This window comes from Clostridium sp. UBA5712 (assembly GCF_002419845.1).
Classification (GTDB): domain Bacteria; phylum Bacillota; class Clostridia; order Clostridiales; family Clostridiaceae; genus Clostridium_J; species Clostridium_J sulfidigenes.
Map to the genome: position 1 here is coordinate 186,541 of NZ_DIGW01000007.1, position 57,671 is coordinate 244,211.

The 57,671-nt window shown below is 30.9% G+C and carries 60 protein-coding genes and 1 tRNA gene (1 of these 61 running past the window's edge); 60 read left to right on the forward strand and 1 reads right to left on the reverse strand.

Features of this window, described 5'->3' with window-relative positions; translation table 11 throughout:
* Window positions 1–98 precede the first annotated feature (98 nt).
* The 52 genes from B3B03_RS03290 to B3B03_RS03545 all read left to right on the forward strand — a co-directional run bounded on the left by B3B03_RS03290 (window position 99) and on the right by B3B03_RS03545 (window position 47,907).
* Window positions 99–230 (forward strand): hypothetical protein, encoded by a 132-nt coding sequence (locus B3B03_RS03290; RefSeq protein WP_346848367.1) that lies wholly within the window; start codon window positions 99–101, stop codon window positions 228–230.
* Window positions 231–501: 271 nt separating this feature from the next.
* The gene (gene rimP, locus B3B03_RS03295) at window positions 502–963 is read left to right on the forward strand and encodes a ribosome maturation factor RimP (RefSeq protein WP_150843841.1); all 462 of its coding nucleotides are present in this window, start codon (window positions 502–504) and stop codon (window positions 961–963) included.
* A 16-nt stretch (window positions 964–979) separates the two neighbouring features.
* A complete protein-coding gene (gene nusA / locus B3B03_RS03300) occupies window positions 980–2,065 on the forward strand; it encodes a transcription termination factor NusA (protein WP_035132801.1) in 1,086 nt (361 codons plus the stop codon).
* A 16-nt stretch (window positions 2,066–2,081) separates the two neighbouring features.
* Complete coding sequence (rnpM, locus tag B3B03_RS03305) at window positions 2,082–2,351, forward strand: RNase P modulator RnpM (RefSeq protein ID WP_035132803.1); 270 nt, start codon at window positions 2,082–2,084, stop codon at window positions 2,349–2,351.
* Window positions 2,341–2,655, forward strand: coding sequence for a ribosomal L7Ae/L30e/S12e/Gadd45 family protein (locus tag B3B03_RS03310; protein ID WP_346848368.1), 315 nt, complete (start codon window positions 2,341–2,343; stop codon window positions 2,653–2,655). The genes rnpM and B3B03_RS03310 overlap by 11 nt, the downstream gene beginning before the upstream one ends.
* A 17-nt stretch (window positions 2,656–2,672) precedes the next feature.
* The gene (gene infB, locus B3B03_RS03315) at window positions 2,673–4,757 is read left to right on the forward strand and encodes a translation initiation factor IF-2 (protein ID WP_346876469.1); all 2,085 of its coding nucleotides are present in this window, start codon (window positions 2,673–2,675) and stop codon (window positions 4,755–4,757) included.
* A gap of 18 nt (window positions 4,758–4,775) precedes the next feature.
* The gene (rbfA, locus tag B3B03_RS03320; RefSeq protein WP_035132809.1) at window positions 4,776–5,138 is read left to right on the forward strand and encodes a 30S ribosome-binding factor RbfA; all 363 of its coding nucleotides are present in this window, start codon (window positions 4,776–4,778) and stop codon (window positions 5,136–5,138) included.
* Window positions 5,128–6,102, forward strand: coding sequence for a bifunctional oligoribonuclease/PAP phosphatase NrnA (locus tag B3B03_RS03325; RefSeq protein ID WP_346876470.1), 975 nt, complete (start codon window positions 5,128–5,130; stop codon window positions 6,100–6,102). The genes rbfA and B3B03_RS03325 overlap by 11 nt, the downstream gene beginning before the upstream one ends.
* The gene (gene truB, locus B3B03_RS03330) at window positions 6,089–6,976 is read left to right on the forward strand and encodes a tRNA pseudouridine(55) synthase TruB (RefSeq protein ID WP_035132813.1); all 888 of its coding nucleotides are present in this window, start codon (window positions 6,089–6,091) and stop codon (window positions 6,974–6,976) included. The genes B3B03_RS03325 and truB overlap by 14 nt, the downstream gene beginning before the upstream one ends.
* An 11-nt stretch (window positions 6,977–6,987) precedes the next feature.
* The gene (locus tag B3B03_RS03335) at window positions 6,988–7,953 is read left to right on the forward strand and encodes a bifunctional riboflavin kinase/FAD synthetase (RefSeq protein ID WP_346876471.1); all 966 of its coding nucleotides are present in this window, start codon (window positions 6,988–6,990) and stop codon (window positions 7,951–7,953) included.
* 146 nt (window positions 7,954–8,099) lie between these two features.
* Window positions 8,100–8,363 carry a 30S ribosomal protein S15 gene (gene rpsO / locus B3B03_RS03340; protein WP_035132815.1) on the forward strand — a complete coding sequence of 88 codons (264 nt, stop codon included), beginning with the start codon at window positions 8,100–8,102 and terminating at the stop codon, window positions 8,361–8,363.
* Between the two features lie 109 nt (window positions 8,364–8,472).
* Window positions 8,473–10,581 carry a polyribonucleotide nucleotidyltransferase gene (locus B3B03_RS03345; RefSeq protein ID WP_346876472.1) on the forward strand — a complete coding sequence of 703 codons (2,109 nt, stop codon included), beginning with the start codon at window positions 8,473–8,475 and terminating at the stop codon, window positions 10,579–10,581.
* 188 nt (window positions 10,582–10,769) lie between these two features.
* Window positions 10,770–11,045, forward strand: coding sequence for a YlmC/YmxH family sporulation protein (locus tag B3B03_RS03350; RefSeq protein ID WP_035132817.1), 276 nt, complete (start codon window positions 10,770–10,772; stop codon window positions 11,043–11,045).
* A gap of 13 nt (window positions 11,046–11,058) precedes the next feature.
* A complete protein-coding gene (gene dapG, locus B3B03_RS03355; protein WP_346876473.1) occupies window positions 11,059–12,246 on the forward strand; it encodes an aspartate kinase in 1,188 nt (395 codons plus the stop codon).
* Window positions 12,247–12,299: 53 nt separating this feature from the next.
* Window positions 12,300–13,142 (forward strand): ClpP family protease, encoded by an 843-nt coding sequence (locus B3B03_RS03360; protein ID WP_346876474.1) that lies wholly within the window; start codon window positions 12,300–12,302, stop codon window positions 13,140–13,142.
* Window positions 13,143–13,295: 153 nt separating this feature from the next.
* Window positions 13,296–15,605 carry an FtsK/SpoIIIE family DNA translocase gene (locus B3B03_RS03365; protein ID WP_346876475.1) on the forward strand — a complete coding sequence of 770 codons (2,310 nt, stop codon included), beginning with the start codon at window positions 13,296–13,298 and terminating at the stop codon, window positions 15,603–15,605.
* 75 nt (window positions 15,606–15,680) lie between these two features.
* On the forward strand, window positions 15,681–17,000 hold the full coding sequence (gene rimO / locus B3B03_RS03370) for a 30S ribosomal protein S12 methylthiotransferase RimO (protein WP_346876476.1): 1,320 nt from the start codon (window positions 15,681–15,683) through the stop codon (window positions 16,998–17,000).
* A gap of 238 nt (window positions 17,001–17,238) precedes the next feature.
* Window positions 17,239–17,781 (forward strand): CDP-diacylglycerol--glycerol-3-phosphate 3-phosphatidyltransferase, encoded by a 543-nt coding sequence (pgsA, locus tag B3B03_RS03375; protein WP_346848509.1) that lies wholly within the window; start codon window positions 17,239–17,241, stop codon window positions 17,779–17,781.
* A gap of 164 nt (window positions 17,782–17,945) precedes the next feature.
* On the forward strand, window positions 17,946–18,980 hold the full coding sequence (gene recA, locus B3B03_RS03380; RefSeq protein ID WP_035128736.1) for a recombinase RecA: 1,035 nt from the start codon (window positions 17,946–17,948) through the stop codon (window positions 18,978–18,980).
* 389 nt (window positions 18,981–19,369) lie between these two features.
* Entirely contained in the window at window positions 19,370–20,923 is a 1,554-nt protein-coding gene (gene rny / locus B3B03_RS03385) for a ribonuclease Y (RefSeq protein WP_051823775.1), read from the forward strand.
* 198 nt (window positions 20,924–21,121) lie between these two features.
* Window positions 21,122–21,391, forward strand: a complete 270-nt coding sequence (locus B3B03_RS03390) for a stage V sporulation protein S (RefSeq protein WP_035128739.1) — start codon at window positions 21,122–21,124, stop codon at window positions 21,389–21,391.
* 375 nt (window positions 21,392–21,766) lie between these two features.
* Window positions 21,767–22,960 (forward strand): pyridoxal phosphate-dependent aminotransferase, encoded by a 1,194-nt coding sequence (locus tag B3B03_RS03395; protein ID WP_346848378.1) that lies wholly within the window; start codon window positions 21,767–21,769, stop codon window positions 22,958–22,960.
* 23 nt (window positions 22,961–22,983) lie between these two features.
* Entirely contained in the window at window positions 22,984–23,238 is a 255-nt protein-coding gene (locus B3B03_RS03400; RefSeq protein WP_035128745.1) for an HPr family phosphocarrier protein, read from the forward strand.
* A 68-nt stretch (window positions 23,239–23,306) separates the two neighbouring features.
* Window positions 23,307–24,281, forward strand: a complete 975-nt coding sequence (locus tag B3B03_RS03405; protein WP_346848379.1) for a tyrosine-type recombinase/integrase — start codon at window positions 23,307–23,309, stop codon at window positions 24,279–24,281.
* 69 nt (window positions 24,282–24,350) lie between these two features.
* Window positions 24,351–24,839, forward strand: a complete 489-nt coding sequence (locus tag B3B03_RS03410; protein WP_346876477.1) for a hypothetical protein — start codon at window positions 24,351–24,353, stop codon at window positions 24,837–24,839.
* Window positions 24,840–25,002: 163 nt separating this feature from the next.
* Window positions 25,003–25,767: an SPOR domain-containing protein gene (locus tag B3B03_RS03415; protein ID WP_346876478.1), complete on the forward strand. Its 765-nt coding sequence runs from the start codon at window positions 25,003–25,005 to the stop codon at window positions 25,765–25,767.
* 207 nt (window positions 25,768–25,974) lie between these two features.
* Window positions 25,975–26,235 carry a DUF4321 domain-containing protein gene (locus B3B03_RS03420; RefSeq protein ID WP_035128757.1) on the forward strand — a complete coding sequence of 87 codons (261 nt, stop codon included), beginning with the start codon at window positions 25,975–25,977 and terminating at the stop codon, window positions 26,233–26,235.
* Between the two features lie 9 nt (window positions 26,236–26,244).
* Window positions 26,245–26,820, forward strand: coding sequence for a Maf-like protein (locus tag B3B03_RS03425; RefSeq protein WP_346876479.1), 576 nt, complete (start codon window positions 26,245–26,247; stop codon window positions 26,818–26,820).
* Window positions 26,821–26,832: 12 nt separating this feature from the next.
* Window positions 26,833–27,519, forward strand: a complete 687-nt coding sequence (gene radC, locus B3B03_RS03430) for a RadC family protein (RefSeq protein WP_035128763.1) — start codon at window positions 26,833–26,835, stop codon at window positions 27,517–27,519.
* 18 nt (window positions 27,520–27,537) lie between these two features.
* The gene (locus B3B03_RS03435) at window positions 27,538–28,545 is read left to right on the forward strand and encodes a rod shape-determining protein (RefSeq protein WP_346848383.1); all 1,008 of its coding nucleotides are present in this window, start codon (window positions 27,538–27,540) and stop codon (window positions 28,543–28,545) included.
* Window positions 28,546–28,548: 3 nt separating this feature from the next.
* Window positions 28,549–29,394, forward strand: coding sequence for a rod shape-determining protein MreC (gene mreC, locus B3B03_RS03440; RefSeq protein ID WP_346848384.1), 846 nt, complete (start codon window positions 28,549–28,551; stop codon window positions 29,392–29,394).
* Complete coding sequence (mreD, locus tag B3B03_RS03445) at window positions 29,381–29,896, forward strand: rod shape-determining protein MreD (protein ID WP_346848385.1); 516 nt, start codon at window positions 29,381–29,383, stop codon at window positions 29,894–29,896. Before mreC ends, mreD begins: the two co-directional genes overlap by 14 nt.
* A gap of 7 nt (window positions 29,897–29,903) precedes the next feature.
* On the forward strand, window positions 29,904–32,738 hold the full coding sequence (locus tag B3B03_RS03450; RefSeq protein WP_346876480.1) for a penicillin-binding transpeptidase domain-containing protein: 2,835 nt from the start codon (window positions 29,904–29,906) through the stop codon (window positions 32,736–32,738).
* A 158-nt stretch (window positions 32,739–32,896) separates the two neighbouring features.
* On the forward strand, window positions 32,897–33,529 hold the full coding sequence (gene minC / locus B3B03_RS03455) for a septum site-determining protein MinC (protein WP_346848387.1): 633 nt from the start codon (window positions 32,897–32,899) through the stop codon (window positions 33,527–33,529).
* A gap of 16 nt (window positions 33,530–33,545) precedes the next feature.
* Window positions 33,546–34,355, forward strand: coding sequence for a septum site-determining protein MinD (gene minD / locus B3B03_RS03460; protein WP_346848388.1), 810 nt, complete (start codon window positions 33,546–33,548; stop codon window positions 34,353–34,355).
* 2 nt (window positions 34,356–34,357) lie between these two features.
* Window positions 34,358–34,627, forward strand: a complete 270-nt coding sequence (minE, locus tag B3B03_RS03465) for a cell division topological specificity factor MinE (protein ID WP_150843815.1) — start codon at window positions 34,358–34,360, stop codon at window positions 34,625–34,627.
* Window positions 34,628–34,701: 74 nt separating this feature from the next.
* Entirely contained in the window at window positions 34,702–35,808 is a 1,107-nt protein-coding gene (gene rodA, locus B3B03_RS03470) for a rod shape-determining protein RodA (protein WP_346848389.1), read from the forward strand.
* Between the two features lie 11 nt (window positions 35,809–35,819).
* A complete protein-coding gene (gene mgsA, locus B3B03_RS03475; protein ID WP_035128787.1) occupies window positions 35,820–36,188 on the forward strand; it encodes a methylglyoxal synthase in 369 nt (122 codons plus the stop codon).
* A gap of 237 nt (window positions 36,189–36,425) precedes the next feature.
* Window positions 36,426–37,241: a M23 family metallopeptidase gene (locus B3B03_RS03480; protein ID WP_346876481.1), complete on the forward strand. Its 816-nt coding sequence runs from the start codon at window positions 36,426–36,428 to the stop codon at window positions 37,239–37,241.
* A gap of 22 nt (window positions 37,242–37,263) precedes the next feature.
* Entirely contained in the window at window positions 37,264–38,112 is an 849-nt protein-coding gene (locus tag B3B03_RS03485; RefSeq protein WP_346848391.1) for a site-2 protease family protein, read from the forward strand.
* 104 nt (window positions 38,113–38,216) lie between these two features.
* On the forward strand, window positions 38,217–40,076 hold the full coding sequence (locus tag B3B03_RS03490) for a TIGR03960 family B12-binding radical SAM protein (protein ID WP_346876482.1): 1,860 nt from the start codon (window positions 38,217–38,219) through the stop codon (window positions 40,074–40,076).
* Window positions 40,048–40,752 carry a TIGR03936 family radical SAM-associated protein gene (locus B3B03_RS03495; RefSeq protein ID WP_346876483.1) on the forward strand — a complete coding sequence of 235 codons (705 nt, stop codon included), beginning with the start codon at window positions 40,048–40,050 and terminating at the stop codon, window positions 40,750–40,752. The genes B3B03_RS03490 and B3B03_RS03495 overlap by 29 nt, the downstream gene beginning before the upstream one ends.
* An 11-nt stretch (window positions 40,753–40,763) precedes the next feature.
* Window positions 40,764–42,221, forward strand: a complete 1,458-nt coding sequence (locus B3B03_RS03500) for an Rne/Rng family ribonuclease (protein WP_346876484.1) — start codon at window positions 40,764–40,766, stop codon at window positions 42,219–42,221.
* A 202-nt stretch (window positions 42,222–42,423) separates the two neighbouring features.
* Window positions 42,424–42,735 carry a 50S ribosomal protein L21 gene (rplU, locus tag B3B03_RS03505; RefSeq protein ID WP_035128800.1) on the forward strand — a complete coding sequence of 104 codons (312 nt, stop codon included), beginning with the start codon at window positions 42,424–42,426 and terminating at the stop codon, window positions 42,733–42,735.
* Between the two features lie 2 nt (window positions 42,736–42,737).
* Entirely contained in the window at window positions 42,738–43,085 is a 348-nt protein-coding gene (locus B3B03_RS03510) for a ribosomal-processing cysteine protease Prp (protein WP_346876485.1), read from the forward strand.
* 1 nt (window position 43,086) lies between these two features.
* A complete protein-coding gene (gene rpmA, locus B3B03_RS03515; RefSeq protein WP_346848395.1) occupies window positions 43,087–43,389 on the forward strand; it encodes a 50S ribosomal protein L27 in 303 nt (100 codons plus the stop codon).
* Window positions 43,390–43,607: 218 nt separating this feature from the next.
* Window positions 43,608–44,885 carry a GTPase ObgE gene (gene obgE, locus B3B03_RS03520; protein ID WP_346848396.1) on the forward strand — a complete coding sequence of 426 codons (1,278 nt, stop codon included), beginning with the start codon at window positions 43,608–43,610 and terminating at the stop codon, window positions 44,883–44,885.
* A gap of 21 nt (window positions 44,886–44,906) precedes the next feature.
* Entirely contained in the window at window positions 44,907–45,200 is a 294-nt protein-coding gene (gene yhbY / locus B3B03_RS03525; protein ID WP_035128811.1) for a ribosome assembly RNA-binding protein YhbY, read from the forward strand.
* A gap of 116 nt (window positions 45,201–45,316) precedes the next feature.
* The gene (gene nadD / locus B3B03_RS03530; protein ID WP_346848397.1) at window positions 45,317–45,925 is read left to right on the forward strand and encodes a nicotinate-nucleotide adenylyltransferase; all 609 of its coding nucleotides are present in this window, start codon (window positions 45,317–45,319) and stop codon (window positions 45,923–45,925) included.
* A 3-nt stretch (window positions 45,926–45,928) separates the two neighbouring features.
* The gene (gene yqeK / locus B3B03_RS03535; RefSeq protein WP_346876486.1) at window positions 45,929–46,501 is read left to right on the forward strand and encodes a bis(5'-nucleosyl)-tetraphosphatase (symmetrical) YqeK; all 573 of its coding nucleotides are present in this window, start codon (window positions 45,929–45,931) and stop codon (window positions 46,499–46,501) included.
* 59 nt (window positions 46,502–46,560) lie between these two features.
* The gene (locus B3B03_RS03540) at window positions 46,561–46,941 is read left to right on the forward strand and encodes a RidA family protein (RefSeq protein ID WP_035128819.1); all 381 of its coding nucleotides are present in this window, start codon (window positions 46,561–46,563) and stop codon (window positions 46,939–46,941) included.
* Window positions 46,942–47,007: 66 nt separating this feature from the next.
* Entirely contained in the window at window positions 47,008–47,907 is a 900-nt protein-coding gene (locus B3B03_RS03545; protein ID WP_346876487.1) for an RluA family pseudouridine synthase, read from the forward strand.
* A gap of 135 nt (window positions 47,908–48,042) precedes the next feature.
* Here B3B03_RS03545 and B3B03_RS03550 read toward each other — a convergent pair whose 3' ends face one another.
* A complete protein-coding gene (locus B3B03_RS03550) occupies window positions 48,043–49,338 on the reverse strand; it encodes a D-alanyl-D-alanine carboxypeptidase family protein (RefSeq protein WP_346876488.1) in 1,296 nt (431 codons plus the stop codon).
* A gap of 143 nt (window positions 49,339–49,481) precedes the next feature.
* Here B3B03_RS03550 and B3B03_RS03555 point away from each other — a divergent pair, with 143 nt between their 5' ends.
* The 8 genes from B3B03_RS03555 to B3B03_RS03590 form a co-directional block, all read left to right on the forward strand.
* Entirely contained in the window at window positions 49,482–50,180 is a 699-nt protein-coding gene (locus tag B3B03_RS03555; RefSeq protein WP_346876489.1) for a helix-hairpin-helix domain-containing protein, read from the forward strand.
* 108 nt (window positions 50,181–50,288) lie between these two features.
* Complete coding sequence (gene selD, locus B3B03_RS03560; RefSeq protein WP_346876490.1) at window positions 50,289–51,317, forward strand: selenide, water dikinase SelD; 1,029 nt, start codon at window positions 50,289–50,291, stop codon at window positions 51,315–51,317.
* 48 nt (window positions 51,318–51,365) lie between these two features.
* Window positions 51,366–52,748, forward strand: coding sequence for an L-seryl-tRNA(Sec) selenium transferase (selA, locus tag B3B03_RS03565; RefSeq protein WP_346876491.1), 1,383 nt, complete (start codon window positions 51,366–51,368; stop codon window positions 52,746–52,748).
* 76 nt (window positions 52,749–52,824) lie between these two features.
* Complete coding sequence (gene selB / locus B3B03_RS03570) at window positions 52,825–54,732, forward strand: selenocysteine-specific translation elongation factor (RefSeq protein WP_346876492.1); 1,908 nt, start codon at window positions 52,825–52,827, stop codon at window positions 54,730–54,732.
* Between the two features lie 85 nt (window positions 54,733–54,817).
* Window positions 54,818–54,914 (forward strand) — tRNA-Sec (locus B3B03_RS03575).
* Window positions 54,915–55,369: 455 nt separating this feature from the next.
* Entirely contained in the window at window positions 55,370–55,591 is a 222-nt protein-coding gene (locus B3B03_RS03580) for a Cys-every-fifth RiPP peptide CefA (protein WP_346848404.1), read from the forward strand.
* 195 nt (window positions 55,592–55,786) lie between these two features.
* Entirely contained in the window at window positions 55,787–57,103 is a 1,317-nt protein-coding gene (locus tag B3B03_RS03585; RefSeq protein WP_346848405.1) for a Cys-every-fifth radical SAM/SPASM peptide maturase CefB, read from the forward strand.
* Window positions 57,104–57,111: 8 nt separating this feature from the next.
* Window positions 57,112–57,671: the 5' end (the start) of an ABC transporter ATP-binding protein gene (locus B3B03_RS03590; RefSeq protein ID WP_346876493.1), read on the forward strand. Its footprint extends 1,063 nt past the window's final position; only the first 560 of its 1,623 coding nucleotides appear in the window; it begins with the start codon at window positions 57,112–57,114; its stop codon lies beyond the right edge, outside the window.

Sequence of the window (57,671 nt, forward strand, 5' to 3'; positions counted from 1 at the left end):
AGTTAGGTGCCATTTCATTAACAGAGTTCTTAGCTTCTTTGAAGCTTAGAAAGCGTTATCCAGGGACGTAGCAGCTCTTTACTCCAATTTCAAATAAAATGGGAGTATTAGAGATGGTAGTCATCGGCATAAATACCTCAAAGGAGCTAAAATCATTGCATATTGAAAATAGCTATGATATAATTGTACTTAATGAGCTAGTTATTATGATAATCTTTGAGGGAGAGTAGGATTTATGCCTACTCTCTATTTATTAAAACGCAACCCCAAGTTGCGTTTTAATTATAAAGTGAACCTTAGTTTGAACTAAGGTTTTACATCTCACTAAAGCTAGTTGAACTCATACCTTAAAGGGTACTGTGGTAATGTAAATATTATCCCATGACTATTTGACCAAATACTTTCAACTTCATAAAAAGATGGAAGTTGTGTAGCAATAAAAAATATTAAGTTTATTACTAAAGATTTAAAGTAAATATAATAAAAAGGAGGAAATGTATTATGAACAGTAGCGGTGTTGTGGAAAAACTCCATAGTAAAATTACTAATATAGTAGAAAAACTCGGATTTGAACTTTATCACTTAGAATATGTACGTGAAGGCGGACAAAATATTTTAAGAGTTTTTATAGATAATGAAAAAGGCGTTGCTTTGGATAACTGTGTAGAAGTAAGTAAGGCTGTTGGAGAAATGCTAGATAAAGAAGATCCTATAACAGAAGAATATAATTTAGAAGTATCATCTCCAGGTATATTTAGAACCTTATATACAAAAGAACATTTTAATAAGTATATAAATCATGATGTAGCTGTAAAACTTTCAGCATTATTTGAAGGAAAGAAAAAATATGAAGGGATATTGAAGGGGTTTGATAGCGAAAATTTAATGTTAGAAATCAATGACAATGAAGTTGCAATACCAATGTCAAAGGTTTCTTTAGTTACGTTAAACCCAACTTTATAAGGAGGATATAAATATAATGAGCACCGGATTTAAGGAAGAATTTATAGATGCTGTAAAACAACTAGTTGTTGAAAAAGGAATTAGTGAGGAAATGCTTTTTACTACTATAGAGGATGCTTTAGTAGCAGCATATAAGAAAAATTTTGCAAAGTCTCATGCCAAGGAGCAAAATGTAAGAGTATGGGTTAATAGAGATACAGGAGAAACTCATGTATACTCATTAAAAGAAGTTGTAGAAGAAGTATATGATGATGTAATAGAAATATCCTTAGAGGATGCTAGAGAAATCAGTGCCAAATATAACTTAGAAGATATTGCGGAAATTGAGGTTACTCCAAGAGATTTTGGAAGAGTTGCGGCTCAAGCTGCGAAGCAAGTTGTTATTCAAAGAATTAAGGAAGCTGAAAGAACTCTTATATATAATGAATTTATAACTAAGGAATTTGACATAATAACAGGTATAGTTCTAAGAAAAGATAGAGGAAATGTATTTATAGATCTAGGTAAACTAGAAGCTGTATTAGGCCCAAATGAGCAAATGCCAGGAGAATCTTATATATTTAATGAGAAATTAAAGCTATATATAGTAGAAGTAAAGAAAAGTTCTAAGGGACCACAAATTGTAGTTTCAAGAACACACCCAGGCCTTGTAAAAAGATTATTTGAGTTAGAAGTTCCGGAAATATACAGTGGAATTGTAGAAATAAAAAGTATAGCGAGAGAAGCAGGCTCAAGAACTAAAATAGCTGTATGGTCTAATGATGAAGAGGTAGATCCTATGGGAGCTTGTGTTGGACCTAAAGGAATTAGAGTTCAAAACATAGTAAATGAACTTAGAAATGAAAAGATTGATATAATAAAGTGGAGTAAGTTACCAGAAGAGTATATTGCTCATGCGCTAAGTCCAGCTAAAGTTCTATCAGTTGATGTAGATGAGGATGGAAAGAGTGCTAAGGTTGTAGTAGATGATAATCAATTATCATTAGCCATAGGTAAGGAAGGTCAAAATGTTAGATTAGCAGCAAGACTTACTGGATGGAAAATAGATATTAAGAGTAAGAGTCAAGCTGAAAGCTTACAAAACGAAGAAAGTAACCTTTAAAGGTAGGTGATATTTTATGAAGGTAAAAAAGATACCTCAAAGAATGTGCACAGGATGCATGGAAATGAAACCTAAGAAGGAACTTATAAGAGTTGTTAAAAATAAGGAAAATGAGATATCTATAGATTTACATGGTAAAAAACCTGGTCGTGGAGCCTATATCTGCAGAAATATTCAATGTTTAGAAAAAGCCGTAAAGACTAAAAGACTAGAAAGAAATCTAGAAACTAAGATAAATGATGAAATATATGATAAACTAAAGGAAGAGATAGTTAATGCAGAATAAATTTTTAAGTTTTCTAGGGATTGCAAAAAAATCTAGAAACTTAGTAGAAGGATATAATGGATGTGAAGAAGAGATAAAAAGAAATAAAATCCATCTATGTATTTTATCCTTAGAGTGTTCAGAAAACACTAAGAAAAAATTTGAAAAATACTGTGATGACAGAAGAGTGCCTGTAATAGGAAATATACCTAAAAATGAATTGGGTATGGCCATAGGTAGAGAAGAAATCAATGTATTAGCAGTAAGAGATAAAAAAATTTGTGAAAATTTAATAAAGTTATGGAAAGAGAATTACGGAATGTAAATTCGGGGGTGAAAGTTTTGTCGAAAATAAGAATATATGAGTTAGCTAAAGAATTAGAAGTTACAAACAAGGAACTTATAAGTGTATTAATGGAAGAGTTCGGTGTGGAAGCTAAGAATCACATGAGTGTCATCGATGAAGAGGATGCTGATCTTATAAAAGAGCTATATGAAGAACAAAAAAAAGAAGCAGCTGAAAAGAAAGAAATCATTGAGGAATATGAATCAAAAATCAATGAAGATATAAGTAAGCAGCAAAGAAAAAATAGCAAAATGAGAAAAGGCGGAAATAAGAGAAACGAAGAAAAGGTTGATGAAACTCCAGATGAAGTAATCGAAATGGAAGAAACTATCGTTGTAAAAGACTTAGCTGATAAGCTAAAAAAACCAGTGGTAGAAGTTATAAGAGCTTTAATATTCCAAGGAGTTATGGCAAGTGTAAACCAAGAGATTGACTTTAACACAGCTGAAAAGCTTGTAGATAGCTTTGGATCTATTGCAGTATTAAAAGAGCAAAATGTTGGTGACATTGCTAAAGAACAAGAGGATGAGATTGATGAGATAGAAGACGAATCATCAGAAGCAAAAGAAACTAAAAGACCACCAATAGTTACAGTAATGGGTCACGTTGACCACGGTAAGACATCATTACTAGATGCAATAAAGAAATCTAAAGTTACAGCAACAGAAGCTGGTGGAATTACTCAACACATAGGTGCTTATACTGTAGATGTAAATGGTGAGAGAATTACCTTCCTTGATACTCCAGGTCACGAAGCTTTCACTTCTATGAGAGCTAGAGGAGCACAAGTTACAGATATAGTTATATTAGTAGTAGCAGCAGATGATGGAATTATGCCACAAACTGTTGAAGCTATAAATCACTGTAAAGCTGCAGAAGTACCTATGATTATAGCTATAAATAAAATGGATAAAGAAAGTGCAAATCCAGATAGGGTTAAGCAAGAGTTAACAGAATATGGATTAGTATCTGAAGATTGGGGTGGAGATACTATATGTGTACCAGTATCTGCTCACACTAAGGAAGGCTTAGATAATCTTCTTGAAATGATTACAATAAATGCTGAAATGTTAGAATTAAAAGCTGATGCTAACAGAAGAGCTAAAGGAACAGTTATAGAAGCTAAATTAGATAAAGGTAGAGGACCTGTAGCTAGTATACTAGTTCAAAATGGAACTTTAAAATCAGGAGATTCTATAATAGTTGGAACTACTTATGGTAGAATCAGAGCAATGATTGATGATAAAGGTAAAACTACAAAAGCAGCTGGCCCTTCTATGCCAGTAGAAATATTAGGACTTTCAGAAGTTCCAGCAGCAGGAGATAGATTTACTGTTGTTAGAGATGAAAAGACAGCTAGAATAATGGCAGAGTCAAGAAAAGAAAAGATTAGACAAGATCATTTCCAAACCTCTAATAGAGTGTCTATGGAAAATCTATATAACCAAATCCAAGAAGGTAAGGTTAAAGAATTAAGCGTAATAGTTAAGGCTGATGTTCAAGGTTCAGCAGAAGCGGTTAAACAATCCATAGAAAAGCTTTCTACAGATAACGTAAAAGTTAGAGTTATCCACGGAGCAGTTGGAGCTATAACTGAAACAGACGTATCTCTAGCTTATGCTTCTAATGCTATTATTATTGGTTTCAACGTAAGACCAGACAATAATGCTATTACAATTGCAGAAAGAGATAATGTAGAAATTAAAACTTATAGAATTATCTATGATGCTTTGGATGATATTAAATCAGCAATGATTGGTATGCTTGAACCTGAATACAAAGAAGTTATTACTGGACGTTGTGAAGCAAGACAGGTATATAAAATTTCTAACGTTGGGACTATAGCAGGATGTTATGTTCTTAATGGAAAGATAACAAGAAACTGTAAAGTTAGAGTACTAAGAGATGGTATAGTAATTACAGAATCTACTCTTGCATCTTTAAAGAGATTTAAAGATGACGTTAAAGAGGCAGCAGCTGGATACGAATGTGGACTTAGCATTGAGAAATTCAATGATATAAAAGAAGGAGACATTATAGAAGGCTATATCATGGAAGAAATTAAACCAAAACAATTGTAATAGGAAGGAGTGATCTCCATGGCTAACTATAGAGGCGGCAGAATCAATGAAGAGATAAAAAAAGATGTTAGCAACACTATTCAAAACAAAATAAAGGATCCTAGACTTACAGCAATGGTAAGTGTAACAGATGTAGAAGTAACAAGAGACTTAAGCTATGCTAAAGTATTTGTTAGTATATTTGGTACAGAGGATCAAAAGACAGATGCTCTTAAAATTCTTAAAAGCTCAACAGGTTTTATAAGAAAAGAGATAGGAAAAAATGTTAAGTTAAGACATGTTCCAGAAGTTATCATAGAGTTAGATACAACTTTAGATAAAGCTAATCATTTAGAGTCTTTATTTAGAAAGATAAAGGAGAATGATTCTAATGATAACTAGCAATATAGTAGATATCATAGAGAAAAGTAATTCCATAGGAATTACTTTTCATCAATCACCAGATGGTGATTCTCTAGGAAGTGCCACAGCCCTACTTCAAGGGCTAAGGGCACTTAATAAAGAAGCATATATACTTTCAAAGGAGAAAATTCCAGATACTTTTGAGTATTTGCCTTGTAGTGAGGAAATCACAGGATTACTTCAACAGGTAAAGGATGGTACAGATTTAATAATTGTATTAGATTGTGGAGATTTCAAGAGAATAAATGCTAATTTAGATGCGGAGAATAGGCAATATAAGCTTGTAAATATAGATCACCATCTAAGTAATGAAAAGTATGGTGATTTTAATTATGTGGATATAAATTCTTCAGCAGTTGGAGAAATAATTTATGACCTATTAAATCAGTTAAAAGTAGATATTACAAAGAATATAGGTAAATCAATTTATACTTCTATTTTAACAGATACAAGTTCCTTTAAGCATTCTAATACTACAAGCAGAACTCATGAGATAGCTGGGGAAATTATTAAAACTGGAGTTAACTTTAATAAAATTCAAAGACAAGTCTTTGAAAATAAAGAATTTAATAAAGTTAAGTTCTTTGGGAAAGTCATCGATACTTTGACATTACACCTTAATAATAAAGTTGTATTTATGGAGATTAATGATGCTATGCTTAATGAAGTAGGCTTAGAATCCATGGATTCTTCCGAGGTTATTCACTTTGGAACTATGATAAGTGGAGTAGAAGTAGTAGCTTTATTTAAAGAAAGTAAGGGTGGAATAAAAGTAAGCTTAAGGTCTAAAGAAATAGTTGACGTTAGTAAAATAGCAGAAAATTTTAATGGTGGAGGCCATAAAAGAGCTTCTGGTCTTTTTTGTGAGGGTTCCATCATTGAAGTAAAGGATAAAATATACAAAATATTAGAAGAAGAGTTGATATATTATGATAGAAAATAATAAACCCTTTGGAGTTTTAAATATAAATAAACCTCTTGGCATTAGTTCCTTTGACGTAGTGAGAAAAATAAAAAAGCTAGCTAAAGAGAAAAAGGTCGGACATGGGGGTACCTTAGATCCCGAAGCTTGTGGTGTGCTTCCGGTATGTATAGGAAGAGCAACAAAGGCCATAGACTTTATCATGGAAGGCGAGAAAGAATATATAGCAAAGGTTAAGTTAGGAGTTGTAACAGATACTTACGATAGAGAAGGAAAAGTACTTCGTGAGAGTAAGGTAGATTCTACAGAAGAAGAAATTACTAAGGTTATAAATAAATTTGTAGGAACTATTGCTCAAGTTCCACCTATGTATTCTGCTCTTAAACAAAATGGGAAAAAACTTTATGAGTTAGCTAGAGAAGGAAAAGAAGTCTATAGAGAGCCAAGGACAGTTACTATCCATAGTATTGATATATTATCCATAGATAGCCCTATAATCCACATAAAAGTTAGATGTTCTAAAGGAACTTACATAAGAAGTTTATGCTATGATATAGGAGAAGAACTTGGTTGTGGAGCTATGATGTGGGAGCTAGAGAGAACAGCTACTGGTCCTTTTACTATAGATAGGAGTGTGGAACTAAAAGATTTAACAGAGGATAATATAAATAATTATATTATTTCCTTAGATGAAGTATTTAGTAAGTTTCCTAAACTTGTAGTTAATGAAAAGTTTGAAAGGTTAATATTAAATGGTGTAACCATAAATGATAGAACTCTTTTAAATAGAATTGAAAAGTTTTGCAAATATGCAGTATACAACAATTCAAATAAGCTTATAGGAATTGGAGCAGAAAGCGATTCAGGATTTAAATTAATAAAACTTTTTCTTTAGGGGATATATTTATGAAAATTATACAAGATAATTTTAATGAAGTCATTGAAACTCCTAGTATAATTGTTCTGGGAAGTTTTGATGGTATACATAGTGGTCATAGAGAATTAATTAATAGTGCTAAGGAATTAGCAGAGAAGATTAAATTAACTAAAAATATAGAAGATGTAGAGGTCATGGTATGTACCTTTAAAAATCATCCTTTGTCTGTTGTTAATAAAGAGATTTGTCCAAAACTAATAATGAGCAATGAAGAGAAAGCTATTTTATTTGAAAAACTTCAAGTGAATATATTGAATTTTATGGAATTTAATAAGGAATTCATGTCAATTTCACCAGAACAATTTATTAATAGTTTAAAGAAGCATTATAATGCTAAAGGTATAGTAGTTGGCTTTAATTATCGTTTTGGATATAAAAATTTAGGTGATGTAGGGATTCTTAAAAAATATAGTGAAATATTAGACTATGAACTTTTTGTAGTAGAGCCCATAACTTCAGATGGAGAAGTGGTAAGTAGCTCTGCCATTAGACATAATCTTCAAGAAGGAAATATAGAAAGAGCCAATAAGTTTCTTGGTAGACCATTTATGTTAAGTGGAAATATAATTAAGGGTAAGCAGATAGGTAGAACCATGGGATTCCCTACTGTAAACTTAAATTATGATAAAAAATTCGTAGTACCTAAGGGTGGAGTTTATGGAACTATTGTAGAGTATAAAAATTGCTTTTATAAAGCCATAACTAATATTGGATACAATCCTACCCTAGAAGGTAGTAAATTAAGTATTGAAACTAATATTTTAAATTTTGGTAAAAATATATATGGAGAAGAAATTAAACTATATTTTATAGAGAAAATAAGAGAAGAAAAAAGATTCGGATCCATTGATGAACTGAAGAATCAACTATCAAAGGATAAAAATTATGTAAATGGCAAGGATTATTCTATATATATAGATAAAATTCCTAAATAACTAATTTTTACAAATTTTTAATTAGTTTTTCTATTTACAAAATAAATTTAGTTTGATATAATTTCATATGAACCTTATGCTATGTATTCTGAATGCCAACGGGGTACATGGCATATGGCGATTTAACTATTGGAGGTGCATACAATATGGAAAAGGCAAGAAAACAAGAAATAATGCAACAATTTGCAAGAACAGAAGGAGATACAGGTTCTCCAGAAGTACAAATAGCATTATTAACAGAAAGAATTAAAGAATTAACTGAGCATTTAAAAGTTCACAAAAAAGACCACCACTCAAGAAGAGGTCTTTTAATGATGGTTGGACAAAGAAAAGGACTTTTAAGCTACTTAAAGAAGCAAGATATCGAAAGATACCGTGCTATAATTGCTAAATTAGGAATTAGAAAATAATTAAGAGCGGCAAAGCCGCTCTATTATTTTAATTAAATAGCAAAAAAAAGATAATAATAAGTATATATCTATATATATATTTTTTTAATAACCGAAAGGAGGAGATTAAATGACAAATACGTTAAGTACTTCTGTAGCAGGAAGAGAAATGAAGATAGAAATTGGTAAAATTGGAAAGTTATCTGATTGTGCTATGTTTATTAGTTATGGAGAGACTGTAATCCTTGTAAATGTAAATGCGTCTGAAGAACCAAGACAAGGAATAGATTTTTTCCCACTAAGTGTAGAATATGAAGAAAGACTATATGCAGTAGGTAAAATTCCAGGGGGATTTTTAAAGAGAGAGGGAAGACCATCAGAAAAAGCTATACTAAATTGTAGAGCTATAGATAGACCTATAAGACCTCTATTCCCAAAAGGATATAGAAATGATGTTCAAGTGGTTTGTACGGTATTATCTGTAGACCAAGATAATTCTCCAGAAATATTAGCTATGAATGCAGCTTCAATAGCATTACTTTTATCAAGTATACCATTTACTGATGCAGTAGCTACAGTATCAATTGGATTAATCGATGGAAAGTTTGTAGTTAACCCTACATCTAAAGAAAGAGAATTAAGCTCAATGCAATTAACTGTATGTGCTACTAAAGACAGAGTTATGATGATAGAAGCTGGTGGAGATGAAATTCCAGAAGAAACTATGATTGAAGCTATAGACTTTGGATTTAATCAGTGTCAATCTATTATAGCGTTCCAGGAAGAGGCTAGAGCTAAATTTGGAAAGGTTAAACCTGAGCCAGTACTATACAAAGTGAATGAAGAAATCCAAAGTGAAGTAAGAAACTTTGCTTTTGATATGTTAAAAGAAGCTATGTATATCACTGATAAAGATGAAAGAAATCTTAAAGTAAGTGAAATTAAAGCTAAAATAAATGAAGAGTTTTCTGAGAAGTATCCAGAGGGCGGAAGTGACATAGGAGAAGTTGTTTACAATATTCAAAAGGAAATTGTAAGAAACATGTTACTTAGAGATAAGAGAAGACCAGATGGAAGAGAATTTAATCAAATTAGATCTATATCTTGTGAAACTGGACTCCTTCCAAGAACTCATGGAACAGGATTATTTACAAGAGGATTAACTCAAGTAATGACTGTAGCCACATTGGGAGCTTTAGGTGATGTTCAAATCATAGATGGTATTGGAGAAGAAGACTTCAAGAGATATATGCATCACTACAATTTCCCAGCATACAGTGTTGGAGAAGTAAGACCACTTAGAGGACCAGGAAGAAGAGAAATAGGACACGGTGCTTTAGCTGAAAGAGCCTTAGAACCACTAATTCCTTCTATAGAGGAATTCCCATATGCTATAAGACTTGTTTCAGAAGTTTTAAGCTCTAACGGATCTACATCTCAAGCTAGTGTATGTGGAAGTACATTAGCATTACTTGATGCTGGAGTTCCAATAAAGAGGCCAGCAGCAGGAATTGCCATGGGACTTATAACTAGTGAAGATTTAAGTGAAGAGGCTGTAATTACAGATATTCAAGGAATCGAAGACTTCTTTGGAGACATGGACTTTAAAGTTGCTGGTACAGAAAAAGGAATAACTTCAATTCAAGTTGATACAAAAATAAAAGGATTATCTAAGTATTGTATAAGAACAGCTATAGAAGATGCTAGAACAGCTAGATTATATATCTTAGATAAGATAAATGAATGTATAGCTGAGCCAAGAGCAGAGCTATCTCAATATGCTCCAAGAATGTACACTATAAATATAAAACCAGACAAAATTAGAGATATAATAGGACCTGGTGGAAAAACTATTAAGAAAATAATAGCAGATACAGGTGTTAAAATTGATACTAATGATGATGGTAAGATAGTTATAATGTCTACTGATAGTGAAAGTGCTAATGAAGCATTAAGAATTATAAAGGAAATCACTAAAGAAGTAGAAGTTGGAGAAATATACTTAGGTAAAGTTACTAAGATTATGGCTTTTGGTGCTTTTGTAGAGGTACTTCCAGGTAAAGAAGGTTTAGTACACATATCTAAATTAGCTAACGAAAGAGTAAATAAAGTGGAAGATGTAGTAGCTATAGGTGATGAAATACTTGTAAAAGTAACAGAAATCGATTCTCAAGGAAGAGTGAATCTTTCAAGAAAAGATGCATTAAAAGATAGTGAAGAGTCTAAAACAGAAGAGTAAATAGAAGTTAAAATAAAAAGGTAAAATACCTTTTTATTTTTTTTATTATAAAACATAAGAACATACTAGTGTATAATTTCATAAATTATATTATAATTGTATTAAGTTTCGTTAATTTACTCATAAATATATAATAGAAAACATATTAATCATAGTAATTTATATAATTATGTATGAGGTGATATGTGATGGAAGAAAAATATAGATATTTAAGTGAAATGGAACGATATGAAATAATAAACATTAATGATGGAGATAAGTATAGTGTCCTGGGCAATAATGATATAGTTATAAATGAAAATGGTGAGCTAAAGCTACTATTACTTGGAGATGGAAAGTCTAGTAAGATGTTTTTTAGAAATAATGAGATGCTGGAAGTTTCATGGGATTATGTAAAGAAGATAGGCTCTAAAACTATAATCATCGATGTTGATGGGGAAACACTAAGAAAATCCCATATATAATATGGAGGTAAGTATGGATATAGTTGTTCAGAAATTTGGTGGTACATCAGTATCTAGTGAAAATAATAGAATATTAGTTACAAAAAAGATAAAAAAAGCTATAAAGGATGGATATAAACCTGTAGTAGTAGTATCAGCTATGGGGAGAAAAGGATCTCCTTATGCAACAGATACATTATTATCTTTAGTTAGTGAAGAATTTAAGATAAATAATCCAAGGGCCTTAGATTTACTTTTGTCCTGTGGTGAAACTTTAAGTACAGTGGTAATGTGTAATGATTTATTAAGAGAAGGTGTAGAGGCAGTTCCACTTATGGGTGGAGAAGCTGGTATAAGGACTGATAATAATTTTAATAATGCATCTATTTTAGATGTTAATCCGAAAAATGTACTAAAGGTATTAGAGCAGGGAAAAGTACCTGTAGTAGCAGGTTTTCAAGGTATAAGTGAAGAGGGGAGCATCACTACCATAGGAAGAGGTGGAAGTGACGTTACAGGGGCAATTTTAGGAGCAGCACTAAAGGCAAAGGAAGTTCAAATATATACAGATGTTGATGGTATAATGACAGCAGATCCAAGAATAGTTTCTAAGGCTTCATTAATTGAGAGTATAAGCTATGATGAAGTATTCCAATTTGCTGATCAAGGAGCTAAAGTAATACATCCTAGAGCTGTTGAAATATCTAGAAAATATAATATTCCATTAGTAATTAAAAATACTCTTAGTGATTGTGAAGGGACTATTATTTCTTCTTATGGTGAGGACAATGAAAGAATTATCACTGGAATTACTCATATGAGTAATAGAGTTCAAATAAGAATTAATGGAGGCTCAAAGGAGCACTGCAATAATATATTTCATATTTTAGCTGAAAATGAAATAAGTATTGATTTGATAAGTGTATTTATAAATGATAAAATATTTACTATAAGTGAAGTAGATTTAGATAAGTTTAAAAATATAGCAGCTAATTATGAAATTGATTATCAGTATACAGAAAGTTGTAGCAAAATATCTATAATAGGTTCAAAGATGAGAGGAATACCTGGAGTTATGTCTAGAATTCTAAAGGCTTTAGAAGAAGGCAATATAGATATTCTTCAAACTGCTGATTCACATACAACTATTTGGTGTCTTGTAGAAAGTAATAAAGTCAAAGATGCTATAAATTTACTTCATAATGAATTTAAATTAGGATAGTATATAAACACCTCTTAATGCACAGAATAAGAAACATTAGGAGGTGTTTTTCCATGATTAATGAAGCGGAAAATAAAAAACATAAGGAAGATAAAGATACTAAACACAAAAAAAATAATAAAAGTAAAGTTATAATAAATGAAGAAAATGATGATGAACAAAATGAAGATGATAACTCTAAAGGGGTAAGTAAGGAAGTTGCAAACTTAAAAGAAGTAGGGGTCATGTCTGTAGCAAAGGCTGATGACAGGATTCAAGTTATACCTATAATAGGTCAAGTTGAAGGTCATAATATTTCTGGTAATCAAACTAAGTCTACTAAATATGAGTTAATTATTCCACAGTTAATAGCTATTGAGAGAGATAGTAATGTAAAAGGTATACTCATAGTATTGAATACTGCAGGAGGGGATGTAGAAGCAGGCTTAGCCATTGCAGAAATGATAACTAGTCTTAGTAAGCCTACAGTATCCATAGTCATAGGTGGAGGACATTCTATAGGAGTTCCATTAGCTACAGCATCAGATTATTCCTTTATAACTCCTTCAGCTACAATGATAGTGCACCCTGTAAGAATGAATGGATTTGTTATAGGTGTACCTCAAACCTTTGAATATTTTAGAAAGATGCAGGAGCGAATAGTTGAGTTTGTAGTTAGAACTTCAAAAATTGATTCAGACGATTTTAGAAGGCTTATGAGTCAAACAGATGAATTACTAAATGATATAGGAACTATATTGATAGGGGATCAAGCCGTAGAATGTGGTCTTATTGATGAAGTAGGTGGAATTAGAGAAGCCTTAGATAAATTAGAAGAGTTAATAAGTGAAGGTGAAAAAAATCAACTAGAATTAAGTTCGGAAGAAAATATTAGTGAAGAAATAGATAAAATTTAACAATTCACCATTGAGTTGTCAGCAAAATCATGTTGGCAACTTTTTATTTGTAAAAAAATTTGAAATATAGGTGGATTTCAATGTACAATATATTGAGATGGATAAATGGAAATTATTTTCATGAATCTTAGGAAGAGTTTTGGAGGAGATACTATGACTAAAGGAAAAGAGCCTTTAAAAAAGAAAAACAGTAGTAAGAAGAGCACTGTTAAAAATAATAGTTCAAAAGCTAAGAGAGAGAAACAGGATAAACTTTTTGATTTTAATGGAATTATACTGATAACCATAGGAGTTTTAATATTTTTAGCTTTACTATCAGTTATGTTTTCAGACCCAACATCTTTGGCAGGTTCTATGGGAGTATTTATTAATAGAATTTTTATAGGACTTCTTGGAATTGGTGCCTATGCTTTACCCTTTGTGCTTATATACATGGGAGTAAGTTACATAAAAATAGATAAATATTTAAAGGTAACAAAAAAATCCCTTGGAATTTTAATGTTTATAGTTACTACCATGATTTTTGTTGAGCTTATAGTATTACCTTCTTACTACGTAAAAGGTAATATGGCAAGTGCTATTATAAATCAATTTAAATCTAAGTCTGTACTTCATGGAGGTATTATATCTTTAGTAATTACTGTTCCTATAAGTTCACTTTTAGGAAAGGTAGGTAGCTATATAGTTTTATTTGCTTTATATATAATATCTTTAGTGTTAATTAATAATATTACTATAAAAGAGTTATTTACCTTTGAAAAGGTAGAAAGTAAAAAAAAGTCAAGGGATTTGAAGCAAACAAATATTGCAATTGATGAGGCTATGGAATATGTATCAGCAGATGGGAATACTAGAGACAATGGAAGCAGCGAAGAGTCGAAGATTAAAATTATAGATTTTATGAAGATGGATGAAGAAGAGAATAGATTTGAAGGAAAAATAGAAACAAGTATAGAACAACCTAATAAGTCAAAAGAAAATAGAAATAATATAGAGGATATAGATATTGACATTTCCTTTGGTGATGGAAACAAAATATATGCTTATGAACATCCTGCACCAGAACTCCTTCATAAAAATTTAAGTAGTATAGGTAAAAATAGCGATAAAAAAGACCTCCTTAATAGTGCTAATAAACTTCAAGAAACTTTAGAAAGTTTTGGAGTTGAAGCTAAGGTGATACAGGTTACAAAAGGTCCATCTGTAACCAGATTTGAATTACAACCCCATGTAGGAGTTAAGGTTAGCAAGATAGTTAATCTAGCAGATGATATAGCTCTAAACTTAGCAGCCTCAGGAGTTAGGATAGAGGCTCCAATCCCAGGAAAGGCGGCAGTAGGTATAGAAGTACCTAATAAAGATTTATCAGCAGTATTTTTAAGAGAGGTAATAGAAAGTGAAGAATTTACACTTGCTAAGAAAAATTTAGCCTTTGCCCTTGGAAAGGATATTGCAGGTAATTGTGTAGTGGGAGATTTATCTAAGATGCCTCACCTTTTGATTGCAGGAGCTACAGGGTCAGGAAAAAGTGTATGTATTAATACTCTTTTAATAAGTTTATTATATAAATATACACCTCAAGAGGTTAAATTGCTGTTAATAGACCCTAAAGTGGTAGAACTTAATATATACAATGGAATACCACACCTATTAATTCCAGTAGTTACAGAACCTAAAAAAGCTGCAGGAGCATTAAATTGGGCAGTTAATGAAATGACTAGAAGATATAAACTCTTTGCAGATAATAACGTAAGAAATATTGAAGGATATAACGACTTTGTAGAAAAGGGGATAATAGAAGAAAAGCTTCCATGGATTGTAATAATAATCGATGAGTTAGCAGACTTAATGATGGTATGTCCAAATGATGTTGAGGAATATATAGGTAGACTTGCTCAAATGGCTAGGGCTGCAGGAATGCATTTAGTAATAGCAACACAAAGACCATCTGTAGATGTAATTACAGGGGTAATTAAAGCTAATATACCATCTAGGATATCCTTTGCTGTTTCAAGTCAAATAGACTCAAGAACTATACTAGACTCTTCAGGAGCAGAGAAACTTTTAGGTAAAGGGGATATGCTATATTATCCTGTAGGTGAATCAAAGCCACTTAGAATTCAAGGAGCCTTTGTGTCTGAGGAAGAAGTAGAGACTGTAGTAGAATTTATTCGTAATGGATTAAAGGAATTAGAGTATAAAAAAGAAATCATGGATGAAATAGAAAATAGTGTTTCCAAATCTAAAGGTGGAGAAGATTGTGATGAGTTAATAGATGAAGCTATTAAAATTGTATTAGAAGAAGGGCAAGCTTCAACATCCTTGTTGCAGAGAAGGCTAAAAATAGGGTATAATAGAGCGGCTAGAATTATAGATGAAATGGAAGCTGAAGGGATTATCTCTGGTCGTAATGGAAGCAAGCCAAGACAGGTTTTTGGAAGAGATGATACCATGAGACAATAACTTCTTAATGAAACTTTCATTACAACACAAAAGAAGAGGTTTTAAATAATATATAGATCACTTAGGAGGATAAAGGTGGAAAAATTAAAATTTGGAGTAATAAATTTAGGTTGTGACAAGAATAGAATAGATGCAGAAATTATAATAAGTAGTTTGAAGAGTAGATATGAAGCGGTGACAGATGAAAGGCAGGCAGACATATTGCTAGTTAACACCTGTGGATTTATAGAAACTTCAAAGCAAGAATCTATTGATACCATATTAGAAATGGCAAAATATAAGAAAGATAAATGCAAGGTGCTCATAGCTACTGGGTGCTTAACTCAGAGATATGGTAGTGAGCTTTTAGAACTTATGCCGGAACTAGATATAATTTTAGGTGTAAATGATTATGATAAATTGCATGAATGTATTGAAAAATCTATGAAAACCGGAGAAAAGAGCTGTATTACAACTTATAGTGATACCAATATAAACATTGGTAATAGACAGGTTACAACAGGAGGAAGTACTGCTTATATAAGAATATCTGAAGGGTGTAACAATATTTGTGCCTACTGTGCAATTCCTAAAATAAGAGGAAGATACAGAAGTAGGGATATGGAAGATATCCTTAAAGAAGCTAAAGAGTTAGCTTTAAATGGATATAAGGAGTTAATTATAGTAGCGCAAGATACTACTAATTATGGGGTAGATATATATGGAAAAAAAACTTTACATATTCTTTTAAAAGAGCTAGGTAAAATTAAAAGTATAAAATGGATAAGACTTCTTTATTGTTATGCAGAAGAGCTAACTGATGAAGTTATAAATGAAATAGCTATCAATGATAAGGTGTGTAAGTATATAGATATTCCTATACAACATATCAGCGATGACGTTTTAAAGGCTATGAGAAGAAAAGGAAGAAAGAAAATAATCACTGAAAATATTAAAAAGCTTAGAGATGCAGTTCCTAATATAACTATAAGAACTACTCTTATAGTAGGATTTCCAGGAGAAACAGAAGAGAATTTCTTAGAATTGTTAAATTTTGTCAAAGAAACTAAATTTGATAAGCTAGGAGTATTTACTTACTCTCAAGAGGAAGGTACTGTGGCTGCAGAAATGGAAGGTCAAATAGAAGAAAATATTAAAGAAGAAAGACTTCACTCTATAATGATGGCTCAACAAACTATATCAACAGAAATAAATGAAAATAAAATAGGTAGAACCTATGATGTATTGATTGAAAGTAAAGAAAAAGGAACATATTGTGGAAGAAGTTATGAAATGGCTCCAGAAATTGACGGAGAGGTTTATGTAAAATCTAATAAATTAAGTATAGGTGATTTTGTTAAGGTAAGAATAAAAGATGCACTAGAGTATGATTTAATAGGAGAAATCCTTAAATAATTTTTAGATTTATATATTTATAATAAAAAAATATTAATTAATAATATAGATAAGGATATAAAGTAAAATTAGTATTAATAAACTAAATAATTTTTAGATTTTATTGTATAATGTTTGTATAAGATAAAATAATTACTATTATAGAAAATTTGTTTTTGCTATTTACAATAAGAAGTAAATTTTAATTAGGTAAACAGATTATAAGATTGTTAAATTTCAGGAGTAGGAGATGTTAATGATGAATCTTGCAAATAAGCTTACAGTGCTAAGAATAATGTTAGTTCCGATATTCTTAATATGTGCAATGATTGATACCACCGCAACTAATATTATTGCTTTATCAATATTTATTATAGCTTCAGCAACAGATAAATTAGATGGCTATATAGCTAGAAGCAGAAATCAGATAACTAACTTTGGAAAATTCATGGATCCTCTAGCAGACAAGCTTTTAGTTACCTGTGCTCTAATACTTTTAGTTGAAAAAGGAATTGTTGCTGCCTGGGTAGTAGTTGTAATAATTGCTAGGGAATTTATAGTATCAGGATTAAGAACATTAGCTGCTTCACAAGGCGTGGTAATAGCTGCAAGTAATTGGGGAAAGCTGAAGACTGTAATTCAGATGATAGCTATCATAATGGGACTATTATCTCTAGTATATAATCCAGGGTGGCTTAATATTACAACCCAGGTTACCATATACCTAGCAGCTGTTATAACTATTGGATCTGGAGTGGATTATTTTATTAAAGGAAAAGATATTATAAATATTAATGAATAATGTTTATAATTCTATAACTATGTCAAAAATGGTAAAGAGTTCCTTGAAAGAAATTTAAAGGAACTCTTTACTATAACACTTGACCTGATAAATTAAATACTATATAATAAACATATAAGAACTATTGTTCGTGATGGAAGGATGTGAACCCTAAAGGGGAATTTATGAATAACGATAAATTAAAAGCATTAGAAGCAGCTATGGGACAGATAGAAAAGCAATTTGGTAAAGGCTCAATAATGAAATTAGGGGAAGAGAGCACTTTAAATATAGACTGCATATCTACAGGATGTTTAGGGCTAGATATTGCACTGGGAATTGGCGGAGTTCCAAGAGGAAGAATAATTGAGATTTTTGGGCCAGAATCCTCTGGTAAAACTACTGTAGCTTTACATGTAGTTGCAGAAGCTCAAAAGAACGGTGGTTGTGCAGCATATATAGATGCAGAACATGCCCTTGATCCGGTTTATGCAAAGGCATTAGGCGTAGACATAGATAACTTAATAGTATCTCAACCAGATACAGGTGAGCAGGCTCTTGAAATTACAGAAGCCTTAGTTAGATCTGGTGCAATAGATATAGTAGTTATAGACTCTGTTGCAGCCTTAGTTCCAAAGGCTGAAATTGAAGGTGAAATGGGAGATGCCCATGTAGGTCTTCAAGCTAGACTTATGTCTCAAGCTTTAAGAAAACTTACAGGTTCTATAAACAAATCAAAATGCTCTACTATATTTATAAACCAATTGAGAGAAAAAGTTGGAGTTATGTTTGGAAATCCAGAAACAACTCCAGGAGGAAGAGCTCTTAAATTCTATGCCTCTGTAAGAATTGATGTAAGAAAGATAGATACTATTAAACAAGGAGAAACCTTCTTAGGAAATAGAACTAGAGCTAAGATAACTAAGAATAAAGTTGCACCACCATTTAAACAATCAGAATTTGATATTATGTATGGTGAAGGAATATCTAGGGTTGGAGATATATTAGACATTGGTGTTAAAGAAGAAATTGTCCAAAAAAGTGGCGCTTGGTTTGCCTACGGAGACGTAAGACTAGGCCAAGGAAGAGAAAATGCTAAAAACTTTTTTAAGGAAAACCCAGAAATTGCCAATGAAATAGAAAATAAAATAAGGGAAAAATACTCTTTGCCATTAAATAACAATCCAGTAAAAGTTGAGAATAAAGTAGAAGAAAAGTAAATTACTTTATTAAATCAGATAAAAGATATGTGAAGCTTTAAGTAAAAATATATAACTTAAGCTTTACATATCTTTTTTAATTAAAATTTTAAATATTGTGTATGAAATATACAAATAAATGTATAATTAAAGTATGTGATATTTTAATGTAAAAATTAAAGGTGATATTCTAATTAAAAATTTTTTTTTAAAGGTTCAAGTCGAGCCTAAGAGCTAAGTTGAGAGAATTTGTAGTATTTAGTAATAACCTTGACAATGATGTTAAAGTAATATAAAATGAATACAAATACTGGTTTAATATAAGAGGAATTGAATAGAATATGCACCTTTTCGAGCTTTCATTTTACTGCTAATATATGTCATAAAAAAAGCAAAGGAGGTGTTGGAAATTGACTGAACCAAGTCAAATTATTTTAATAATAGCTATTGCGCTAGTTGTTTGTTTAGTCGCTATTTTTGTTTTTATTTATACAAGAAAGAATATATCTTTAGCTAATGTATCTAAATCAGAGGAAGATGCTAAAAAGATTTTAGGTGAGGCACAAAAAGAAGCAGAATCTAAAAAGAAAGAAGCAATCCTTGAAGCTAAAGAAGAAGTTCATAGATTAAGAGCTGATTTTGATAAAGAGTCCAGAGAAAGAAGAAATGAAATTCAGCGATTAGAAAGAAGGGTTCTTCAAAAAGAGGAAACTTTAGATAAGAAAACCCTATCAATAGAAAGAAAAGAAGAAGTATTATCTAAAAAACAACAAGAGGTTGAGACATTAGAATCAGGAATACAAGAATTATATAATAGTGTAAGAGAAGAATTACAAAGAGTAGCAGGATTAACCTCAGAAGAAGCAAAGCAAATACTATTAGACGAAGTAAAAAAAGAAATTAAACATGAAACAGCAATAATGATTAAAGAAATTGAAGCTAAAGCTAAAGAAGAAGCCGATAAAAAGGCAAGAGAAGTTATAACATATGCTATACAGAGATGTGCAGCAGACCATGTAGCTGAATCTACAGTACATGTTGTATCACTTCCTAACGATGAAATGAAGGGAAGGATTATTGGGCGTGAAGGTAGAAATATAAGAGCCCTTGAAACTTTAACTGGAGTTGATTTAATAATAGATGATACTCCGGAAGCTGTTATTCTTTCAGCTTTTGATCCTATTAGAAGAGAGGTAGCTAAAATTGCCTTAGAAAAACTAATAGTTGATGGAAGAATACACCCAGCAAGAATTGAGGAAATGGTTGAAAAAGCGAAAAAAGATGTTGAGAATGACATAAGAGAAGAGGGCGAGCAAGCCACCTTCGAAACTGGTATCCATGGATTACATGTGGAAATAATCAGACTTTTAGGAAGATTGAAATATAGAACTAGTTATGGTCAAAATGTATTAAAACATTCTATAGAAGTTTCATACTTAGCAGGTCTTATGGCGTCAGAGCTTGGAATGGATCCTACCATGGCAAAAAGGTGTGGATTATTACACGATATCGGCAAAGCTGTAGATCATGAAGTAGAAGGACCACATGCACTAATAGGTGCTGAGTTAGCTAAAAAATGTCATGAATCTCCAATAGTTGTAAACGCTATTGCAGCTCATCATGGAGATGTAGAGTATCAATCTCTAGAAGCAGTACTAGTTCAAGCAGCAGATGCTATATCAGCAGCTAGACCAGGTGCTAGAAGAGAAACTCTAGAAGCCTATATAAAAAGATTAGAAAAATTAGAAGAAATCGCAAACTCATATGAATGTGTAGAAAAGTCATATGCAATTCAAGCCGGAAGAGAAATCAGAATTATGATTAAACCAGATGATGTTGATGATGCAGGTGCTATTGAAGTGGCTAGAGATATTGTGAAGAAAATAGAATCAGAACTAGAATATCCAGGCCAAATAAAGGTTAATGTTATCAGAGAAACAAGAGCAGTAGAATATGCAAAGTAAAATTAGGTAATGAAAAAGGTGAGTCTCCTATTTAATAGGAGGCTTTTATTTTTGTCTATTATATTAAGTGAAACTATAATTTGCAATAATCTAAAATTGTATTTTCAATAAAAGGAATTTTCAATTAAATGTAGAAATAATATATAGGATTCTAATAATATTAGTTTAATAAGTAGTAATAGTAGTAGGAGGTTTAATATGGAAGTATTAAAAGTTTCAGCAAGATCTAATCCTAATTCAGTAGCAGGAGCTCTGGCAGGAGTACTAAGACAAAGTAGTGGGGCAGAAATTCAAGCTATAGGAGCAGGCGCAATCAATCAAGCAGTAAAGGCTGTAGCTATAGCTAGAGGATTTGTAGCGCCCAGTGGAATGGACCTGGTGTGTGTACCAGCATTTACAGATGTAGAAATTGATGGTGAAGAAAGAACTGCAATTAAATTGATAGTACAATCTAAAAATAATTTTTAGGTTATAAAGACATGAAATTAAAAATTTAATTTCATGTCTTTAGTCTTTATATGTAGGTAAATAAGCTTCAGAACTTTGGACAAATGTTATAAAAAGTTAGTATGTAAATATAAAAAATGAGAATAATAATAGTAAGTTAAAATTACCATATAATCTTTACACTATATAGAATAAGTGTTATTATACAGATATGAAGTATATCTTTCATATGAAGTTCTAATGCATTTTAAAATTCATTAGATGTAGAATATCCAACTCGTTTATTATATTTTTGAGAATATAATTGAATGAAAAGGTTTAAATAATATTTCTTTTATTTGGATAGTTTTAATTATTTTATATTGTAAAGAATAAATATTAATGGGGGTAGTTATAATGATGCTATCAAAAAAAGCAATGGAAATTTCACCATCACTTACATTAGCAATTACAGCAAAGGCTAAAAAGATGAAAGCAGAGGGGATTGACGTTATAGGCTTCGGTGCAGGAGAGCCAGATTTTAATACTCCAAAAAATATACAGCAAGCTGCTATAAAGGCAATTGAAGCAGGTCAAACAAGATATACAGCGGCTTCAGGTATAATTGAATTAAAGGAAGCAGTTGTAAATAAGTTTAAAAAAGATAATAACTTAACTTATAAAACTTCTCAAATTATTATTTCAACAGGAGCTAAACAATGTTTAGCAAATATTTTTCAAGCTATATTAAATCCGGGAGATGAAGTTTTAATAGGTGCTCCATATTGGGTTAGTTATCCAGAACTTGTACAATTGGCTGATGGAGTTCCAACTTTTGTTGACACAGAAGAAAGTAATTCTTTTAAACTAACAATTGAATCTTTAGAAAAAGCAGTAACTAAAAAAACTAAAGCTATGATACTAAATAGCCCTAATAATCCAACAGGAACAGCTTATACGAAAGAAGAGTTAGAGAAAATTGCAACTTTTGCACAAAAACATGATATAATAATTATATCAGATGAAATATATGAAAAACTTTTATATGGAGAAAGTGGTCATATTTCTATAGCAAGTTTATCTGAAGATGCTTATAATAGAACAATAGTAATAAATGGGGTTTCAAAAGCTTATGCTATGACTGGATGGAGAATTGGTTATGCAGCAGCTAGTGAAAAGATAACTTCATTAATGTCAAACATACAAAGTCACACTACTTCAAATCCATGTTCAATATCTCAATATGCATCTGTAGAAGCTTTAAATGGAGATCAAAGCGAAGTTGAAAAAATGAAACAGGAATTTAAAAAGAGAAGAGATTTTATGGTAGATAAAATTAATTCTATAAATAACTTATCCTGTGTTAAACCAGAAGGTGCATTCTACGTTATGGTAAACATATCAAAGGTGTTAAATAAGGAAGTGGACGGAAAGATTATAAAAGACTCTCTTACATTCAGTGACTTACTTCTTGAGAAGGAGAAGGTTGCAGTAATACCTGGTATTGCTTTTGGAGTAGATGATTTTATAAGATTATCTTATGCTACATCTATGGAAAACATAGAAAAAGGATTGAATAGAATAGAAGACTTTGTTAATGGCATAAAATAATTTCTCGTAAATGAGGTGATAATATGCTAACAAAGGAAATAATCATTAATAATCCACAGGGATTGCATGCAAGACCAGCAACTTTATTAGTTCAAAAGGCTACTACTTTTAAGTGTGAAGTTACTATAGAATGTAATGGTAAAGGAGCTAATGCAAAAAGTCTCATTGGAGTATTATCCTTAGGAGTTAATAAGGGATATACAGTAAAAATTATAACTAACGGAACTGATGAGGAACTTGCACTTACAGAAATCATTTCTACTGTAGAAGGATTATAATTCAAATAAAAGAACTGCTTAGGCAGTTCTTTTGTTCTATAGTAGCCTTTGTAAAGGAGGAGGATTTTATGAATGAAATAATATTACATAGTAAAAAGGAACTTTATTTAGAAAAAAATAAACATTTTATTCAATGCTTCCTAGATATTAAGGGTGGAAGAAGTAAATATACAGCTATTAGCTATGAGAAAGACATAAAGGATTTTTATAATAAGTCTGATGTAACTGAAATAACCATAGAAAATATAAGAGAAATAAATATATTTCATGTTCAAAAATTTATCCTTGATTTGCAAAATCAAGGATTATCTTCTGCAACTATTAATAGAAAGATATCATCGCTTTCTGCTCTTTATAAGTGGCTTATGAAGTATGAAGATAATTACAGTGATATAAGAATTATTAAGTATAATCCTTTTGCTAATGTGAAGGAAGAAAAACCTATTGTAACTAATAAAGTTACAGAATTTTTGACTGAGGAAGAAAGTAAGATTTTACTGGGAAGTATTGATACTACAACTGTACTAGGACTTAGGAATAAAGCTATATTAGCATTAGCACTCACCACTGCACTAAGAAAATCAGAAATGATAAATATAAAAATATGTCATATAAAAAAGTATGGAGAGTATGATGTTATAGAAGTCACTAGAAAAGGAAATAAAAAAGATTTAGTAAAGCTTCAACCTAAGGTGAAAAGTTTAATTGAAAAATACATTTTAGTTACAGGAAGAGATAAAGAAGAGTATAACAATAGTTATTTATTTATAGGACACTCCTCTAATAATAGAAATGGAGAGAAGTTAAATCCTAGTACTTTAAACTATATGCTTAAAAATATATGTAGTAAGTGCAATATAAATAAAAAATTAAAAGTTCACTCCACTAGACATACAGCTATAACTATGGCCATTACTCAAGGAGCTACCATAGAAAAAGTTAGAGAATTTGCAGCTCATAGTAGTATTGCTACTACCAATAGATATGTTCACTCTATAGACAAGCTTAAAGATAATCCAGGAGATAATATGGATATAATATAAAGTTATAGGAATTTATTAGAGGCTAAAGGCATACATTTTTAATGTAATATAAAAAATGGAGGTATGTTCATGGCTTTTGATAATGAATATGAATTTGTACCCTTGGCGCCTATGACACATAATTCTTTGCCCGATGAAATGAAAGATTTCATATCTGTATGTGGTATGATGGGAATAATGCCAAGAAATAATTTTATACATCCAATGCAAAAAGAGCTGGCTCAAGTTATAGATTTAAAAGAAACTAATGAGGACATAGATATTCCTGCGGAGACTTATTTAGATGAAGACTTTGAAGATGATGTAGAGAGATATGTAGAGGAGAATGGAAATAGATTATTGAAAGACTTTGATGATGAAAAAGACTTTAATTCTACACCGGTTTCATCAAAAAAAGATAATAATGATGAACTTATGAGGATAGAAAAAGTTATTAAATCCATAGAAAGAAATAATCTAGGAGTATTCAAATTTTTAGAAGTTAATGGAATGCCTTATGACAAGGCAAAAAAATTTATTAGAAGAGTAGTAAGGCTATCAATTCGTTATAATGAATAACATGAATAAAAAAATCGACTATGTCGATTTTTTTAATTTTTATAATAAATTATATAGTAATATTTACCTTTAATTATATATATAAATTAATAGGACACATTATTTTAAGGTTTAAATTTTAAATTATAAATTAATGTTTATTAATTAGAAATGGGGGTATAAAATGAAGTACACAAGATACAATATTAAATCTAAACCAAAGAGTAGTAACAGTTTTTTATTTTATTTAGCTATAACCTTACTTTTGGCATTACTATTAGGAACTTTTATATTTAAATTTGTACTTAAAGACTCAGGTAAAATAGGCTTTATTAAGGGTATAGATATGAATAATTCTCAGCAACAACAAAATAGTGGTAAAGTACCTGGTAAAAGTGAAGTAAAGGAAGAAGGAAATTCAACTGGAATAAAGGAAGAAAAAGCTGTGTCAGAATATAATTTTTATATACTACAGTGTGGTGTATTTAAAGTTAAAAGTAACGCTAATGAAACATTAAATAAATTATCAGCCTTTGGTAATCCTTTTATAGGGCAAGAGGGAGAGCTATCTAAGGTGTATTTTGGAATGTATTCTGATAAAAACATAGAAAATGGAGCTTCAATATTAAAAGAAAAGGGAATAGATAATACTAAAGTAACTATAAATATACCTATGGAAGATAATTCTACAAAACAATTTTGTGAAATTGTAGATAGTTTGTTGCAAGTTGTAAATAAGACTTCAGAAAGTGGTGTAAAATCTATTAATACCAGTGAACTTAAAAAGTGGATAGATGGATTGGAGAAAATAGATGAGAACATGAAACAATACAATGAAGTTAATTCTTTGAAGGAATATATAAAGGCTCTTCCAGATGAAGTAGATAAAAATAAGGATGGAGAAGTATTAAAATATGTTTATGACCAGCTAATAAAGTTTAAAAAATAAGGTATATATTATTTTTAATAAGTTGATATAAGGCTATCTGTGAACAAAAGTTCACAGATAGCCTTAATTTATAAAAAAAGTTTAAAAAATTTGTTATAGTCTTGTGTAAAAAAATATTAAATGTTACACTATATTAGATATAAAATGTTATATTGGTTAATACAAATAGTATATTGCACATTTTAAATATACTGGGGGATGTTTTTTATGGGAAAATCATATAAAACCGCTAAAGAGTATGTATTTATAACTCTTCTGGGGGCTATTTCTGGAAGCTTTATTGGAGAATTTTTAGGAAATACTTTTAAAGCCTTAGATTTTTTAGGAAAAAACTACTTTATAGGATTAAAAAATCCTTTAGTCATTGATTTAAAGGTCTTAGAATTAACTTTTGGACTAGGATTTGGTCTGAATTTAATGGCTATAGTAGGTATGGTTTTAGCAATAGTATTATTTAAGAGATTCTAGGAGGAAGTTATGGATATAGTATTAGCTTCTGCATCACCAAGAAGACAGGAATTATTAAAAAGGTTAGTAGATAATTTTAAAATAGAGATTAGTAACTTTGATGAGGATTCTGTTGAATTTCAAGGTGATATAGATAAACATGTGTGTGATTTAGCTGAAGGAAAAGCTAGAAATATTTTGAATAAAGTGCAGAAAGATAGTATTGTCATAGGCTGTGATACTGTAGTATATTTAAATGGAAAAATTCTTGGGAAACCAATAAATGATAAAGATGCATTTGAAATGCTAAGGTCACTCAGTGGAAATGTACATAAAGTTTATTCCGGGCTAGTTTTAATAAACAGTAAAACCAATGAATTAATAAGAAAAAGCGTTTGTACTGAAGTTAAATTTATGAACCTATCTGAGGATATTATACTTAGGTATATTGAATCAGATCAATGTAATGGTAAAGCTGGTGCCTATGGGATACAAGATAATGCTGCTATTTTTGTGGAGAATATTAATGGCTGTTATTACAATGTAGTAGGATTGCCTTTAAATACTTTATATTTATCACTAAGGGAGATGGGGGTAAATCAATAAAGGAGTTAGTTTATGAACTATAAATTAAAGATTAAAGATTTACCTAAAAATGAAAGACCTAGAGAGAAAATGTTAAGGTATGGGGCAGAATACCTGTCTAATTCTGAACTTTTAGCCCTTATATTGAGGACTGGAACAAAGGAAGATAGTGTTTTAAATCTATGTGATAGGTTATTATCTCATTGTGGAGGCATAAATGGAATTTCCAGCCCCAGTATTAATGATTTAAAGCAGGTAAAAGGAATAGGGGAGGTTAAAGCTACTCAAGTTTTAGCCCTTGCAGAGCTAGCTACCAGATTTAATTCTTTTAAATCCGGTGAAGAGCATATTGTAAGTAGTCCTAAAGATGTGTCTAATTATATGATGAGACAAATGAAAGGTTTAAAAAAAGAATATTTTAAGCTAATTATGTTAAATACTAAAAACATAATTATATCAGTTAAAGATATTTCTATAGGAAATTTAAATAGTTCCATTGTTCATCCGAGAGAAGTCTTTATAGAAGCTATAAAGCTTAGTAGTGCATCAGTGATATTGTGTCACAATCATCCATCAGGTGATCCAACACCTAGCAAAGAGGATATACTAATAACTAAAAGACTAAAGGAGTGTGGAACATTACTAGGAATAGAAGTTTTAGATCATATTATTATTGGTAACGAAGCTTATATAAGCTTAAAAGAAAAAGGTATTATATAGATTGAGAGGAGAGTTTTTATGGGTTTTTTTGGAAGTACTAGAGACATTGGAATAGATTTAGGAACTGCAAACACATTAGTATATATTAAAGGAAAAGGTATCGTACTTAGAGAACCTTCCGTTGTAGCAATAAATAAAAATACAGGAAAAGTTTTAGCTGTAGGTAATGAAGCTAAAAATATGATAGGTAGAACACCAGGAAATATTGTAGCTATAAGACCAATGAAAGATGGAGTTATAGCAGATTTTGATGTAACTGAAAAAATGCTTAGACATTTTATTGAAAAAGTTGGAGGTAAAAATTCCTTTAAAAGTCCAAGAATCGTAGTTTGTTTCCCATCTGGGGTAACTGAAGTAGAGAAGAGAGCGATTGAAGAAGCAACTAAGAGTGCTGGAGCTAGAGAAGTTGGATTATTAGAAGAACCAATGGCAGCAGCTATAGGTGCTGGACTTCCAGTTGGAGAACCTACAGGAAGCATGGTTGTAGATATCGGTGGAGGTACTACAGAAGTAGCAATAATATCTTTAGGTGGAGTTGTTACAAGTATGTCATTAAGAGTTGCAGGTGATGAATTAGATCAAGCGATTATAGCATACATAAAAAAACAATATAACTTAATGATTGGTGAGAGAACTTCAGAAAATATAAAAATACAATTAGGTTCAGCTTATGAGGTAGAAGAAAAGGCAGAGAATATGCAAATTAGAGGAAGAGATTTAATAAGTGGTCTTCCTAAAGTAGTAGAAATAGGTGAAGATGAAGTAAGAGAAGCTTTAAGAGAACCTGTATACTCTATTATAGAGGCTATAAAAACAACACTAGAAAAAACACCACCAGAACTTGCAGCAGATATTATGGATAAAGGTATAATGCTTACAGGTGGAGGAGCCTTATTAAAAGGATTAGATGCACTAATAGCCCATGAAACCCATATGCCAGTAAATATAGCAGAAATACCATTAGATTGTGTAGCTGTAGGAACTGGAAAAGCATTAGATAATGTAGATATTATGAGTAGAAGATAAAAAATGAAGATATTCAAGAATAAGCTGGCAGTAATAGTTATACTACTGTCAGTGTCCTTTTTGGGGTTAATTGGTTATTCAGTTCAAAAAGACAAGATGTCCATGGTGGAAAATGGTGTAGGAAGTGCTATAAACTCTGTTCAAGGTGTTGTTTATAAAATAGGTAGTAAAATAAAAAGTTCTTTTAGTTTAGTACTTAATATAGGAAATATAAAAAGTGAAAATGATGAGTTAAAAAAACAAAATGAGAAGTTGAAATTTAATGCTATTCAAAATGATATTTTAAGAAAAGAAAATGACAGACTTAGAGGCATGTTAAACTTTGCTGATGCAAATGGTCAGTATAATTATATAGGTGTAGATATTTTGGGTTTAGTTGGAAATAATTTTTTGGATGGATATGTAATCAATAAAGGCGAAAAAGATGGAATAGAAAAAGGTATGATTGCATTGGAAGGAGAAGGACTAGTTGGTCAAGTTACTAGCGTTGGTAGTAATTGGAGTATAGTTCAATCTATTTGTAATGAGAATATGGCTGTAGCAGGATATGTATTGAGCACTGAAGAAAGTAATGGTATTGTAAAGGGTTATAAGGGAAATGAAGATAAATTTCTTACGGAAATTACAGGACTTTCCTTAGATTCAAAAATTAAAGAAGGGGACACTATACTAACCTCTGGACTAGGTGGCATATATCCAAAAGGAATTAAAATAGGAGAAGTTCTAGAAATTTATGAGGATAGAGCAAAGGTTGTAAAGAGTGCAATTGTGAAGCCTGCAGTAGATTTTAATAAGGTAGAGCAACTTGTAATTATAGTGCCAAAGGAAAAAAGAGATGTTAAAAACTAATAATAAATTTAAAAAAATATTATATTTATTTTTAATAATCACCATTCTTTTTATTTTTGATAATACCATTATAACTTTTTTTGCTATTAAAAATATATATCCAAGCGTTCTTTTTGTATTTATAGTTTGTTATTCCATAATAAATGGATATGATGAAGCAACAATTATTGGTGTTATAACAGGGATTCTTCAAGATATTTATTTTCCGGGAGTCATGGGAATTAACATGTTAATAAACATGTTAATTTGTTTAATGGCAGCTAAAATTGGAAAAGGAATTTTTAAGGATAAGGTTATAATACCTATTTTTTCAACATTTCTACTAAGTTTACTAAAGAGTATTGCTATTTTTGCTATATTTATATTAATAGGAGCTAGTAATAATTTTTTACACTTAATCATATATAAAGCTATTTATGAGATGATAATAGCTTTACTGATATATAGGATTATACTTAAGTTTAGTGAAACCAAAACTATAAAAAAGGAATGGAGATTCTAAAAAAAGTATGAAAAAAAATAAAAGAATAATTAGAAATAAAAAGAATAAAAAAAGTTTTTCAAGATATAATTTATTTTATATAGCTATGGCAGTTATCTTCATTGGAATTACTTCAAGATTACTTTTTTTACAAATAGTAATGGTAGAGGATTATAGAGAAAGAGCAAATAGCAATAAATATAAAACAGTATCCGTTGCAGCAGCTAGAGGAGATATAGTAGATAGAAATGGTAAAGTTTTTGCCGAAAGTATACAAAATTATGTATTACAATTTAGTGAGACAGAAGAAAGTAAAAAGTATTTCTTTAAAACTATGTCTAGAGTTTTTGAAATATTAGATAAAAAGCAAATACCAGTCGTAGATGAATTTCCTATAATTATAAATAATGAAGGAAAACTAGAATATAACTTCAAAGCTACCGATGAATCAAGTAGGAAATGGCTAGAGCTTAGATTTAAAAAGGATAGAGGTTTTTTAGAGAAGATAGTAAAGAAAGAATATGGTGAGGGTAAGAAGGTTTCAGAGCTTACAGATGAACAAAAAAATTATATGGATGTTTTGTTATTACAGATAACTGCAGAAGAAGCCTATAAGAATTTAGAGAAAGATTATGGTGTAGATAGGTACTATGAGTTAACTCTTCATGAAAGAAGAAGATTTTTACTATTAAAAGATGCTATGAAGATGCAAAGTTTTTCAGGGTATAGCCCAGTAGTAATTGCAAATACATTAGATCAAGAAACTGCCTTTGTATTTGAGCAACTACAACCAGATATGCCAGGCATAATAGTTGATACTCAGCCTATGAGAGCTTATCCTAATGGAGAGTTGGGTTCTGCATTTCTAGGATACATGTCTCAAATTAACCCTTGGGAACAAGAAAAATATGAAGAAAAGGGTTATGATGTAAGTACTGATGACATAGGAAAAGCAGGTATTGAAGCAGCTTATGAATCCTATTTAAAGGGAACTAAGGGACAAGAGAGTATAGAAATTAATAAGCAGGGACGTAGAGTTAGAACTCTAGGACAGGTAGAAGCTTATCAAGGAAAAACTGTGCAATTAAATATTGATATGGATGTACAAAGAGCTGCAGAAAAGGCACTAGATGAAGTGATGACTAATCTTCAAAAGAGTGGAAAAAATTATTATGGAGATAGTACTAATGCCACTAGAGGAGCAGCTGTAGCCATAAGTACTAAGGGGGAAGTGTTAGCCCTTGTTAGTAAACCAGGCTTTGATCCTAATATATTCACAGACCCTGGAAAATTAACTACTGAATTGTCACAACAATACTTTAACCCAGATTTAGAAGCTATGGGAAAAGAGTATATTAAAAAAAGAGGTCTTGCAAATATAAAGGGCATTTTAACAGATAAGGAATTAACTTTAAGTTTAGCAGAAAGAGAACAACTATTGCTTGATAGAATGTTCCCAATAGATAAAAGTATACCAGGAAATACTACAAGAAGAGAAGATAGATATGATATATTCCCTAAACCTTTTTATAATTACGGAACATTATCATTAGTTCCACCAGGATCTACCTTTAAGCCAGTTACTGCTCTTGCAGGGTTAGAAGAAGGTGTTATTACTGGAGATACTGAGATTTTAGATGCTGGTGAATATGGAAAATACGGGTACAGGGGAGCTTGTTGGATATGGAATATGAATAAGCAACATGGGTCCCATGGTCGAATTAATGTTAAAGAAGCCTTAGAAGTTTCTTGTAACTATTTTTTCTTTGATGTGGCAGACCGCCTTTTTACAAAGGGTGGTGGAATGGAAAATACTAAAAATGCTTTAAATTTAATAGCAAAATATGGTTGGCAACTAGGACTAGGATTACCGCAAGGTAGCGATTTAAAAGCTTCTACAGGTATAGAAATTGAAGAAAATTTTGGTCAAATATATAATTATGAATCAAATAAAAATGTTCAAGCCAATACATTTATAAATCGAATGGCTGAAGACTTACAAAAGGGAATTAGCTCTATGAATGCAGCATCTCATTATAAGCCTTTTGACATTGTACAGCAAGAGGAAATTGGAACAGGTAAAGAATTAGAGCAAATAAAACTTACAAATTCTAAGAAAAAGGTTTTAGTGGATGCAATTAGAGAAGAAATAAAAAAAGAAGAGATGTCTACCTCTAATGATATCCTAGAAAGATTTAAACCTTTAATTCAAGATATAATTAATACTAATGAGACTATAAAAGCCTTAGGATATTCTGAAGATGATATAGAAAGTATTGCTGTAGCAATGTTCTATTGTGTAAATGATGCACATTCATATATTAAATCTCCAGCTAATGCCTATGATGCATCCATAGGTCAAGGTATGAATCAATTTACACCACTACAACTAGCTAGTTACCTTGCTACCCTTTTAAATGGTGGAGAAAGATATGAAGTAAAGTTGGTTGATAAAATCATTGATAGTAAGACTAAAGAAGTTATTGAAGATATAGAACCAAAACTTATAAGCAAAGCTAATTTCAATAAGGCAAATATTGAAATTATTAAAGAGGGAATGGGTAAGGTTACTCGAGGAGAAAATGGTACAACTTCAGCTGTATTTAGAGATTTTCCCATACGTACCGGAGGTAAAACTGGTACTTCTAACGTGGTAACTCAAACACTACAAGAATCACTAGGAAGAGATGCAGCTTCTGTATATGTAGGCTTTGCACCCTATGATAATCCAGAGATTGTAGTATGTTCTATAGTATTCGATGCTGCTCATGGTGATGGAACTATTGCCAAGGCAATGTTTGAAGCTTATTTTAAGGAACAGATATTAAAAACTAATCCTAATTATGAATTTAAATATAAATAAAAAAAATAACAAATGGATTACCATTTGTTATTTTTTTAAAGGAATATTGTTATATAATAAGTATTTCAACAAAAAAATTATTTTTTCTCAATATAAAGAAGGAATTTAGGCTCTATACGTTGAAATAGTAAGAATATCTCGATATGTGGAGGTTGCATATGCAAGATGATGGTATAAAATTTAAAGGCGAAAAAGATGGACTTAATTTAGTTGTAAATATTAAACTCTTTAGCTCTATAGAAAGCTTAATTGAAGCATTGAGAGTAAAGCTTCGAAAGGGTAGAAGGTTCTATAAGGGTGCCTCCATTAAAATAACTGTAGATATGAGGCAGTTGGAATCTAGAGATTTAAGAGCAATAAGAGACTTTTTATCAACGGAATTTATGATAAAGGATTGCTCCTTTATAAATTTAGAAGATAGTAATAAAAAGGTTTTTAATGGTATACATGAAGGAAAAACTAAATTTGTCAGAAAAACTATAAGAAGTGGTCAAAGATTTGAATATTCAGGAAACATAGTTATTGTAGGAGATGTTAATTCTGGAGCAGAGGTATATGCCGCAGGAAATATAGTGGTATTAGGCTCTGTTAAAGGTAGTGTGTATGCTGGGATTAATGGTAATAATGGTGCTATAATAGCAGCCTTTGCATTAACACCACAAATAATGCAAATTGCTGATCTTATCACTAGATCTCCAGAAGATATGGACAAACCTAGGTATCCAGAATTGGCAAGAATTAAAAATGGAAATATTGTTTTAGAACCATATTCAATAAATAAATATATTTAATCGGAGGTATTAGTAAATGGGAGAGGCTATAGTTATAACATCTGGGAAAGGTGGAGTAGGAAAAACTACTACTACAGCAAACATAGGTACAGCTTTAGCATCAATGGATAAAAAAGTAGTTGTTATCGATGGAGATACAGGATTAAGAAACTTAGATGTTCTCATGGGACTTGAAAATAGAGTGGTATTTACATTAGTTGATGTTATTGAAGAAAAGTGTAGATTGAAACAAGCACTTATAAAAGATAAGAGGTTTAACAATTTATTTCTTCTTCCAACAGCACAAACAAGAGATAAAAATGATGTAGATATAAATGAAATGTTAAGAGTGGTAACCCAGTTAAAACAAGAGTTTGATTATGTAATTTTAGACTGTCCTGCAGGTATTGAACAAGGTTTTGAGAATGCCATTGTAGGGGCAGACTGGGCTATTGTTGTTGTAAATCCAGAAATCACATCTGTCAGAGATGCAGATAGGGTTATTGGAAAATTAGATGCTAAAGGGATAGAAAGACAGGAACTTATAGTTAACAGAATGAACTTTGATATGGCTAAGAATGGGGAAATGTTGACTATAGAAGATATAAAGGAGTGTTTAGCTATTAAAGTTATAGGGGTAGTTCCAGATGATAGAAAAGTAACCATATCTACTAATAAAGGTGAGCCTATAGTGTTAGACAGTTCTGCTTATGCTGGTCAAGCCTTTAAGAATATAGGAAGTAGAATTTTAGGAGAAGAAGTACCATTCCTAGATTTTAATGAATTATACGGTCAAAAAGGATTTATGGGTGCAATAAAAAAATTATTTGGAGGAGGTAGAAATTAGATATGGACTTGTTTAAAATTTTTTCAAGCAAAGTATCTTCAAAGGATATTGCTGCAGATAGATTAAAACTTATTCTAGTCCATGATAGAGCTACCGTTTCGCCAGATTTTTTAGAGAATATTAAAATGGAGTTGCTTAAGACTATATCTAATTATGCAGAAATTGAAAGTGGAGAAGAAATTGAAATAAGAATAACTACTAGTGATGAATATGATGGGAATTCCCCAGCTTTAGTGGCTAGTATACCTATTAAAAAAGTTAAGAGAAGGTAATCAAAAAAGCTATGTTTTCATAGCTTTTTTTCCTTGTTATGATATAATAGGAACAGGTATGGAGGGAGATGCAAATGAATAAATTATTAGAAAAATTTAAAATTAATGATAAGTTAATTAAAAATATAGATTTTAGTATTTTAATTGTAGTATTTTTAATTGTAGCCTTTGGTATAGTTAATATTTACTCTGCCATTGGAGCTAAGTATGCCATGCTTCAATTTGCTTGGATGATTGTAGGTATGATAACTATATACTTCATATTAACTTTAGACTATGTTCAACTTTTAAATTATGCCCCTGTTATATATTGGGCAGCGGTTATACTTTTGCTTTTCAATGATATAACCGGTAAAGCGGTAAATGGAGCTAATGCATGGATTCAAATAGGAAATAGAGCCATTCAACCTGGAGAGTTTGCCAAAATAGGTATGATTCTTATGGTTGCAAAGGTTATAGAAGATGCTGAAGGGGATATAAATAATTTAAAAACATTTTTTAAGGTTTTATTTTATGCAGCAATTCCAGTGATACTAATTGTAATACAACCAGATATGGGACTTACCATGGTTTCATTTTTTATAATGTTAGGTATAGTGATTGTAGCAAACTTAAATTGGAAGGTCATAGTTGGAGGACTTACTGCATTAACAGCTGCTGTTGTAGGATTCTTTTATTCACCTTTTATGAAACCATATTGGAAATTAAGGTTTTTAGCAGTTATTAACCCGGAAGACTATGCACAAACAGAAGGGATGCAGTTAATTCAATCTAAAATAGCCATAGGTTCTGGTGGAATATTTGGTATGGGATTTATGAATGGAAAACAATATAAGTTTGTACCAGAAAACCATACAGACTTTATCTTTGCTGTATTAGGTGAAGAATGGGGATTAGTTGGCGCTCTAGTACTTATGATGTTATATGGAATACTTTTATGCAAACTTATAAATATAGCAAAGAACTCAAAAGATATAGCTGGAGGTATTATAGTGGTAGGTGTAATAGCATCTATACTATTTTCAATAATTCAAAATATCGGGATGACCATTGGATTACTTCCTATATCAGGTATAACATTACCTTTTGTTAGTTATGGTGGAAGTTCTATGTTAACTTATTTTATATCTTTAGGATTAGCTTTAAATATAGGTATGAGAAAGAATAAAATTAATTTTTAGGAGTGATTTAAATGAGAGTTGCATTGGTTGCACACGATAAAAAGAAGGATGACATCATTGATTTTGCTAAAAGATATAAGGATGTGCTAAAGGATCATGAACTTTATGCTACAGGCACTACAGGGAAACTTATAAATGAAATAGTTGGTCTTCCTATATATAGATTTTTATCAGGCCCCTTAGGCGGCGACCAACAAATAGGAGCAAGACTTGCAGAAGGAAATATGGATATGATAATTTTTTTAAGAGATCCTCTTACAGCTCAACCCCATGAACCTGATGTAACAGCCCTTATAAGACTCTCAGATGTTCACTGTATACCTCTTGCAACTAATATAGGTACAGCAGAAGTATTCATGAAGGCTTTAAAAAACAGATAATAAAATTAATAATAATATTAATAAAATAAGCTGTCTCAAGACAATTTGTCAATCTTTTTAAAATGTTGAATTTGTACTTTAATATAAGTCCATGATTAACATTATTTTAGGATTGGCATATACTGAGACAGCCTTTTTTTATTATGCTCTTATGAAAATAAATTTTCATACCCATCATAAAGTTAGTTTTTTTTAATATATATAAATTAGTAATAATAAATTATGGGGGGATATTTTATGGGAATTTATAATGAATATTATCAAAAATATTATTCTAATATGAAAAAACAAACAGGAACCAGTGAGTATAAACCTACAAAATATAGTGGAAATAGTACTAAAGGTAGTAACAATAAATTAAATAGTAGAAGAAATACCTTCCCCATTTATTTAAACATTTTTGGGAAAGGCTTTGCTAATATATTGATTATTCAATGCGTAATAGTTCTAGTTCTTCTAGCTGGACTATTTCTCGCTAGAACATATCCTAACAGTTACGTTAATAAGGTATATGATAAGAGTATAGCAATTATAAATAATGGTTTATTGAAGGAAAAAAATATTACTGTGGAAAATATAGTCCAAGCATTTAAAAAGAAAAATATATTGGATGTATTTAAGGAAGAAAAAATAACTGAAGTTTTTAATGAAGTAAAGTCTATGGTTAGTTTTGAAGAAAAGAAAGAAAATTATATAAAAGAAAACTATGTAAACCCCATAACCATAAAGGATAAAAATCAAATCACTATAAAAGATAATAGACTTTCTTTAAGCCTAACTAATGAAAGTGATATAAAGGCATCCTTTCCAGGAAAGGTAAAGAGTGTCACTGAAGGAAAAGAAATTACTTTAATCCTAGACTATGGTGATGGTATTGAGATGAAATATTATGGTCTAAGCGGTAGCAAAGTTAAAATTGGAGATGCTGTTGATACAGGAGAAGTTATCGGTACAGTTAAGGGAGATGAAGGCAATATATTAAGTATAGAAGTATTTTATATGGGAAATATTTTAAACCCAGAGAAATGCTTTAATTTTGAAACTATGATATAGCAAGATTATTAGGGGGAAATCATTGATACGAATAAGCAAATACTTAATACCCTATATAATTTTAATATTGATTATAGGATTTAAAAGTGAGTTAATTATAGGTTTTATAATCATAATCATCCATGAAATTATTCATTTAATAACAGCAAGAATATTAGGTTATTCAGGATTTTCTATAGATATATTACCAATAGGTACTACACTAAAATTAAAGGAGCTAGAAGAGGCAACTCCTAAGGAAGATATTATTATATCCTTAAGTGGTCCAATAGGGAATTTTTTAATTGCTTTAACTAGTTATTTTTTAGGCAGATATTTTTCTAATTCTAATTTTATTGAATTTTGCAATTATAATTTAGTTATAGGCATATTTAATCTTATACCAGCATTTCCTTTAGATGGAGGTCGTATATTAAGAGATATTCTTAATATTAAGCTCATATATAAAAAAGCTAATAAGATTGCGCTAAATATAAGTATAGTAATAGGATATATATTTGGAGCAATCTTTTTAATGGGATTATGCATGGAGCGACTGGTTTTAGATTTTGCCTTTTTTTCTATATTTATATTAATGATTTCCTATAAGGAAAAAGGGAGGATAGCTTATATAATAATGGGATATATCATCAAAAAAAAGGAAAAGCTAATAGGTAGAGGATACCTAGAAAATAAAAGTATTTCTGTTTATTACAAAATAAATATATTACAATTAATAGAATTAATAGATAAAAACAAGTATAATGTATTTACTGTACTTGATGATGAAATGAACATGATAGGAGTTTTATATGAAGAGGACATATTAAATGGAATTAAGGAATTGGGAAATATAACTCTTGAAGAACTTCTAGAAAGCTATGAAAAATAGTACAGTTACTTGAAATATTATATAGTTGTGCTAAAATGAAACTTAGCTTTAGCGGATGTAAAATCCTCTTAAGCTAAGTTAAATTAACTTAAGGAGGATACTCAATGAATAAAATTTCCGACGATATTTTGTATAGAGTTGAGAAACCAGCTAGATATATAGGTGGAGAATTAAACTCATATAATAAAGATAAAAACAGTGTAGATATTAGATATGCTTTTTGTTTCCCAGATGTTTATGAAGTGGCAATGTCCCACTTGGGAACAAAAATTCTATATCATCTTATGAATGAGAGAGAGGATACCTTCTGTGAAAGATGCTTTGCACCTTGGCCAGATATGGAAAAACTACTAAGAGAAAATAACATTCCACTAGGAACTCTTGAAACTAAGGATTCCCTTAGTGAATTTGATATTTTAGGATTCACTCTTCAATATGAAATGAGCTATACTAATATTTTAAATATGTTAGATATGTGTAATATACCAGTTAGAGCTTCAAAAAGGGGAGAAGAATATCCTATCATCATGATGGGAGGTCCTTGTGCTTATAACCCTGAGCCTTTATATGATATAGCTGATGTCTTCATATTAGGTGAAGGAGAAGAAGTTACCCATGATGTTTTAGATGTTTATAAGGAAATGAAGGGTAAATCAAAGGCTGAATATCTAAGAGCTATTTCAAAGATTCAAGGAGTTTATGTACCATCCCTTTATGACGTAAATTACAATGAAGATGGTACTATTAAGGACATGACTTCAAAGTATGAGGATGTACCTCAAACTGTTAAAAAGAGAATAATTTCAGATTTTAATGCTAGCAATTCTCCAGAAAAATTCATAGTTCCTTATACAGAAATTATTCATGATAGAATAGTTATAGAGACCTTTAGAGGCTGTACAAGGGGATGTAGATTCTGCCAAGCAGGAATGATATACAGACCAGTTAGAGAAAAAACCACAGAAAAGCTTATGGAAGAAATCGATGTTCTAGTAAAAAACACAGGTTATCAGGAGATTTCTCTAAGTTCCTTAAGTATTTGTGATTACTCTAATATCCAAAACTTAATATTTTCTTTAATTGAAAAGTATGGAGAAGAAAAAATAGGAGTATCTATACCATCAATTAGAATAGATGCCTTCTCTGTAGATTTAATAAAGGAGATACAAAAGGTAAGAAAGACAGGATTAACATTTGCTCCAGAAGCTGGAACTCAAAGGATGAGAGATGTAATAAACAAAGGGGTAACAGAAGAAGACCTATTAAGATCTGCTAGAAATGCCTTTGAATCAGGTTGGTCAACTATAAAGCTATACTTTGTTATAGGACTTCCTTACGAAACCGTAGAAGACGTAGAAGGAATTGCACATTTAGCAGAAAAGGTAGTAGAGGAATACTTCCATGTACCTAGGGATGTAAGAAAGAGGGGCTTAAGAGTTACAGTAAGTACTTCTATATTAGTACCAAAGCCATTTACACCTTTCCAATGGGCTCCAATGAATCAAGTGACTGAAGTGAGAGAAAAAATTTCAAGTCTTAGAGATGCTATAAAAAGTAAGGCTATTAACTACAATTGGCATGAATCGGCACTTAGCTACCTAGAAGCAGTATTTGCAAGGGGGGATAGAAAACTTTGTGATGTTCTAGTGAAGGCCTTCGAAAAGGGCACTAGGTTTGATGGGTGGAACGAGTACTTCAACTTTGAATTGTGGCAAGAAGCTTTTGAAGAATGTGGGGTAGATGGAGATTTCTATGCTTATAGAGAAAGAAGTTATGATGAAATCTTACCATGGGACTTCATTGATATAGGGGTAAGTAAAAGCTATCTAATAAGTGAAAATGAAAAAGCTAAAGAAATGGTTTTAACACCAGACTGTAGAGAGAGATGTACAGGATGTGGAATCAATACTAGCTTTAAGGAAAGGGAGTGCTTTCATGGTGCGTTATTTAATAAAATACACTAAAGAAAGTGAAATAAAGTTTTTATCTCATTTAGATTTAATGAGAACTATACAAAGAGTTATAAGAAGAGCAAAACTACCAATAGAGTATTCTAAGGGGTTTAATCCTCATATGAGCATATCTATAGCACAACCCCTATCAGTAGGGGTATATTCTACAGGAGAATACTTAGATGCAGTGTTTATTGAAGCATTTGATGAAAATGAAATTCTAAAGACTTTAAATGAAAATACAGTAGGTGGAGTTAAATTTTTATCCGTTACCAAGGTAGCCAGAAAAGAAGGACAGAAAAATCAACAAGCAATGGCTACCATAGATGCAGCTAAATATATAATAAAGTTTAAACTTCAGGATGAGTCTGCACTAGATATGGATTCTTTATTGGATTTAAGTCAATGGACAATTTTAAAGAAATCTAAATCAGGAGAAAAGGAAACAGATATTAAGCCTTTAGTTAAAGAGATAAAGTACTCCATAGATAATAAAATGTTAACTATAGAAGGACTTCTTAGTTGTGGAAGCAGAGAAAACCTATCAGCAAGTTTACTTAGTGAATTTATAAAAACTCATGTAAAGGGAATTAAGGAAGATGCCTTTGTTGATATAAAAAGAGTAGAAATGTATGCTTTTAAAGGAAAAGAACTACTTACACTTCAAGAGTATTTTGCACAGTACTAGGAGTTGATTTAATGAAAAAAATATTCATTGAAAGACAAAATACATTATTAAAGATTGCAGTGAAATATGGTGATATTCTTAAAGAGTGTTTTATAGAAGAAGATACAGAAGGACCTAAGGTAGGAGACATATATAGAGGTGTAATTAAAAATATAGTACCTTCTATTCATGGTGCTTTCATAGATATAGGTTATGAAAAAAATGGATATCTTTCCCTAGAAAAAAATCAGCATATAAACACCTTAAAAAAAGGTGATGAAGTTATGGTAGAGGTAGTAAAGGAAGAGATAGATAAAAAAGGCCCAAAGGTGACTAGAAACCTTTCCTTACCAGGAGCCTATGCAGTACTTACTAAAGAACATAGCCATATAGAAATTTCAAAAAAGATTAAAACACCAAATTTTAAAGAATTAATAGAAGAAGATATATCAAAACCTGAGAATGTTGGAATAATAATTAGAACAAAAGCAGAAAATATTGATATAAACATTTTAAAGGAAGAAATAAGTGAGTTAATACATAGATATGAAGAAATATGTAATAAGTTTACTTACTCATCTAAAGTAGGACCTCTTTATAAAGATAATGGGATTCTAAGTAGGGTCTTAAGAAATTATACTGAAGGTGGAGCTGAGATAGTAGTTGATAATTATGAAGATTACCTTTACTATGAAAAGTTAATTAAAGAAAAGCGCTTAGAAAATCTTCATCTAAGTTTTTATGAAGGAGCTTTATCCATATTTGATAATTATGGCATAGAAAAAGAAATTTTAGCGTTAAGACATAATAAAATTAACTTATCCAGTGGTGGTAACATTGTGTTAGAACGTACTGAAGCAATGAATGTGGTGGATGTAAATACGGCTAAAAACATAAAGCCATCCTTAAAGGAAAAAAATATTTTAGTAACTAATATGGAGGCTGCTAAGGAAGTAGTAAAACAGATAAGACTGAGAAATCTAGGTGGGATAATAGTAGTAGATTTTGTAGATATGAAATCTCATGAAGATAAAGCTGAAGTTTTAAAAGTTTTACAAGAAGAGTTTAAGGATGATAAGCATAATACTAAAATATATCCTTTCACAGAATTAAATTTAGTTCAGATAACTAGAAAAAAATATGGCAAATCCATATGTGATTATGTTTTTAATTCCTGTGTTTATTGTAAAGGTACAGGAGAAAAAGTATCTTTAGAATATATATTAAGCATTTTAAAAGGTAAAGTGAAAAAAATAAAATCAGAGCAGGGAATTAAAAATATCTATATAGAACTAGATAGAAACTATGAGAATGAAATAAACAATGATATTGTAACTTTTGTGGAGAAATTAGATGGGCTAGACTGTGATATTTTTATTAGATTTCAGGAAAATCTAGATAATTTTAAAGTTGAATCTTTAATTTTTCATAGCCAAATTGAAGCTATGCAAGAATTAAAAGTATTTTCTGCAAAAACTAGATATAAGTAATAATTTTGAAAAACATGGTAGTATTAGAGGTGATAGTCATCAATAAAAAAATACCATAAGTTGCTTTACAATCATCAGCGTATGTGTTAAAATGTCATTTGTAGACCGCACACATAAGGTTTTTAAACTAACTTATAAAATTTTGTAAAGAATTTGTAAGTTATACCTGAGATGGCGAGACTGGATTGAGGAGGTGTATTTAATGTACGCAGTTTTACTTACTGGAGGAAAGCAATACAGAGTTCAAGAGGGAGACGTTTTATTCGTTGAAAAACTTGAAGCTGAAGTTGATTCAACTGTAGAATTCGATAAAGTTTTAGCAGTTGGAAAAGAAGACGGTTTAGTAGTTGGAAAGCCTGTAGTTGAAGGAGCTAAAGTTGTTGCTAAAGTAGTAGCACAAGGAAAAGCTAAGAAAGTTATAGTTTTCAAATATAAGCCAAAGAAAGACTACAGAAAGAAACAAGGTCATAGACAACCATTTACTAAAGTTGTAATTGAGAAGATTGAAGCTTAATTATGATTAAGGTAACTTTCAAGAGAATAAAGAGCATGTTAGTATCATTTCATGTATATGGGCATGCTGAGTATTTTGATGTTAAGCAAAATACAACTGTTTATGATGATGTTGTTTGTGGTTCTGTAAGTAATTTAGCCCAGGTAACAATCTTAGGAGTGTTAGAGGTGCTAAAGTTAAAACCTACATATATCGCGGAAGAGGGAAATATAGCTTTAGATGTATCTAAGTTATCTCATGTGGAAATAGAAAGTACACAAGTCCTACTAGAAACGATGTTATTGGGATTAAAGAATTTAGAAATTAGTTATGGAAAATATATCAAAGTTGTAGTAGAGGAGGTGCAGTGATATGTTACTAATAAACCTTCAGTTATGTGCTCATAAAAAAGGAGTAGGTAGCTCTAAGAACGGTAGAGATAGTGAATCTAAGAGATTAGGGGTTAAACGTGCAGACGGACAATTTGTACTTGCAGGAAACATCCTTGTAAGACAAAGAGGAACAAAAATTCACCCAGGTACAAACGTTGGTATCGGTGGAGATGACACTCTTTTCGCTAAGGTTGATGGAGTTGTAAGATTTGAAAGAATGGGTAAAAGCAAGAAAAAAGCTAGTGTTTATCCAATCGATGTAGAAATTGCAATAGCTGAATAGTTAATTAAGCACCCGTAAGGGTGCTTTTTTATGACATAGGACAATTATTTACTCATAGGGCAATTATTTATTCTATGTTATAAAAAAACATCCCTAGGTGTTAATTAGTTTTAAAATAAAACATAGGTAAAATTATTATTTTTGTAAATAATAATAATATACTCATACTTAATTCGTAAAAATATCAAAGGATATTTTGTTAGGAAGGTGAAATAATAATGTTTATAGATACAGCCAAGATTTTTGTACAGTCCGGAGATGGTGGTAATGGTTCCATTCATTTTAGAAGAGAAAAATTTGCTCCACTAGGTGGACCAGATGGTGGAGATGGTGGAGACGGTGGAAGTGTCATATTAGTAGTAGATAGTAATATGACTACCCTATTAGATTTTTCTTATCACCGTAAATTCGTAGCTCCGAATGGAGGAAAGGGTGAAGGCTCTAAATGCTACGGAAGGGGTGGAGAAGATATTATTATCAGAGTTCCAATGGGAACTATAGTTAAAGACTTTGAAACAGATAAAGTTATGTGTGACTTAGCTCATGATGGCGATAAATTTGTAGTATGTAAAGGTGGAAAAGGCGGAAAAGGAAATGCAAAATTTTGTACTCCTACAAGACAGGCGCCAAACTTTGCAGAGCCAGGTATGCCAGGAGAAGAAAGATGGATTAAGTTAGAACTTAAACTTTTAGCAGATGTAGGACTTCTAGGATTCCCTAATGTAGGAAAATCAACACTTTTATCCATGGTATCTAAGGCTAGACCAAAGATAGCTAACTACCACTTTACTACTATAAAACCAAACCTTGGAGTAGTAGCTGTGAAGGGTATAGAACCTTTTGTTATTGCTGATATACCAGGTATCATAGAAGGAGCAGCAGAGGGAGTAGGATTAGGATTAGAGTTCTTAAGACATATAGAGAGAACTAGAATGCTTATTCATGTAGTTGATATTTCTGGAGTTGAAGGAAGAAATCCTATAGAAGACTTTAAAAGAATTAATGAAGAACTTAAAAAATATAGCATAAAGCTATGGGATAGACCACAGATAATTGCAGCAAATAAATCTGATATGCTCTATGATGAAGAAGTTTATGAAAACTTTAAAAAAGAATTACAAGCTATGGGCTATGATAAGATATATAAGATATCTGCAGCTACCAATGAAGGTGTAGATGATCTTATGAAGGCTGCAGCTGAAATGCTTAGCACAATTCCTGTTAAGGAATTAGAGATTTCAGAAGAGGATAAATTTATTCCTGAAGAAAAGAGATTTACATATGAAATAAATGAAGTCGAAGAAGGTATATTTGAGATTACAGGATCCTTTGTAGATAGATTATTAACTAGTGTAAATGTAAATGAGCCAGATTCATTAAGATACTTCCATAAAGTTTTAAGAAACAAAGGAATTATCGATGAGTTAAAGGATATGGGAATACAAGATGGTGACCTAGTAAGATTAAATGATTTTGAATTTGAGTTCTTATTATAAAATTAGGGGGAAATAAATAACATGATAACAACAAAACAAAGAAGCTATCTTAGATCTCTTGGAAGTCAATTAGCACCTATATTCCAAGTAGGAAAAGGTGGCATAGAAGAAAACTTTCTTAAGCAGATAGATGGGGCTCTAGAATCAAGAGAGCTAATCAAGATAAAAACTTTAAATAATAGTGGGATTACAGCAAGAGAAGCTTCAGAAATTTTATGTGAAGAATTAGGTTGTGAAGGAATTCAAGCTATAGGAAGTAAATTAGTTATCTATCGAAAATCTAAGAAAAATCCTAAAATAGAACTTCCTAAATAATATACATTTAATAGAGTTTTAGAAACCTTTAAATATATGTAACTTTTAAACAAGTATTCCAATTGCAGTTGGTAAAATACTTCATATATGGTATTATAATTTAAAGAGGTAATAGCATGAAAAAGGCGATTTTTGGAGGAACTTTTGATCCTATACATATAGGACATATTCATATAGCTTATGAAGCACTATATAATTTAAGCCTAGATGAAGTCATATTTATGCCAAATGGTCGACCGCCACATAAAAGGGCTAGGGCTGTGACAGAAGAGAAAATTAGGTATAAAATGGTTTATCAGGCCATAAAAGGTGAGAAAAAGTTCTCCATAAGTGATTTTGAGATAAAAAGTGACAGTTTAAGTTATACTTATAATACTCTAATGCAGTTTAACCATAGAGAACCTTATACTCAATGGTATTTCTTAGTTGGAGTAGATAGTTTAATGACTTTAAGGCAGTGGAAAAATATTCACATAATATTAGATAACTGCACTTTAGTTGTGTTTTCTAGAACTGGATATGCTATGGATGATGTATTAAAAATGAAAAAGGATTTAGAGAAAGAGTATGGCAAAGAGATAATCTTGTTAGAAATGTCTCTTTTAGATATATCATCTACAGAAATTAAAAAGAAAATTTCAGAAGATAAAATGGTTAATTACCTTCTTCCCCAAGGGGTAGAGGAGGTAATTAATCAATATAATTTATATAGAAATAAGGTGTAAGGTATGTGGCAGGAAAATAGAATAAAAGATTATATAAAAATTCATCTTACCAAGGAGAGATATAACCATAGTTTAGGTGTAATGAAAACTAGTGAAGACCTTGCAAAACATTATGGTATAAATCCTAATAAAGGTAGAATAGCTGGGCTTTGTCATGATTGTGCTAAAAATTTTTCTGCCAATGATTTAATTAATAAAGCAAGGAGTAATGGAATAATTATTTCAGATATATATTACAAATCTCCTCAGCTTTTACATGGTTTAATTGGAGCATACATATCAAAGGAAATGTTCCATGTGGAAGATGAAGATATTTTAAATGCAATAAAATATCATACTACAGGACGAGAAAATATGTCAACATTAGAAAAAATAGTTTATATTGCTGATTGTATAGAGCCTTCAAGAAATTTTAAAGGTGTGGAAGAATTAAGAACTTTAGCCTATGAGGATTTAGATAAAGCTCTTTTAAAATCCTTTGACGATACTATAATGTATATTTTATCTAGAAACTCAATAATGCATATAGATACCATTAAAGCTAGAAATTATTTGTTAGTTACTAAAAGAAACTGATATTACTAGGTAAAAATTATCTAATAATATATAATAATTTAATTTGGGGAGGCAAAAAAATGGATAAAATCATAATCAACACTGAAAAAGCACCTGCAGCTTTAGGACCATACTCACAGGCAGTAAAGGTAGGAAATTTACTATACACTTCAGGTCAATTACCAATAAATCAAGCTGGAGAATTAGTAAATGATGATATACAAAAGGCTACAGCTGTGTGCTTAGAAAATGTTAAAGCTATTCTTGAAGAGGCTGGTACGTCCTTAGATAAAGTTGTAAAAACTATGGTATTTATAAAGGATATGAATGACTTTGCAGCCATGAATGAAGTATATGGAAAGTATTTCAATGCAAATCCACCTGCAAGATCTTGTGTTCAACCAGGTAAATTACCAAAAGATGCTTTAATAGAAATAGAAGTAATAGCAATAGTAGAATAATTAAGTATATGATTAAGCCTCCTACACAAGGAGGCTTAAATATTTATAAATAGAGGTGACTAGAAGATGAGTTTTATTACATATAAGGTAGGAAAAGAAGGCCAGGATGTGAAGATAAGAGACTACATGAAGGAGAATTTAAATCTTTCCGGTAGATTCATTCGTGGTTCCGCTATGGATAGAAGATTAAGAGTAAATGGTAAGGAAGTAAAGCTTAACTATAAACTTCAAGAAGATGATGTTATTGAAGTTACTGTTAATGCAGAGGAAAGCCAAAATATAGAAGGTGAAGATTTAAACATAAAGGTTATTTATGAAGATGATGATCTATTAATAGTTGATAAGCCTCCTTTTATGGTAGTTCACCCAACTAAAAGTCATCCTATGGGAACCTTAGCCAATGGAGTTATTCATCATTTTAGAAGTAATAATGATAATTCAATAGTAAGATTAGTTAGTAGATTAGATAGAGATACTTCTGGACTTATTATGATAGCTAAAAATCAATTTTCTCACATGAATTTAGCAAAATCCATGGAGAAGAATTTAATTAAAAAGTCTTATTTAGCTATAATTCATGGAAACCTTGAAAATCAAGAAGGTACTATAGACTTACCTATAGGAAGATCTACAGATGAAACAATAAAAAGAGCAGTTTTAGAAGATGGTCAAAGAAGTATTACTCATTACAAGATAAAAGAGAGCTATAAAGAGGGAACTTTAGTAGAATTGGTCTTGGAGACTGGAAGAACCCATCAAATAAGGGTACACTTAAGCTATGTAGGATGTCCTATATATGGAGAACAACTCTATAGTGATTTTAATGATGAAGAATTAATAAGTCGTCAAGCTCTACATGCTTATGCCCTAACATTGCCACATCCTCGAAGTGGTGAGATTTTAAACTTTGAAAGTACTCTGCCAGAGGATATGACAAAGCTTATACATAACCTTCAATCCAAATAGAAAATTCATAGCCGGAGACCTAGCAGCTCTTTACTCCCATGTTGAAAAAGATAGGAGTATTAGAGTTGGAAGTCATGGGATAAAGAAATGGTGCTTCATTAGTTAATAATGCAGCACCATTTATATTTTGGTAAATTAATATTTATTTTTGTATGAATTATAAGAAGAGAAAAGTTTTTTTCGTTTTTTGGCTAATCTTCTTTTCTTAATAATATATATAATAGCCAATATTAGAAGAATAATTCCTAAAACTATTCCACCTATAATCATAAATAGATTTTTATAGCTTATAGTGTTATCTTTTGTAGTAACTAAATTTCCAACTACAGGAAGCACTTCTTCTTCGTAATCACTACCACTTAAAACCTCACTGGTATAGCTTTGATCATTATAATTGACTGCAACAGTAGTAATAGGCTCACCCTTATTAAAAAATTTATTACTAAGAGTATCCTTATTAATTACTATTGATGGCTTTTCTTTAGAACTATTATCCTTTGTATATAGTATGTTTTTATCAGCCAATAAAGGAATAATCGAACCATTAGTAGTTTCGTAAGTACCTATTTCTTCACCTTTTGAAAAAGCTTTTTCAGTGGAAAAGTTTTTAAAGGCCCAATCAAAAAGTTTAGGAGTTTCATCATAATAGGCTTTATTTTCATCAAATAATATTGCTATTATAAACTTGTTATCCCCTTTACAAGCAGAAGCTACAAAAGAATGACGAGATTCATCAGTATAGCCTGTTTTACCAGCAATGGCATCTGGATAATAGCATTCATAAGCATCGTGAAGTAGTCTATTATCGTTCCAAAGAGGTCTTTTTTCTTTAAAAATATTTGTAGGCTGTAAGAAGGTAGATTTAGTTTTAGATATTTCAATATATTTTTCGTGATTTAATAATTCTTTTTCCATAAGAGCTAAATCATAAGCTGTAGTTCTATGTTTATCATCATAAAGTCCATGAGGATTTACAAAGTTGGTATTTTTACAGCCCAGTTCCTTTGCACGTTGATTCATTAATACGGCAAACTCTTCAATGGAGCCAGAGATATGCTCTGCTAGAGCAGCAGCACAATCATTTGCAGAAACCATTATTACTGAATATAACATTTCTTCTACAGTCATCTTTTCTCCCACATCTACATAGATTTTTGAACCCTCAATGGTAGGAGGAAATTCACCTACAGTTACAACTTCATCTAGATCACAATTTTCTAGAGTTAGAAGTACTGTCATTAGTTTTGTTGTAGATGCTGGTGGATAAGGTTTATTTTCATCTTTACCATAGACCACTGCCCCAGTATTAGCATCCATAACTACCACGCTTTTACCAGTTATTGAAGGTGGGTCTGAGTATGCATATGCATTACCATAACTTAATATGGTTATAGCAAAAAATGATAATATGATAAATAATAGTTTTTTCATAGAAATCTCCTTACTATACATATTTAATTTTTATCTAGTAACTTTTTTAACACATAATACATAATTATATCAAAAAAAAGTTGGAAGTACGATAATAATTTATAAAAAATATGGATAAGATGTTAATTGAGAGGTGTATTAAAGTGAAATTAAAAGAAAAAATAATTGGAGCATTATCCATATTAATACTTAGTATTATATTTTTGGTAGCAGGATACATAATTAATCACAATAAAGAAGAAGAATATAAAGAGGTATTCCTTGATGAACAACAGTATTTTCAAAGCAAAAATTCAAAAGGTAATGGAGAAAATGAAAATACTGAGAATAAAGATAGTAATAAAGATAGTAATAAAAAAGATAGTGAAAATCAAGAAAATATAAATGATAATAAAATAGTTGTAGATATAAAAGGTGCAGTGAAAGCTCCTAAAGAATATGAATTAAAAGCAGGTTCTAGAGTAAGAGACTTAATTGAAATAGCAGGGGGACTGACACCAGAAGCAGATGAGGAAAAGATATATTTTTCTAAAATACTAGAAGATGAACAATGTATTAAAATATATAAAATAGGCGAAGAAGTATTAGATTCAGAAATTGAAGTTGAAGAACAGCAGGAAAAGGATACAGGAGCTGTAGATTCAAAAGGAAAAATAAATATAAATAAAGCAACGGTGGATGAACTAATGACCATTCCAGGTATTGGTCAAGTAAAAGCTCAAAGTATAGTAGATTACAGAAATGAAAATGGAAAATTTAAATCCGTAGATGAACTGACAAATATAACGGGTATAGGAGTAAAAACCTTAGAGAAATTGAGAGATAAGGTAGACATAAAATGAGTATTAGTATAGAATTATTAAAGAATTAGTATAATTTTTAATACTAAATAAAGTTAAATTTAATAAAAAATAGTGTTTGTTTTTATTATAAAATAAGGAGGTAAAACCATGTCAAAAAGATTAACAGAACTTTCAAAGACCTCTGGATGAGCAGCGAAAATAGGGCCGGAGACCCTTTCAAAAATACTAGACAAATTACCTAAAATGTCAAATGAAAACCTATTAGTAGGAATAGAAACTTCTGATGATGCAGCAGTTTACAAGCTAACAGAGGATATAGCAGCTATTCAAACCTTAGATTTCTTTACACCAGTGGTAGATGATCCTTATACCTTTGGAGCCATAGCAGCTGCAAATTCCCTAAGTGATGTTTATGCCATGGGAGGAAAGCCTACAGTAGCCATGAATATAGTTTGCTTTCCTAATTGCCTTAATATAGATATATTAGGAGAAATTTTAAAAGGTGGCGCTGATAAAGTCATAGAAGCAGGTGCCGTAGTGATTGGTGGACATACTGTTGAAGATGACGAACCTAAGTATGGGTTATCTGTTATGGGAATAGTACATCCTGAAAAGGTCCTTAAAAATCATGGTTGTAAGGTGGGAGACGTACTTATATTAACAAAGCCTATAGGTACAGGAATTGTTAATACAGCTATAAAGGCAGAAATAGCATCAAAGGAAGTATATGATGAAGCTGTAAAGGTTATGAGTACCTTAAATAAATATGCAGGTGAAATTATAGTAGATTACAACATAAATGCATGCACAGATGTTACTGGCTTTGGAATAATGGGTCACGGATATGAGATGGCATCAGCTTCTGATATCACTATAAAGTTATTTAAAGATAAAATTCCAGTGATTAAAGGTGCTAGAGAATATGCTGAGATGGGGTTAGTGCCTGCAGGAACCTATAACAATAAAGGATATTTAGATGGCAAGTATAAATTAGAGGATATTCCAGAATGGTTAGAGGATGCTTTATTTGATCCACAAACCTCAGGAGGTTTATTAATATCTACTCCTCAATATCAAGTTCAGTCTATGATGGAAAGATTAATGAAGTTAGATATAAAACCTGCTATTATTGGTGAAGTAATTGAAAAGGGTGAAGTACCCCTAGTGGTGGAATAGATAGTCATACATAAGTTGTATCTTATTAAAATGCATGGGAGAAGTAAAATGAATAAGGAATTATTAAGAAAATTACCTAAGATAGATGAACTTTTAAAACTTCAATCAGTAAATAAGTTAATAGAAGACAATTCTAGAACCATAGTTTTAGAATCCTTAAGGGAAGCCATAGAATTTTATAGAAATGGTATATTAAAAGGCAATGTAGATAGTTTAAATACAGAGCAAGTACTAGATTTTGCAGTTCATACTCTAGAAAGCAAAAACAAAATGCACCTAGAAAGGATGATAAATGCCACAGGAACTGTTATACATACTAATTTAGGTCGTTCACTTTTAGGAAAAAAAGCTATAGAAAATGTGATAACAGTGGCAGGTAGCTATAATAATTTAGAATATGACATAGAAAGTGGGAAAAGAGGTTCTAGATATTCTCACATAGAAGAAATTATTAAAAAGGTTACTGGAGCAGAAGCTGCCATGGTAGTAAATAACAATGCAGCAGCTATAATGTTAGTCCTAGATACCTTAGCAAAGGAAAAGGAAGTCATAGTTTCTAGAGGAGAACTAGTAGAAATAGGTGGCTCCTTTAGAATACCAGAGGTTATGAAGTTTAGTGGAGCTAAGCTAGTGGAAATAGGAACTACAAATAGAACTCATCTATATGATTATGAAAATAATATAAGAGAAAATACAGGAGTACTTTTAAAGGTTCATACCTCTAACTTTAAAGTTTTAGGCTTTACAGAAGGAGTGTCCTTAGAGCAGCTTGTAGAACTGGGAGAAAAGCATGAAATTCCGGTGGTAGAAGATATAGGTAGTGGAGTTCTTATAGACTTTGGTAAATATGGTTTTACCTATGAACCTACCGTGCAAGATAGCATAAAAAAAGGTATTGATGTAGTAACTTTTAGTGGAGATAAAATGCTAGGTGGTCCACAGGCGGGAATCATTGTTGGGAAAAAGAAATATATCGATAGAATGAAAAAGAATCAATTAACTAGGGCCCTAAGAGTTGACAAAATGACTTTAGCAGCCTTAGAAGGTACCTTAAAATATTATATAGATGAAAAAGAAGCTATAGATAACATTCCATCTTTAAATATGATTTTGATGCCTAAGGAAGAAGTTAAGAAAAAATGTATACTTCTAAAGAGAAAGCTACAAAGTAAGACTCAGGACTTTAAATTTTATATAGACAAAGGCGAATCCATGGTAGGTGGAGGGTCTATGCCTACAGAAAAAATTGAAACCTATGTAGTTAAAGTAACCAGTGAAAAATTTTCTCCGGAGGATATGGAGAGAAAACTTAGATTAGGGGAAACTCCACTAATAGCTAGGATTTATAATGATGAGCTAGTTTTAGATGGAAGAACCTTATTTAAAGAAGATTTTGATGAAATAGTACAATGTTTTAAGGCTATAGAGTAGATTAGATCAATCAGGTGGGTTACTACCTACCTGCTCTATTATAAAACAGATGCTTTGAAAGGATGAAGTAAAATAGATGAAGCATATAATTATAGGTACTGCTGGACATATTGACCATGGTAAAACTACCTTAATTAAAGCTCTTACAGGAAGGGAAACAGATACTCTACAAGAAGAAAAAAATAGAGGAATATCTATAAATTTAGGATTTACCTATTTTGACTTACCTTCAGGGAGAAGAGCAGGAATAATTGACGTACCAGGCCATGAAAAGTTCATTAAAAATATGTTGGCAGGAATAAGTAGTATAGATGTGGTGTTACTTGTAATAGCTGCCGATGAAGGAATAATGCCGCAAACCAGGGAACACTTTGAAATATTAAAACTTTTAAATATAAAAAAAGGCATAGTAGTATTAACCAAGTCAGATTTAGTGGAAGCTGATTGGTTAGATATGATAAAGGAAGACATAAAGGAAGAATTTAAGGATACTTTTTTAGAGGATGCACCTATTCACGCAGTATCCTCTAAGACTAAAATGGGTTTTGAAGAATTAATTGTAGATATAGATAAATTAACAGAAGAAGTAGAAGCAAAGGATACAGAAGGTCATTTTAGATTACCAGTAGATAGATCCTTTAGTATAAGTGGTTTTGGTACAGTGGTAACTGGAACTATAATAAGTGGAAAGGTATCCCTAGGTGATACCGTGGAGATATATCCAGGTAAGGTTAAGGCCAAGGTTAGAGGAATAAGAGTACATGATGTGCCTTCAGAACTTGGAGAAGCAGGACAGCGTTGTGCCATAAATCTTGCCAATATTAAGGTGTCAGAGGTACAAAGAGGTAATGTGGTAGCTAAGGAAGATATTATGGAGCCCTCTTTAATCATAGATTGTAAGTTGTACCATATAAAAACCGCTGAAAAGTCTATAGTAAATAGACAAAGGGTAAGGCTATATCATGGTACAGAAGAAATAATCTGTAGAATTATACCTTTAGATAAAGAAGAAATTAAACCTGGACAGTGGGCTTACGTTCAACTGAGATTAGAAAAGCCTATTACAGTTCAAAGAAATGACCGCTACATCATAAGAAGCTATTCTCCTATGAATACCATAGCAGGAGGTATAATAATAGAGCCTAATGCTAAAAAATCTAAGAAGGTTACTGCTGAGTATTTAGAAGAATTAAAATTAAAAGAAAGTGGTAAATCTACTAATATTTTAGAAAATACAGTGAAAAATTTAAGCGATACCTATCCAGATTCTTTAGCTATATTAAAGAGTCTTGGTAAAAACATGGATAACATAGAAGAGGAATTAAAAGCTTTAGAAGATCAAGAAACCATAATAAGACTAGGAGGACAGGATAATAGCATATTCATCCATAAAGATTTCTTAAAGGATAAAACAAAAGAATTAAAGGCACTCATAGAAGATTTCCATAAAAAGAATCCATTAAAATTTGGAATGTCTAAGGAAGAAGCTAAAAATAAAATATTTACTAAAAAATTAAAACAAAAGAATTATGATGAGATATTAAACATGTTAGTAGAAAAGAAAACATTAAAAGTAAGTGAAAAGTTTATAGCTTTATATGATTTTAATGTAACCTTGAATAAAGAACAAGAAAGAATGAAAAACTTTATAATAAATGAATATAAAAGGTTAAAGTTTACCCCTCCTAAATATGTAGACTTATGCCAAGGGGAAAAAGATAGAGCTGGATTTAAGATGGTATATGAACTTCTAATAGATAAGGAAATTTTAATTAAATTAAATGAAGACTGCACTCTTCTTAAGGAAGATTATGAAGAAGCTAAGAATAAGGTAAGAAATTATATCCTTGAAAATGGCTCTATATCAGCAGCTACCGCTAAAGAAATTTTTGAAAGTAACAGAAAATATACCATTGCTATCCTAGAACATCTAGATAGTATAAAATTCACTAAACGTGTAGAAAATGATAGAGTAATGTATTAATAGTGAAAAAAATCAAGTATTGATGGTTTTAATACTTGATTTTTTATCTATTACATCTTATAATACCAAGTGTAGGAAGTAATATGGGAGTAGATAGGTGCTGGTGTGCCTGCCGGTCTTCAAAACCGAGTTGCCGTGCTAAGACCACGACGGGTGAGTTCGATTCTCACATATTCCCGCCAAAGTAATATAAGGACTTGAAAGTTAGTAATACCAACGGTAAATAACTTTTGAGTCCTTATTTTATGACTAAAAAACTAGAAATATGTTTGTAGGCTGCGAGAATAAACAGAGTTCTTTGCTTCAGAGGGAGTTTTTACTCCCTCTGAAGGTTACTAACAGAATTCTTAGTATCAGTATTTTCGATACTTAGAATTCGTTGTCCTTTAGGGGAAATCGTTATCCAGGGTCGTAGCCGCTCTTTACTCCCACTTTGAAAAAGATGGGAGTATTAGAGCGGGTAGTCATCGGATAAATTGAAAAATATCGATGAAATTTGTTGTAATAAAAAGTAAAATGTTTTAAAAAAATACAGTAAAAATATTGAAAATAAATAATTCAAATGGTAATATAGGTATATGTAATACGTAACACGTACTACATATACCTATATTTTATTTGGAGGGGAGGAGATTTTATGAAGTATATTGGAAATGCCTATGGCTCAGGTGGAATTAGCCCAATGTGCGCAGTAGATGGATGTCCAGCTAAGGCTTGTGGAGCTGATGGATGTGCAGGTAAATTATGTGGCGGAAACGCATGTGGTGGAAATGCATGTGGAATTGAAGCATGTGCAGTAGATGTTTGTCCTGTAGACGGATGTTGGATCGATATTTTTTCAACTACTGGTGAAAATTAGGAGGTGTTTATATGTTTATTGGAAATTTATATTCAGAGGGAGATCATTACAAGGGAACTATAGAAACAGCTTGTTGGATTGACGGTTGTGGAGCTAAGGTTTGCGGACTTAAGTTCTGGTAAAAAAAATTAAGAGCATTAGAGAGCAAGATTTTACTGTAATCTAATGCTCTACATATTGGAGGGATATTAATTAATGAAGTATTCAAAATTTAATCTTTTAATACCATACAACAAAGAAGAAAATATTTTATTTAATACATTATCAGGAAATAGTTTTTTAGTTGATGATAAGACTATGGGAAAAATGAAAGAAAATGATATGAGTGAAATAGACGAAGAGCTAAAAAAAGAAATGATTGAGAAAAAATTAATAGTACCAGATGAGATAGATGAAAATAGATATTTTGATTTTTATCATAATAAAGCTAAGTATGGAAATAATAATTTATCTTATACAATTTTATTGACATGGGCATGTAATTTGAGATGCGTATATTGTTATGAAGGTGCAGGAGAGGCAAAGAGTAATTCAATGACAATAGAAACAGCTAATTCTATAATAAAACATATAAAAAATGAATCTCTTCAAAGAGGAACAAAAAGTGTAAACATTATACTTTTTGGAGGAGAACCTCTAGTAAATTATAAAGCAGGAGAACACATACTAGAAGAACTTAGCCAATTTTGTAAAGAAAACAATATGACACTTGTAACATCAATTATAACCAATGGTACATTGTTAGACGAAAGAATAGTAGAATCATTAGTTAAATATAATTGTAAGTATGTACAAATAACAATAGATGGAACGAGAGAAATTCATAATACAAGAAGAATAGGAAAAAATGGAGAAGGAACCTTTGATAAAATAATAGAAAGCTTAGAGTTGCTAAAAAAATACAAGGACAAGCTGCATACAGTAATTAGAGTAAATGTAGACAAAACTAATATAAAAGATATGAATGAACTTATGGATTTCTTTCATAGCAAAGGGCTTGATGAATTAAGTATAGATTTTGGAATAGTAAGAGGTGGAACAGATGCATGTTCATCCTATGAAGATAACTGTTATGTAGAGGAAGAATTAGGTGATTTATTAAGCAATTTGTGGACAAAGGCAGGTAAAGTAGGCTTTGATGTTAAGAGAAGACCAATGAGAAAATGGACATACTGTGGACTTAATTGTGATAATAATTTTACCATTGAGCCAAGTGGAGAAATGTATAAGTGCTGGGAACATACTGGTGAAGAAGAACATAGAATTGGTAAGTTAGATGCAGATGGCAATATAAAAGATATAACATATAAATACTTTGAATGGATGACTAGAAATCCACTAAATGTAGAGGAGTGTAGAGATTGTGTATATCTTCCAGCATGTGGAGGTGGATGTGGATCAGTTAGCTATGGAAAAAGTGAGAAGTATGAAGATTCAGGTTGCTTTAAAATAAAGGGGATAGTAGAAGAACAAGTTAAGAGTTACTTTTCAGAAATTATAAATAAGGGTTAGTGAGTTTAATGAAAATATTTCGTTTAATTCAATTTAGTCTATCAAAAAGAAAATCTGAGTTTTTTACATTTTTGATTTTAAGTATTTTATCATGGAGTATTAATATAATAATGCCTTATATTATTGGAGATTATATTGATAATTTAATAAATGTAAAAGCAATGGAAAATATATATCGTTTTACATTAATATCTATTGTACTTACGATTTTTGCAATAATAAGCTCATATCTATCAAACATGAAAAAAGTAAAAATTGTTACTAATATATCTTATGATTTAAAAGAAAAGTTATTATTACAGTTGACGAAAACAAGTCAAATTGAATTAAAGAAAAAAGATGCAGCTTATTTAAGTCAAAGAATCTTTTCAGATACAGAAGAGATATCAAGTTTTTTTATAACTAATTCAATAGGTATAGTAATACAGGTATTAAGTATTATAATTGTAGGATTTATGCTTTTTAAAATAGATTGGTTAATGAGTTTAGTATTAATGATATTTGTTCCTATATATATTATTTCTTATTTAGCATTTAAAAAGCCTTTATATGAGAAAGGATATTCAGT

Excerpts from the sequence above, each read along its gene's own strand:
- B3B03_RS03390 (WP_035128739.1), top strand. The coding sequence starts at position 21,122 with ATGGAAGTATTAAAAGTTTCAGCAAGATCTAATCCTAATTCAGTAGCA.
- B3B03_RS03310 (WP_346848368.1), top strand. The coding sequence starts at position 2,341 with ATGCAGAATAAATTTTTAAGTTTTCTAGGGATTGCAAAAAAATCTAGA.
- B3B03_RS03510 (WP_346876485.1), top strand. The coding sequence starts at position 42,738 with ATGATTAAGGTAACTTTCAAGAGAATAAAGAGCATGTTAGTATCATTT.
- B3B03_RS03495 (WP_346876483.1), top strand. The coding sequence starts at position 40,048 with ATGGTGCGTTATTTAATAAAATACACTAAAGAAAGTGAAATAAAGTTT.
- mreC (WP_346848384.1), top strand. The coding sequence starts at position 28,549 with ATGAAGATATTCAAGAATAAGCTGGCAGTAATAGTTATACTACTGTCA.
- rpsO (WP_035132815.1), top strand. The coding sequence starts at position 8,100 with ATGGAAAAGGCAAGAAAACAAGAAATAATGCAACAATTTGCAAGAACA.
- selB (WP_346876492.1), top strand. The coding sequence starts at position 52,825 with ATGAAGCATATAATTATAGGTACTGCTGGACATATTGACCATGGTAAA.
- nusA (WP_035132801.1), top strand. The coding sequence starts at position 980 with ATGAGCACCGGATTTAAGGAAGAATTTATAGATGCTGTAAAACAACTA.
- yhbY (WP_035128811.1), top strand. The coding sequence starts at position 44,907 with ATGATAACAACAAAACAAAGAAGCTATCTTAGATCTCTTGGAAGTCAA.
- B3B03_RS03420 (WP_035128757.1), top strand. The coding sequence starts at position 25,975 with ATGGGAAAATCATATAAAACCGCTAAAGAGTATGTATTTATAACTCTT.
- mreD (WP_346848385.1), top strand. The coding sequence starts at position 29,381 with ATGTTAAAAACTAATAATAAATTTAAAAAAATATTATATTTATTTTTA.
- pgsA (WP_346848509.1), top strand. The coding sequence starts at position 17,239 with ATGAATCTTGCAAATAAGCTTACAGTGCTAAGAATAATGTTAGTTCCG.
- B3B03_RS03345 (WP_346876472.1), top strand. The coding sequence starts at position 8,473 with ATGACAAATACGTTAAGTACTTCTGTAGCAGGAAGAGAAATGAAGATA.
- rodA (WP_346848389.1), top strand. The coding sequence starts at position 34,702 with ATGAATAAATTATTAGAAAAATTTAAAATTAATGATAAGTTAATTAAA.
- selA (WP_346876491.1), top strand. The coding sequence starts at position 51,366 with ATGAATAAGGAATTATTAAGAAAATTACCTAAGATAGATGAACTTTTA.
- rbfA (WP_035132809.1), top strand. The coding sequence starts at position 4,776 with ATGGCTAACTATAGAGGCGGCAGAATCAATGAAGAGATAAAAAAAGAT.
- B3B03_RS03350 (WP_035132817.1), top strand. The coding sequence starts at position 10,770 with ATGGAAGAAAAATATAGATATTTAAGTGAAATGGAACGATATGAAATA.
- B3B03_RS03545 (WP_346876487.1), top strand. The coding sequence starts at position 47,008 with ATGAGTTTTATTACATATAAGGTAGGAAAAGAAGGCCAGGATGTGAAG.
- B3B03_RS03500 (WP_346876484.1), top strand. The coding sequence starts at position 40,764 with ATGAAAAAAATATTCATTGAAAGACAAAATACATTATTAAAGATTGCA.
- minE (WP_150843815.1), top strand. The coding sequence starts at position 34,358 with ATGGACTTGTTTAAAATTTTTTCAAGCAAAGTATCTTCAAAGGATATT.
- obgE (WP_346848396.1), top strand. The coding sequence starts at position 43,608 with ATGTTTATAGATACAGCCAAGATTTTTGTACAGTCCGGAGATGGTGGT.
- B3B03_RS03405 (WP_346848379.1), top strand. The coding sequence starts at position 23,307 with ATGAATGAAATAATATTACATAGTAAAAAGGAACTTTATTTAGAAAAA.
- rpmA (WP_346848395.1), top strand. The coding sequence starts at position 43,087 with ATGTTACTAATAAACCTTCAGTTATGTGCTCATAAAAAAGGAGTAGGT.
- B3B03_RS03415 (WP_346876478.1), top strand. The coding sequence starts at position 25,003 with ATGAAGTACACAAGATACAATATTAAATCTAAACCAAAGAGTAGTAAC.
- minC (WP_346848387.1), top strand. The coding sequence starts at position 32,897 with ATGCAAGATGATGGTATAAAATTTAAAGGCGAAAAAGATGGACTTAAT.
- B3B03_RS03395 (WP_346848378.1), top strand. The coding sequence starts at position 21,767 with ATGATGCTATCAAAAAAAGCAATGGAAATTTCACCATCACTTACATTA.
- minD (WP_346848388.1), top strand. The coding sequence starts at position 33,546 with ATGGGAGAGGCTATAGTTATAACATCTGGGAAAGGTGGAGTAGGAAAA.
- B3B03_RS03550 (WP_346876488.1), bottom strand. The coding sequence starts at position 49,338 with ATGAAAAAACTATTATTTATCATATTATCATTTTTTGCTATAACCATA.
- truB (WP_035132813.1), top strand. The coding sequence starts at position 6,089 with ATGATAGAAAATAATAAACCCTTTGGAGTTTTAAATATAAATAAACCT.
- B3B03_RS03490 (WP_346876482.1), top strand. The coding sequence starts at position 38,217 with ATGAATAAAATTTCCGACGATATTTTGTATAGAGTTGAGAAACCAGCT.
- B3B03_RS03480 (WP_346876481.1), top strand. The coding sequence starts at position 36,426 with ATGGGAATTTATAATGAATATTATCAAAAATATTATTCTAATATGAAA.
- B3B03_RS03580 (WP_346848404.1), top strand. The coding sequence starts at position 55,370 with ATGAAGTATATTGGAAATGCCTATGGCTCAGGTGGAATTAGCCCAATG.
- B3B03_RS03450 (WP_346876480.1), top strand. The coding sequence starts at position 29,904 with ATGAAAAAAAATAAAAGAATAATTAGAAATAAAAAGAATAAAAAAAGT.
- B3B03_RS03425 (WP_346876479.1), top strand. The coding sequence starts at position 26,245 with ATGGATATAGTATTAGCTTCTGCATCACCAAGAAGACAGGAATTATTA.
- B3B03_RS03400 (WP_035128745.1), top strand. The coding sequence starts at position 22,984 with ATGCTAACAAAGGAAATAATCATTAATAATCCACAGGGATTGCATGCA.
- B3B03_RS03365 (WP_346876475.1), top strand. The coding sequence starts at position 13,296 with ATGACTAAAGGAAAAGAGCCTTTAAAAAAGAAAAACAGTAGTAAGAAG.
- B3B03_RS03410 (WP_346876477.1), top strand. The coding sequence starts at position 24,351 with ATGGCTTTTGATAATGAATATGAATTTGTACCCTTGGCGCCTATGACA.
- rimP (WP_150843841.1), top strand. The coding sequence starts at position 502 with ATGAACAGTAGCGGTGTTGTGGAAAAACTCCATAGTAAAATTACTAAT.
- B3B03_RS03540 (WP_035128819.1), top strand. The coding sequence starts at position 46,561 with ATGGATAAAATCATAATCAACACTGAAAAAGCACCTGCAGCTTTAGGA.
- B3B03_RS03335 (WP_346876471.1), top strand. The coding sequence starts at position 6,988 with ATGAAAATTATACAAGATAATTTTAATGAAGTCATTGAAACTCCTAGT.
- mgsA (WP_035128787.1), top strand. The coding sequence starts at position 35,820 with ATGAGAGTTGCATTGGTTGCACACGATAAAAAGAAGGATGACATCATT.
- B3B03_RS03360 (WP_346876474.1), top strand. The coding sequence starts at position 12,300 with ATGATTAATGAAGCGGAAAATAAAAAACATAAGGAAGATAAAGATACT.
- dapG (WP_346876473.1), top strand. The coding sequence starts at position 11,059 with ATGGATATAGTTGTTCAGAAATTTGGTGGTACATCAGTATCTAGTGAA.
- rnpM (WP_035132803.1), top strand. The coding sequence starts at position 2,082 with ATGAAGGTAAAAAAGATACCTCAAAGAATGTGCACAGGATGCATGGAA.
- B3B03_RS03585 (WP_346848405.1), top strand. The coding sequence starts at position 55,787 with ATGAAGTATTCAAAATTTAATCTTTTAATACCATACAACAAAGAAGAA.
- radC (WP_035128763.1), top strand. The coding sequence starts at position 26,833 with ATGAACTATAAATTAAAGATTAAAGATTTACCTAAAAATGAAAGACCT.
- B3B03_RS03290 (WP_346848367.1), top strand. The coding sequence starts at position 99 with ATGGGAGTATTAGAGATGGTAGTCATCGGCATAAATACCTCAAAGGAG.
- nadD (WP_346848397.1), top strand. The coding sequence starts at position 45,317 with ATGAAAAAGGCGATTTTTGGAGGAACTTTTGATCCTATACATATAGGA.
- rplU (WP_035128800.1), top strand. The coding sequence starts at position 42,424 with ATGTACGCAGTTTTACTTACTGGAGGAAAGCAATACAGAGTTCAAGAG.
- recA (WP_035128736.1), top strand. The coding sequence starts at position 17,946 with ATGAATAACGATAAATTAAAAGCATTAGAAGCAGCTATGGGACAGATA.
- B3B03_RS03325 (WP_346876470.1), top strand. The coding sequence starts at position 5,128 with ATGATAACTAGCAATATAGTAGATATCATAGAGAAAAGTAATTCCATA.
- yqeK (WP_346876486.1), top strand. The coding sequence starts at position 45,929 with ATGTGGCAGGAAAATAGAATAAAAGATTATATAAAAATTCATCTTACC.
- B3B03_RS03435 (WP_346848383.1), top strand. The coding sequence starts at position 27,538 with ATGGGTTTTTTTGGAAGTACTAGAGACATTGGAATAGATTTAGGAACT.